The sequence below is a fragment of the Bradyrhizobium sp. HKCCYLRH2015 genome (assembly GCF_051168215.1).
In the GTDB taxonomy this organism is placed as follows: Bacteria; Pseudomonadota; Alphaproteobacteria; order Rhizobiales; family Xanthobacteraceae; genus Bradyrhizobium.
Window position 1 is genome coordinate 57,459 of the sequence record NZ_JBNPUO010000014.1, and the last position, 41,997, is coordinate 99,455.

General features: G+C 64.5%; 35 protein-coding genes and 1 pseudogene (1 of these 36 cut by a window edge). 12 read left to right on the forward strand and 24 right to left on the reverse strand.

Annotated features, from left to right (window positions below):
- The 4 genes in view from ACQR1H_RS31375 to ACQR1H_RS31390 are tightly spaced (at most 10 nt apart) and all read left to right on the forward strand, a layout consistent with a single transcriptional unit that may run on beyond the window.
- A protein-coding gene (locus tag ACQR1H_RS31375; RefSeq protein WP_434885836.1) for an SAVED domain-containing protein crosses the window boundary here: on the forward strand, positions 1–293 show its final stretch. The gene continues 901 nt to the left of window position 1, outside the view; the window shows 293 of its 1,194 coding nt (coding positions 902–1,194); the start codon falls outside the window, past its left edge; it ends in the stop codon at positions 291–293.
- Positions 294–303: 10 nt separating this feature from the next.
- Complete coding sequence (locus ACQR1H_RS31380) at positions 304–1,521, forward strand: nucleotidyltransferase domain-containing protein (RefSeq protein WP_434885837.1); 1,218 nt, start codon at positions 304–306, stop codon at positions 1,519–1,521.
- Complete coding sequence (locus tag ACQR1H_RS31385) at positions 1,514–3,304, forward strand: ThiF family adenylyltransferase (protein ID WP_434908687.1); 1,791 nt, start codon at positions 1,514–1,516, stop codon at positions 3,302–3,304. Before ACQR1H_RS31380 ends, ACQR1H_RS31385 begins: the two co-directional genes overlap by 8 nt.
- Positions 3,301–3,768, forward strand: a complete 468-nt coding sequence (locus ACQR1H_RS31390; protein WP_434885839.1) for a Mov34/MPN/PAD-1 family protein — start codon at positions 3,301–3,303, stop codon at positions 3,766–3,768. Before ACQR1H_RS31385 ends, ACQR1H_RS31390 begins: the two co-directional genes overlap by 4 nt.
- 60 nt (positions 3,769–3,828) lie before the next feature.
- Here the strand turns inward: ACQR1H_RS31390 and ACQR1H_RS31395 are convergent, their stop codons facing one another.
- From ACQR1H_RS31395 to ACQR1H_RS31405, 3 genes are all read right to left on the reverse strand, one after another.
- Positions 3,829–4,734, reverse strand: a complete 906-nt coding sequence (locus tag ACQR1H_RS31395) for a hypothetical protein (RefSeq protein WP_434908688.1) — start codon at positions 4,732–4,734, stop codon at positions 3,829–3,831.
- Between the two features lie 63 nt (positions 4,735–4,797).
- Positions 4,798–5,523 carry a hypothetical protein gene (locus tag ACQR1H_RS31400; protein ID WP_434885841.1) on the reverse strand — a complete coding sequence of 242 codons (726 nt, stop codon included), beginning with the start codon at positions 5,521–5,523 and terminating at the stop codon, positions 4,798–4,800.
- Between the two features lie 47 nt (positions 5,524–5,570).
- Positions 5,571–6,704: a DUF2235 domain-containing protein gene (locus tag ACQR1H_RS31405; RefSeq protein ID WP_434908689.1), complete on the reverse strand. Its 1,134-nt coding sequence runs from the start codon at positions 6,702–6,704 to the stop codon at positions 5,571–5,573.
- A gap of 418 nt (positions 6,705–7,122) precedes the next feature.
- Here ACQR1H_RS31405 and ACQR1H_RS31410 point away from each other — a divergent pair, with 418 nt between their 5' ends.
- The 4 genes from ACQR1H_RS31410 (at position 7,123) to ACQR1H_RS31425 (ending at position 14,206) form a co-directional block, all read left to right on the forward strand.
- On the forward strand, positions 7,123–11,346 hold the full coding sequence (locus tag ACQR1H_RS31410) for a hypothetical protein (protein WP_434908690.1): 4,224 nt from the start codon (positions 7,123–7,125) through the stop codon (positions 11,344–11,346).
- 510 nt (positions 11,347–11,856) lie between these two features.
- Positions 11,857–12,822 carry a hypothetical protein gene (locus ACQR1H_RS31415; RefSeq protein ID WP_434908691.1) on the forward strand — a complete coding sequence of 322 codons (966 nt, stop codon included), beginning with the start codon at positions 11,857–11,859 and terminating at the stop codon, positions 12,820–12,822.
- A gap of 446 nt (positions 12,823–13,268) precedes the next feature.
- Positions 13,269–13,937 carry a DNA-3-methyladenine glycosylase gene (locus ACQR1H_RS31420; protein WP_434885845.1) on the forward strand — a complete coding sequence of 223 codons (669 nt, stop codon included), beginning with the start codon at positions 13,269–13,271 and terminating at the stop codon, positions 13,935–13,937.
- Positions 13,898–14,206: an agmatine deiminase family protein gene (locus tag ACQR1H_RS31425; protein WP_434885846.1), complete on the forward strand. Its 309-nt coding sequence runs from the start codon at positions 13,898–13,900 to the stop codon at positions 14,204–14,206. The genes ACQR1H_RS31420 and ACQR1H_RS31425 overlap by 40 nt, the downstream gene beginning before the upstream one ends.
- Positions 14,207–14,766: 560 nt before the next feature.
- Here the strand turns inward: ACQR1H_RS31425 and ACQR1H_RS31430 are convergent.
- Positions 14,767–16,014: pseudogene (locus ACQR1H_RS31430) on the reverse strand (ComEC/Rec2 family competence protein); the annotation flags it as partial.
- A gap of 142 nt (positions 16,015–16,156) precedes the next feature.
- Here ACQR1H_RS31430 and ACQR1H_RS31435 point away from each other — a divergent pair.
- Positions 16,157–16,369: a hypothetical protein gene (locus ACQR1H_RS31435; RefSeq protein ID WP_315799746.1), complete on the forward strand. Its 213-nt coding sequence runs from the start codon at positions 16,157–16,159 to the stop codon at positions 16,367–16,369.
- A gap of 30 nt (positions 16,370–16,399) precedes the next feature.
- On the opposite strand, the gene ACQR1H_RS31440 is transcribed toward ACQR1H_RS31435, so the two are convergent.
- On the reverse strand, positions 16,400–18,088 hold the full coding sequence (locus tag ACQR1H_RS31440) for a glutamine--tRNA ligase/YqeY domain fusion protein (RefSeq protein ID WP_434840113.1): 1,689 nt from the start codon (positions 18,086–18,088) through the stop codon (positions 16,400–16,402).
- A 136-nt stretch (positions 18,089–18,224) separates the two neighbouring features.
- Between ACQR1H_RS31440 and gltX the strand changes: the two genes are divergently transcribed.
- From gltX to ACQR1H_RS31455, 3 genes are all read left to right on the forward strand, one after another.
- The gene (gene gltX / locus ACQR1H_RS31445; protein WP_434908692.1) at positions 18,225–19,649 is read left to right on the forward strand and encodes a glutamate--tRNA ligase; all 1,425 of its coding nucleotides are present in this window, start codon (positions 18,225–18,227) and stop codon (positions 19,647–19,649) included.
- A 301-nt stretch (positions 19,650–19,950) separates the two neighbouring features.
- Positions 19,951–21,255 carry a citrate synthase gene (gltA, locus tag ACQR1H_RS31450; protein WP_434908693.1) on the forward strand — a complete coding sequence of 435 codons (1,305 nt, stop codon included), beginning with the start codon at positions 19,951–19,953 and terminating at the stop codon, positions 21,253–21,255.
- Between the two features lie 321 nt (positions 21,256–21,576).
- A complete protein-coding gene (locus ACQR1H_RS31455) occupies positions 21,577–22,254 on the forward strand; it encodes a phosphatase PAP2 family protein (protein ID WP_434908694.1) in 678 nt (225 codons plus the stop codon).
- A gap of 226 nt (positions 22,255–22,480) precedes the next feature.
- Here ACQR1H_RS31455 and ACQR1H_RS31460 read toward each other — a convergent pair whose 3' ends face one another.
- The 19 genes from ACQR1H_RS31460 to ACQR1H_RS31550 form a co-directional block, all read right to left on the reverse strand.
- A complete protein-coding gene (locus ACQR1H_RS31460) occupies positions 22,481–22,777 on the reverse strand; it encodes a hypothetical protein (protein WP_434908695.1) in 297 nt (98 codons plus the stop codon).
- Positions 22,778–22,826: 49 nt separating this feature from the next.
- The gene (gene lpxB / locus ACQR1H_RS31465; protein WP_434908696.1) at positions 22,827–23,990 is read right to left on the reverse strand and encodes a lipid-A-disaccharide synthase; all 1,164 of its coding nucleotides are present in this window, start codon (positions 23,988–23,990) and stop codon (positions 22,827–22,829) included.
- 26 nt (positions 23,991–24,016) lie between these two features.
- Positions 24,017–24,871 (reverse strand): LpxI family protein, encoded by an 855-nt coding sequence (locus ACQR1H_RS31470; RefSeq protein ID WP_316181304.1) that lies wholly within the window; start codon positions 24,869–24,871, stop codon positions 24,017–24,019.
- Positions 24,872–24,875: 4 nt separating this feature from the next.
- The gene (gene lpxA, locus ACQR1H_RS31475; protein WP_434882415.1) at positions 24,876–25,685 is read right to left on the reverse strand and encodes an acyl-ACP--UDP-N-acetylglucosamine O-acyltransferase; all 810 of its coding nucleotides are present in this window, start codon (positions 25,683–25,685) and stop codon (positions 24,876–24,878) included.
- Between the two features lie 29 nt (positions 25,686–25,714).
- The gene (gene fabZ / locus ACQR1H_RS31480; protein WP_315799738.1) at positions 25,715–26,173 is read right to left on the reverse strand and encodes a 3-hydroxyacyl-ACP dehydratase FabZ; all 459 of its coding nucleotides are present in this window, start codon (positions 26,171–26,173) and stop codon (positions 25,715–25,717) included.
- The gene (lpxD, locus tag ACQR1H_RS31485; protein WP_434893435.1) at positions 26,173–27,240 is read right to left on the reverse strand and encodes a UDP-3-O-(3-hydroxymyristoyl)glucosamine N-acyltransferase; all 1,068 of its coding nucleotides are present in this window, start codon (positions 27,238–27,240) and stop codon (positions 26,173–26,175) included. Before lpxD ends, fabZ begins: the two co-directional genes overlap by 1 nt.
- Before the next feature lie 135 nt (positions 27,241–27,375).
- Positions 27,376–29,922, reverse strand: coding sequence for an outer membrane protein assembly factor BamA (gene bamA, locus ACQR1H_RS31490; protein WP_316181310.1), 2,547 nt, complete (start codon positions 29,920–29,922; stop codon positions 27,376–27,378).
- 174 nt (positions 29,923–30,096) lie between these two features.
- Positions 30,097–31,248: an RIP metalloprotease RseP gene (gene rseP / locus ACQR1H_RS31495; protein ID WP_434874401.1), complete on the reverse strand. Its 1,152-nt coding sequence runs from the start codon at positions 31,246–31,248 to the stop codon at positions 30,097–30,099.
- Between the two features lie 39 nt (positions 31,249–31,287).
- Positions 31,288–32,511 (reverse strand): 1-deoxy-D-xylulose-5-phosphate reductoisomerase, encoded by a 1,224-nt coding sequence (gene dxr, locus ACQR1H_RS31500; protein ID WP_315799734.1) that lies wholly within the window; start codon positions 32,509–32,511, stop codon positions 31,288–31,290.
- Between the two features lie 41 nt (positions 32,512–32,552).
- On the reverse strand, positions 32,553–33,440 hold the full coding sequence (locus ACQR1H_RS31505; RefSeq protein ID WP_434908697.1) for a phosphatidate cytidylyltransferase: 888 nt from the start codon (positions 33,438–33,440) through the stop codon (positions 32,553–32,555).
- The gene (locus tag ACQR1H_RS31510) at positions 33,437–34,195 is read right to left on the reverse strand and encodes an isoprenyl transferase (RefSeq protein ID WP_315799732.1); all 759 of its coding nucleotides are present in this window, start codon (positions 34,193–34,195) and stop codon (positions 33,437–33,439) included. The genes ACQR1H_RS31505 and ACQR1H_RS31510 overlap by 4 nt, the downstream gene beginning before the upstream one ends.
- Before the next feature lie 12 nt (positions 34,196–34,207).
- Entirely contained in the window at positions 34,208–34,771 is a 564-nt protein-coding gene (frr, locus tag ACQR1H_RS31515) for a ribosome recycling factor (protein ID WP_315799731.1), read from the reverse strand.
- Positions 34,772–34,934: 163 nt separating this feature from the next.
- On the reverse strand, positions 34,935–35,651 hold the full coding sequence (gene pyrH / locus ACQR1H_RS31520) for a UMP kinase (RefSeq protein ID WP_316181314.1): 717 nt from the start codon (positions 35,649–35,651) through the stop codon (positions 34,935–34,937).
- A 74-nt stretch (positions 35,652–35,725) separates the two neighbouring features.
- Positions 35,726–36,649, reverse strand: coding sequence for a translation elongation factor Ts (gene tsf, locus ACQR1H_RS31525; protein WP_434908698.1), 924 nt, complete (start codon positions 36,647–36,649; stop codon positions 35,726–35,728).
- A 128-nt stretch (positions 36,650–36,777) separates the two neighbouring features.
- Positions 36,778–37,767, reverse strand: coding sequence for a 30S ribosomal protein S2 (locus tag ACQR1H_RS31530; RefSeq protein WP_315799728.1), 990 nt, complete (start codon positions 37,765–37,767; stop codon positions 36,778–36,780).
- Between the two features lie 154 nt (positions 37,768–37,921).
- Positions 37,922–38,443, reverse strand: coding sequence for a hypothetical protein (locus tag ACQR1H_RS31535; protein WP_434908699.1), 522 nt, complete (start codon positions 38,441–38,443; stop codon positions 37,922–37,924).
- 90 nt (positions 38,444–38,533) lie between these two features.
- The gene (locus tag ACQR1H_RS31540) at positions 38,534–39,496 is read right to left on the reverse strand and encodes an FHA domain-containing protein (protein ID WP_434908700.1); all 963 of its coding nucleotides are present in this window, start codon (positions 39,494–39,496) and stop codon (positions 38,534–38,536) included.
- Positions 39,493–40,785: a S1C family serine protease gene (locus tag ACQR1H_RS31545; protein ID WP_316181316.1), complete on the reverse strand. Its 1,293-nt coding sequence runs from the start codon at positions 40,783–40,785 to the stop codon at positions 39,493–39,495. The genes ACQR1H_RS31540 and ACQR1H_RS31545 overlap by 4 nt, the downstream gene beginning before the upstream one ends.
- Before the next feature lie 182 nt (positions 40,786–40,967).
- Positions 40,968–41,948 (reverse strand): hypothetical protein, encoded by a 981-nt coding sequence (locus ACQR1H_RS31550; protein WP_434908701.1) that lies wholly within the window; start codon positions 41,946–41,948, stop codon positions 40,968–40,970.
- Positions 41,949–41,997: the final 49 nt, after the last annotated feature.

Here is a 41,997-nt window from a genome sequence, read left to right on the forward strand (position 1 = left end):
GCGCCGCCGCCACCATCTGGTCCATCGCCGCCAGCGGTGCCCACAACGACATCATGCGCCGCCCGACCGACCTGGCGGAATTCGCGAGGCTTTTCCGATCGACATTAGACGAGATCAAGCTTGCGCACGGCGAGAACTGCGTGGTGCGCATCTTTCCCGCCGTACCCGTATCCATCGCCGTCGAGGCGGGCCGCTCCTGGCAGCCGAAGGCCCACCCTACCCTCGAAATCTACGACCAGAACAGGAAACTGGGCGGTTTCATCCTCGCCCATACCCTCGAACACACCGGTTGAGGAGAGGCCCATGAACGTGCACCTGCGTCCGACGATCACCAAAGAAGCCGAGGAGTTTCTCGAAGCGCTGGCCGAAGAGCTCGAGATTCCACCATATCGCTACGAACAGGCCGAGACCAGCTACAAGTCGTTGGGCGAATGGCTCAATCGCGAAGACTCGAGCATCCGGCAATTCGACCCTCAGGTTCACATCCAGGGATCGTTCGGGCTCGGCACCGTGGTCGTGCCGATCACCGATGACGAGCATTATGATATCGATGCCGTCGTCGAATTCCGCAAGCTCACGAAGGGTGAGATCACCCAGAAAGAACTCAAGCGCCGTCTCGGCGTGGAGATGAGGCTGTACGCAATCTATCGGCGCATGAACAAGCCGGTCGTCGAGCATCGCCGATGCTGGAGGCTGGAATACGCCGATGGCGCACAGTTTCACATGGACGTGACACCCGGGCTTCTCAACGGGCTGGAGCAGTTGGTGCTGCTCAAGGCCCGTGGGTTGGACCTGTCGCTCGCTGACAGCGCGATCGCCATCACGGACATCGACCACCCCTTCTATGCGATACTGTCTCCGACATGGCCGCGATCGAACCCGCGGGGATATTTGAAGTGGTTTCATAGCCGCATGGCGGTCATCTTCGAACTGCGCAAGCGGGAGCTGATGCGCAAGAGCTTGCGCGCGGGCACGGAGCCAATTCCGGACTATGAGGTCAGGACACCGCTGCAGTCGGCGATCATGATCCTAAAGCGGCACCGCGACATCATGTTCATCACCCGCTCGGACGAGCGCCCGATCTCGATCATCCTGACCACGCTCGCGGCGCACGCCTACAACGGCGAAGACAAGATATCCGATGCGTTGTTCACGATCCTCACCAACATGGACCGGTTCATCGAACGGTCGCAGGACGGCAGTCTGGTCATCGCTAATCCGAGCGACCCGTCAGAGAATTTCGCCGACAAGTGGAAGAAGCATCCCGAGCGCGCGGCCGCATTCTTCGAGTGGCTCGCGCGGGCTCGCGAGGATTTCTCGCGCGCGGCGGTCCTATCGAACAAGCAGCTGATCGCGGACCATCTGGCGAAGGGCGTGGGCAGCGGAACGGCCGAACGCGTGAAGAAGCGTTCCGTCGCCGGTCTGGCCGCTCCTGCCGTCCTGTCAAAAGGCCTCGTCAGCAACGAGGCACAAGCCAGGAGTTCGGCGGTGCAGCTCAAGGGAGATCGCCGGAGTGCCTAGGGGCGACCACGCGCTCGCAAAGCGGTTCAGATCGGCCATCGGTGCGGTTCAGGCCGGCTGGTGGCACGCTGGGCTACGGCCGCCGAGGCTGAGCGCGGAGCATCTGGCAAGATATCGAAAGCATGATCCCACAGCGGGGTGGCGGTTCGAATACCCTTTCTCCGATCGCATCCGGCGCATCGACGTTATCGTATCCGCCGGCTTTCCATCCGTCCCGGCGCGGATCGCAGTCGTGGATCGCCCGCGCTTCCTGACGTGGCCCCATGTGGAAAAGGACGGTGTCCTCTGCCTGGTGCCCGATCACGCCACGTTTTCAATTGACGATCCCTACGCCGGCGTCTCGGTACTGCTCGATAAGGCGATCAAGCTGATCGAAGGTTTCGTCCGCGGCGAACACGAAGACGATTTCAGATCCGAGTTTCTCACCTATTGGGACCACGCCAAGAAGGGGACCGAGCGGAGCATCCTTTCCTTGGTCAAGCCGGCACCGCCTTCCCGGGCAATCAGAGTATGGGAGGGCCGCAGTCACATCGTCTTGGCTGACGACGACGGCCAGCTGCAACGGTGGCTGAAGAATTTCAACTCCGCCCTCTCCTCGGCAAACATGGTCTCGCGAGGAGGCGTTCTGGTTTGGATGGAAACCCCGCTCCTCCCCTCGCAGTATCCTAAGGCGGCGAAGGACGTTTACGCGCTCGCCGCTGATGCCGGCGTCGCCGATCTCCTGGAAGGAATTTCGCGCGAGGTGTCCCCTCGCCTGTTCGTAGCGCTCGGCGCCGCGACCGAGCACGGGCCGGCAATCGCTACGACAGTCATCAGCCGACCCGCGATCGTTCGCGGCGGGGATCCGCTCGCCAAAGGATTTCGTCCTTCTCGGGTGCCTGAGCACGTCTTCATCTCGCGACTGTTCGGCGGCGAGCCGGCAGGCCGTCTTCCGGTGGAAAGGGTCGATCCCGCCTGGGTACACGGGCGAGCGCAGGATCAGCGCATCGCGACCTTGCGCGGCGCCACCGTGGCGCTGCTGGGCTGCGGCTCCGTAGGTGCGCCGGTCGCCCTCAGTCTCGCGCGAGCGGGCGTGGCAAAGCTTATTCTCGTCGACCAGCAAAGCTTGACGGGAGCCAACGTCGGCCGCCATACCCTGGGCGTCAGATCTATCTCCTATCCAAAGGCGCCCGAGCTCGCGAAGCGGATACGCGCCGACCTTCCCCATGTCGAGGTCGAGCACCACATCGCCAAGGTTCAGGATCTGCTGCTGCGGTCCGACGGGCCTTTGGAGCACGTCGACCTCGTCGTTTCGGCTCTCGGCGACTGGCCGGCGGAGTCGTTGCTCGATGAGTGGCATCAGGCAAATGGCAGGCAATTTCCGATCGTCTACGGCTGGACGGAACCGCACGCGACCGCCGGTCATGCCGTCATCGTGTCCGCGTCCGGAGGCAGCCTTCGTAGTGGATTGAACGAGACCGGCGAGCCCGACGTCGTCGCCACGCACTGGCCGGAAGAAACGCGCCGATACGAACCAGCCTGCGGCGCGGCGTTCGAGCCCTACGGCCCCATCGAGCTCGGCTTTATCACGTCACTCATCGCCCAGGCTGCGCTCGACAGTCTTCTCGGCACCATCGGACCGAGCACGCATCGCATGTGGCTTGCGCGCCGTACCTTCGTCGAAGCCGCGGGCGGCAGCTGGAGCGAAATGCTCCCCGAGATCGCTCCTCATGCGCTGGAAGGAGGCATGATAGTCGAGCGGCCCTGGGGCCTGCGACCGGCCGGGAAAGTCTTGGCGGCGTGATCTCTTTCAATATCGGACACTCCGGGCAATCGCTGCGCTTCGCCGCCACGGTCCTTCAGCATTTCGACACGCACCGCCAATCCCGGTTCTGGCACCGCGAAGCCGGAGGGCTACTGTTCGCTCGCTTCGACCTGCCAATCATCGATGTCTGCGAGGCGACTGGTCCGAGACCGACCGACCGGAGATCCCGCTATTCGTACCGGCCCGACGAACAAGCGGAGAAGACGGAAATCGACGCCGGCTTTTCGCGAGGGCTGCATTTCGTCGGCTGCTGGCACACCCATCCCGAGGAGGTTGCATCGCCGTCGACCGTCGACACGCGCAACATTTCGGACTGCGTTCGACGCTCGCAGCATGCGCTCAACGGCTTCGTCATGGTGATCGTGGGAAGGGCTGCGCTCCCGGACAGCATGTTCGTTTCGATCTGCGATCGGTCGTTGGTCCATCAGCTGACGCGATCGTGAGGCGGAAAGGTCGCACAAAGAATCGTCTGCGATTGTCGCCTCCATTGGCGGCTGCGGACTCTAATTCCTATCCGCCCAACCGATGTCTCGCAGCGTGAAACCCAAGGCATGAAGCGCCAATTCTGCGTCTTCGTCGACCGGGTCGCGAAGCCCCTTCGTATGCACCTCGTTGGTCTTTCCGCGGGCATGCAGCCTCGCGACGACTTGGGCGAGGTTGCTCACCAGGCCTTTTTCGTAAGGTGGCCGGCCGACGATACCCGCGATCCTTCCAAGGTCTTCGCCGAGGACGGAACGGTCATGCCCCTGAGTGACGAGCCAACGCGACAGGCATGCGGTTAACGCGTTTCGACAATGGTCGATCGTTGATACTGGTGTTTCCCTAAAGGCGGAATCGAGTGCGCGCGCGACGGCTTGAGAAATCGCGGGTTCGAACTCTGCGGGAATCGTTGCCATGTCGACCGCAGGAAGGATGCCGAATGCCGAAAGCGACTTGAGTGTAATCATGACGCAGCCGTTGGCGACCACCTCGGTTTGTATGATGCGCCAGGCGGAGGCTGCATCCCTCACTCCCAACGCGAGCTTCAATCCCATGCCCCGGTGCGGCTCCTGAAGCAATGACGCGCACGCCTTATAGCCGTAGAGGGTCTTCGTCGTTCGGCCTTGGGCGCCGACGGACCGCCCGTGGGGATCTTCGTATGGGTCCGGCAGAACCTTGTATTGCGCCGGCTGTGCACCCTCCGGCTGGAAAAGTCGCCCGCGTCGAGTGCGCGTGACGGGATCGAAAGTGTCTTCTCGGAAAATCCACGACATTGGAGAGTGTGCAATTCCGGTCGGCAGGTCGTTCCAATCTTCCTTACGCCTGATTAGCTTCGCTTGCGTGACGGTCGGTCTAGGCACGACCGGTAGAACGGGGGCATCGAAGCCTTCGTAGACCAGGCCGGACTGTTGGTCGATTCCCAGATACATCGCAGTCCCCTCGTCTCGTTTGCCAGTACGGTGGTACGCTCGAGCTCCGAGCAAGTCGGATGTTCAATCGTGGCGCAGGCTGGGGGTCTCGACGAAGAACGGATAGCTGATGTTGTCGATGTCCGGAGCGTCGTCGACCATAGTCACCCTCGTCATTGTCAGTTCGGGACCGACATGTCGCTTGAAGATCGCGGCGGTGAAGCCGAATGCGAATTCCGACAGGTCGTTCGCCACTGGCGCCATCTCGCCGAGCAGCTTGCGGTGAGCCTCGTTGACATCGGGCTCGCCCAACGCCTCCGCCATGCCGTGGACCAACAACACATAGTCGGATACGAAGAAGAACGTGTTGAGCAGCGCTGTGTTGAAGTAGGCGGCCCAATCCGCATCCTCGCTGTCGGTTTCGCGGGCCGCCTTCTCGAAGGCAGCGTCGATGTCGTCGATCGTGGGATGATGGAAGGCGAAGTTGTTGCGGACCGTCGATAGGCCGCTTCCCTTGCCAAACCGCTTCTTCAGCCGGTCCAGCGCCTCGGTCGCCGGTCGGTCAAGCAGCGGCAGGAACTCCCTGCCCAGGGGCCGCTTGAGGAAGCGGTCGTCGACCAGGCGCCACGCTTCCCACATCGCGCCGATCGTCAGCCGCACGAATACCTGCGTCTGTGCGCCTTCGAGCCGCTGCTTAACGGGATCGTCGGTACAGCCGTTGGTCAGAATAATCACCAGCTTCCAGAGCGCGTTGACCTGGTTGGACGCGTGCCCGAGTGCAAGGAACAATGTGCGCTCCTCCTTGGCCATCGAGCGCAGCAGATCCTTGGTGACGCCGAGCCTGAGGATGTCGAGCTTCACTTCACAATGACCTTCGGGTCCGCTGCCATGACCGTGCCGACCAGCTTCGCCGGATCGACATTCTTTTCCTCGGACCATGCGACGAGGTTTGGCGGCCGATAGTTGCTGTCGCTGCGCCAGCGGTCAAACACCGAACCATCGATTGTCTCGTTGATGCGCGCCGTGGTCGCGTCGGTTCCGATCTCGGGCGCGATGCCGACGGACCGGAAGAACCGTTTCGAGAAGATGCGGTAGAGCCCCTCCCCGAATTCACAGTAGGAATCGTTGATCGCCGGGTCTATTGCCGTCACGTCGATTTCGACCTTGTCCCGATAGACAAGACCGAGCGCGCCGGCCTTGTCCATCAGCCAGACCAGCGGTCGCTGGGAAAGCGGATCGCTGGCGTAGCCGCCGCCGACGTTCGCGTGGCAGCCGACGAACCAGCGCTGCTCGACGTGCTCGATCGGACGTTCGGGTGCTCCCTTCTCCCCGGTCTTGACGGTCCGCGTCCAGAACGTCGCGTCGAAGTCCGCGCGGTGCTCGTCGAGCGCCAGCGCATGGAAGGCGTATTCGTTGTCGAGGCGCAGATGCGTGTCGAGGAAGCGGTACTTGTGAACCTTGGCCTCGGCGCTGCTGATAGGGATGCCCATGGACCCGACCGTGTCCCACACGCCGACGAACTTGATCTTGGTCGGCCGTGAATACTTGGTCAGCCACTTCACCTCGAGCGACGCGTCCGCCGGCAGGGGCTTCTCGAGCAGCGACCTGATCGTCGGCGTGTCATATAGACGATACCTCTCATAGAGCTGCTCGATCGACAGCGGCGCGCCGAGCTTTAGGATCCCGCATTTGCTGATCAGCCCAGACAGTGATCGGGCCGTGTACGCCCCACGGCTGAAGCCGAAGATGAAGATTTCGTCGCCTTCTTCGAAGTTCTCGATCAGCCACGTGTAGGCGTGGATGATCTCGTCGTCGATTCCGTACCCGACGACGCCACCGCGGACGACCTCTCCGCGGATCGTGCCGACGCCCTGCGAGTAATAGACGCGCTGGTCGACAGTCTCCGCCGTGAGGCTCTTCAACCGCCAGACGTTCGTGTTGTTGTTGAGGGTGTTGAAGGTGCCATCGAGGTAGATCGCGAGCTTCTTCATTCAAGCCTCTGAAAGATAGGAGAAATCTGGGCAGCCACGGGACAAGCAAGTCGCAGCTGGCCTTCTACATAGGGTTGCAGGTCGCTGGCGCAACATGTACAGGAGAGTTTCCGGGCCGATACTACTGTCGTACGGTCTTGAAAAACTCTGCGAGATCTACTCGATCGAGCTCGACAATCATCATCGGGCTTTATGCGATGCGCTAGCCTCGGCGCACCTGTTGAATCTGATCAATCGGAAGCGAGGCGAGGAAACGAACCTGGATGCGGAGGCTGCCTAACCTGGCACGTCAGGAGTCCTCCATCTCCTGCTACATTTCTGCTACCATTAACCTTTCGGTAGAGACGGCCCGATGGCGGTGAATCAGCTATGGGTCGCTTTCGGTGCTCCGATTCACACACGCCTATAACGGTCGTCCATGTCGCGGCAGCGTAGCGCGGTCCTCATCAAGGTTACGGACGACGCGCTCATAGTCGCGAACGATGGAAAACGCGTATCCCGCCTCGGCGTTCTCGCACTCTGTGCGCTAGACCTCTCGGAAAAGACCGGGAGCGAAGACGAACTGCCCGAGGACTATCCAGACATCCCCGACTCGGAGCTTCTTCGAGCCATCGCGGACCGCTCGATTGCGGTCTATCGTGTGGACGCAAACCGTCTAAAGCGTGACCTCCGGCATGAAAGAGGCGTGGTGGCCGACTACGGCGGCCGCTACCTTTGGGAGCTGCTGCAAAACGCCGACGACGCGCTCGCAGACGATTCCGCCGAGGCCGCTGAACTGATCGGAACGAAAGGTCTGGGATTCATCTCGGTCCTCGAAGTCACGGAACGACCGGAGATCTTCTCGCGGCCTTTTTCCTTCCATTTCAGCAGGTCTGACACGGAAGCGCTTCTCCTATCGCAGCTAGGAAAGAGGATCGCTGGCCCGACCTTCGAGATTCCGCATGCTGCCGTCGAGTCGCCTTTGATCGCGAGTCTCCTGCAGGACGGATACGCGACCGCGATCCGTTTGCCGTTCCGGAACGCGGAGGCAGCGTGCAAGGTGCGGGAGGATGTCGGGCGGCTCGATCATCGATTCCTTCTGTTGCTGCAACATATCACGCGGCTGAGAATCGAGGTGTCCGGCCTGGCCTCGCGCTCGATCGAGGTCGACCGTTCGGTCATGGCAGCGGAGCGGGAACGGATTGCACTTTACGTACGCGTGGCGAACGGGAGACCGCATGTCGGCCGATGGGCCAAATGGTCGCGTCAGTGGCAAAGCGAAGGCGAAGACAAGCGCTTAAGCGTGGCCGTGTGCCTTCCGCTGGACGAAGCTGCAGTTGCCGTCGCGCTGCAGGAGAACGATAAACCTCCGGTGCATATGTTTTTTCCGACCGACGAAACGGTCGGCGCGAGGGCGATCGTGCATGCCTCGCTCGACGTGACCGAAAACAGAAAGCATTTCCGGGAAAGCCAAAGGAATGACCTCGTCTATCCGCGGATGCGCGAGCTCGTCGCGGAGATCGTCGCCGCCATACCGGCGTCGTCGTCGCTTGACGCCTTCGGTTGCGTCGATCCGAAGTCGACGAGCGGGGCCGCGCGGATTCTCGCTTCAACGATCTTGGACGCGGTCAAGGAGACGCCCTTCGTTCCGACCATCGGAGGGGACAAGGTGCGGCCACGCGACGTCGTGGTCTGGAAGGGGGACTTCGGGAAGGTCCTTCGTCAGGAAGCGCCGGGACTCAAGAACTACCGATTCCTCCACCCCTCCGTAATCGGCCGCAATTCCGTTCTTCAGGCGATGCAGGCCAAGGCGATTGGCCCTCATGACTTCTTCGGTGCGATGCGCCACTGCAGAAACGGATCGCCGGCGGAATGCGAGCGCGCGGTCGACGTTTTGCTCCAGGAGGGCGTGCCGATGCTCGACGCGTATCCGTACTACGCCTGGCTCGAGCAGGTGCCGTGCTGGTGGACCGAGGCCGGTCTGGCGCGGTCGATCGCCGGAGGCATCCTACTGTTCTCGCGGCCACGGAGTTGGCCGAAATCCGTGCCCGCCGATGCTCTCTCGACGGAAGCCCATAGTCATCTGGAGACTATCGAAAAGGCGCTCTCCGGCAACGTCTCCGCCAAGCACATGCATTCGGTATGGAGGGAGCACGTCGTCAAGCAGTTCGTCCACGAAGGCGAATACCTCGAAAGGGCATTGCTGCCCGCCATGGAGAAGATGAAGGCCGCGGAGTGGGACAAACATGGATGGGAGATCCTGCGCTGGTACCGCGACTGGTCGGAAAAGCCACGCTTCGAAGTTGTCTCGCCAATGCCCATCGTCCACGACCGCGAATTGGGCGAAGGCGACATCTTCCGAAGGCGGCTTTCGCGCGCGCTCCGGTTACCGACCGACAAGGGATGGCGCGCCGCGGAGCAATGCTACGCCAGCATGGCATGGGGCGCGCCGAGGTCGTTCAGGGCGTTCTTCGAAAAGGTTGGAGATCGGGCGGTGGTACGGCCTCTTCGCAGTTGGCAGGAGCCGCTGCGAACGCGCGCCGATCTGGACACCTGGAAGGGTCTACTGCGGTTCGCGGGTGTGGCCTGGGAGCCCAAGATGGTGACGGCCGGTCTTGGGGACGTAACCCGCGAGTACGCAGATCTGCATCTGGGTGATTTCAACCGAAGCGATTTCGATGTTCGGATCGAATACTTTCCGGAATGCCTCGCGACCGAGAACAGGCTTCTACCGCTGCTCGACGCGGGCCGAACCATGTGGACGACCGCGCAACGGCTTCCGGCGAAGTATCTCGCCTATAACAAACAGAAGCCGCAGACGCTGAAGACGAACTTCGCCCGCCATCAACTCGAATTCACCAAGTGGCTTCCGCACAAAAAATCGCTGCTCTTTCCAGAAGGTACGGTGGCCGGGTCGGACGCCTACCTGGCCGGAAAGGGCATAGAGGGACTGCTTCCCGAGATCGCCCTGCCCGACGTCGAGCTGAGACGGAAGAACGATCTGCTCCGATTCCTAAGGGCGATCGGCATCAAGGAATCCTTGCCCACGGACGGTTTCGCTTGGATTGGATGGATGCAGCGTCTCGCGGACGCATCCGATCAGGCCTCCGCCAACAAGCCCATGCTGTTCGAGGTCGCGAGAACGCTCTATCGCCGGCTATTCGAATCGAAGATCGAAGATCTCTACCCATCGCTCAGACTGCGCTTGCCGTGCTTCGTCGGAGGAGACGACCGGGAGCATTTGGGATTCGTCCGCGCGCAACAGGCGCAATGGCTCGACCAAGCGATCTTCGAGGCGCCCGACATCAGGCGGGCCCTCTTGGCTCACGGCTATCGCATATTCATCCTCTTCATGAACCAGGCAGATAGGGCGGACGAGCGCCTGGGCCTCGGTCGCCTCTCGGAGGCGGTCACGCTTGTGCCGGTTTCGGCCGGCGTCGACGACGAGGGCTCGGCATTCGCCGGCGAACTCTATCGGTCCAGAATACGCGCCCTGCGCGCTGTTGTCCCCGACATGCACAGGTCGCTCCTGAAGGAGGATCTCCGGATCGAAGCGACACCCGGTCTGTCGATCTCGATGCGGTCCGAGGATGGAAACGAGATTGCCACCACGGAAGTGCGGGCCTTCCGGAATCGGCATGGGACGCTAATGATCGTGGGCGACGGCGCTTACCATCGCTCCTTGGGATTGGGTCTTGCTCACTACCTCGTCGGTCAGCCCAGGCATACGGCGATCTTCGAGAACATCCTGTCCGCGGCGAACGAGCAGGAAGTCATCGAGCGGCTTCGGGATCAAGGCGTTCCCGAACAGGAGCTCGAGGCGGTCCATGCTGAGATGTCGAAGGAAGACGCCGCGCACGCGTCCCGATCGAACGATGTGACGGCGGGTGACGAAACTCGCGTCGATCGCGGGACGGATGCCACTTCGCCCTCCTCCGATAAGCCCTCCGTGACGACGTCCCCGAGTTACGTGCGCTCACGTCCCGCCGAGCCCTCACCGACCTTCCCGACGCCGACGGACAACTCCATAGGTCCGCGATCCGGCCCGAGCGGAAGCACAAACGCCACTGCGGGCCGGCAAACCATTCAGGTACAACGCCTCGGCACGCAGACATGGACGTCGCGAGGAGCCGGGATCGGAGATCCTTCGCTGACTTCGCAAGCCGGGAGACATGCCGAAGACTGGCTTCATGCCAGATTGACGGTTGCCTTTCCCGGACGTCCGATCACCAGGAACGAGCTCGACGACGAGAGGCGCGAAAGCGACTTCGTCATCCGCCTCGACCGACGCACCATCCATATTGAGGTAAAACGGCTTGGGACCATGCCGGGATACATCTACTGGTCCGACCTTGAATTCCGGAAGTGCGAAGCGCTCGGAGACGATTACTGCATGGCGGTCCTGCTTCCTTCGCAGGACGAGTACAGCGTCGCCTGGATTTGGCGGCCGATCGACGAACTCGCCGACGCCGAGCGGTTCGTGGACTGGATCTGGAACGAACGGAGAAGCGACCAACTGCCCGACGGCGACTGGCAGCCGACCTCGCCGCCTTCGATGCCCGCGCGCGGTTTCACGTACCGGATCTTTCTGGCGCAGGCCTTTGTCGATTCCCTCCCCAAGGACGCCGCCGACCTAACTCTGCTGAAGAGTCGCTCCGTTTGAAAGCTCAGGACGGCCGTTTCGGGGAGGTTGAGCTTCTGGCAGATCTCTGCCGGCTCGCCTCACCCGTAGTGGGTGGGTGTCTGGATAAAGGCCGCAGCAGTCACGTTGATCCGGCTGCCGGATGATTTTGAGTGGCAAATCACGAACACGGAACGCACGCGCCTGAAGTCATGGTGAGTCTCGAGACGCTGCACGGCGAGCTGCAGCGCTATTCAGTCACTCCTCCGAAGGAGTCGGAATTGTACCAAGTCTGGTAGCGTACGGAGGGGGACTACTTGTTGATCGAGTTGGCGAGGGCGGGGCCTTCAGCAGCCGCTTCATCCGCGGACAACCCCGACGGTGGGTCCCGGTGGGCGACGTCGAGGGCGCGGGCGAATAGCCACCGATGGCTACCTTAACTTGGATTTCAGCTCCGTGTACCATGCTGGGATCCATGGCATCTAGAATGTCGGCACCCGCATGCCGCCTTCGGAAATGCGCCTGAAACCCCCTTCGGCATCCGAGCGCCACTTGGAGATCGAACGCATGACGGCACAGGGACAGTCCGGCGGCAAACTCGTCTGCAGGACATGCCGCGACGAAGACGGCGTCGCGTCGTCCAGGACCGTTCAGCATCGCTGCACCAACGAACGGACGCAGAAGACATTCGACGCGTTCGTCTGCGCGCGCTGCCTGGAGGCTGGACGGGAAACGCGGGTGACCTGCCGAACCTTCGTGCGTGCGGAACAGCCGGATCGGCCGCGACCGACCATGTCGTCGATCGACGGAAACGCAAAGCGAGACGCTCTCCTCCAATTGGCGAGAAAACGCCAGGAGGCGACATTCGAGCGCTACACGAAACGGTATTTCAATCTCGCCGATTTCCACGGCGGCTATTACGAGACCGATCATGTCGTGCCTTGGACGATATCGGCGTGCAACGTCGACGCCGAGCTGATGCTCATCTGCCAGGACTGGGCCTCTTCGGACTTCCTCAACAAGCCCAGAAATCCGGAGCAGAAGAAATCCGGCCACGACGCCACGCTGCCGACGAACATCAACATCAAGGAGATCCTCCGCGAGCATTTCGATCTGTCGTTCGCCGACACCTATGCGACCGACGTGTTTCCATTCATCAAGGAAGGCGCGATGGATGCGAAGATTCCACCCCGCGACCTGGTGAGAAGCGCTTCGGAATATGCGCTGCCTCAGATCGAGATCGTCCGTCCGAAGATGGTGATCTGCCTGGGGTCGGATCCCTTCAATGCGTTGCGATACGCCCTCAACAAGGGGAAACGGATACCCATGGAAAGGGCCTACATGGTCGAGACACCGTTCCACACCGAGTTCGCCGGCATCCCCATCTTCGGCGTCGTGCATGTGGGAGGACAGGCAACAGCATTCGCGGGCGGGAAAGCTGTACTCCGGCCCCGATGGCAGGCACTAGGCGCCTATTTCCGCTCCATCGGGACGCTCCCGGCCCCCGAAGTCGGGTAAGCCCACTGGCCGGGTCCGTAAGAGGTGCGAGATGCCGATCTTCGGCTGCTGACCAGTCCGAGAACGTTCGCCGAGTTGCGGAGGTTTTGCGTGAAGATCTCCTCCCGCGGCTTGCGTCGTCGCTTCTTCTTCCGGGACGTCTTCGGCTTCGCTTCTTCGCCCATCGCGGTCTCCGCCGGCATCCGAGGGCGCGGCGAGGCTAGTTGCTCGTTAGATCAACTTCAGAGGCTACGCACACAAACACAAGATTTCACCTGGGTCTCATGGCGAAAGAGAATCTGAACTCTTTGAGTAATCTCGAAATAGGATCGACGTCCGAAATAGGAAATAATATAACTTATTGATTTATAACATTTATTTGACTTTCCGCCGGGATCTGGTGAGAGTCCGCTCCTAACCTTCGCGGCCGTCGCGAAGGACATCTCTTGCAAAAAAAGGATTTTCAGATGGTTGAATATCTCGGAAAGCAATACATTGATGTCGACCAAGAGTTTCTCGCGCCGCCTGCCCATATCGTCGCCCCGAACCTGATCGGATGCGTGCTTCTGCACGACAACCGAGGGGTCGAGACCGGAATCATGCTGGTCGATGACGAGGGCTACGGGGGTGGCTCCGACCGCGCCTTCCACCTGCATCCCGAGAACCGGTCGCGTCGAAACCGAGGATCCAAGAACCTGACGCCGTTCGCCACCCTCCGCATCCATGGCTATCGCGACATGTGGGCTATCGACATCGTCTGCGGAAAGGAAGGGGAAGAAAGCACGGTTCTGGTCCGGGCCGGAGTGCCGGTCGCGGGAATGGACATCATGGCCGAACGCCGCAGCAAACCCGCTGCCGCCTCGAAAACAATCAAGGAGTGCAAGAAGGGGTACGAGAAGCAGCTGTGCCGCGGACCGTGCAGTCTGGCCGAGGCGCTTGGGATCTATCCTCTTCTCGATGGCGCCTCGCTCCTCAAGCCTCCTTTCCGTCTGCTTCGTCCCGTAGAGCCCGTCGCGAACCTGCTCAATGGACCTCGCGTGGGCGTCACCCAGGACAAGGAGCTTCCGTGGCGCTGGGGCCATCCGGGCTACTCGGGATGGGTCGCAAAGAAGTTTCCGCAGAGGGGGGCGAACTGACCGGCAGGATCCGCATTCCGGCCGATTTCGAGCCGCACACCCGCACGATCATGGCCTGGGCTATCCACAACGAGTGGGGAAGCGATCGTGAGCGGGTCGAGCGCGAGCTCGACACCGTCGTCCGCGCCATCGCAGATTGCGAGCCCGTCCTGCTGCTCACGCCGCCGGAACACTTGCGGTTTTATCGAGTGCCGACAAGCGTCCTCAGAGGAGGCGCAGCCCAGGGAATTGTTTGTTTCGTCGCCCAAAATGGGATATATGAACCCTAGCTGTTCAGGTCTCGCGCCGAGGCCGCTTAAAGCTGCTAATTGGTCTGCGCGCCGCAGATCGCCTGGTCGACGGGACCCCAGCGCGCCGCTTGGGAAGTTCGAACATCCGAAACCCAATCAGACGAGGCCACCATGTGCGGCTTCTGCGACAACTGGCGTGCGCGAATTTCCGATAGACGACGCCGGCTCGAAAGCCTGAAATCGGCGCCCTCCCTGTACCCGATGGGCGCCTCCATTGACGCTGCCGCTGCGGCAGTCGGGGAACTGCGACGGCAAATCGGCGTGTACGAAACATTGCTCGATCGGCCGCCTTGCGGGCCAGCCAGGACGTGAAAAACACGGCCTCCGCCCCTTTGGGCGGTGGCCGTTGCGCCGAGAACCTCCCAAGAACGATGAAACCAAGTCTGGGACTTATTCTGGGACTTTTGGACCGGAAATCTCGGATTGTTCGGGTTTTTGTTCGATTTTCGTGCTCGGCCGAGAAGCCGGGGATGGACTAAAAACCCTTTAGATTCAATTTAGTTACGGGGCAAATTTCGCTCTCAAGCCGAACCCGAGCCCGACATCTGGAAGCTCGGATGCACCAGCGCCTCGGGGGCTGCGATCAGCACGATCATCGCCGCGACCGCGAGCGTGCGGAAAGTGACGGCGCGGCGGTCGACCATGACCGCGATCAGCACCACGGCCGTCATGAAGAACGATCTCTGGGTCGCGACCTCCGCGCCTGAGAGCAACAGATAGAACGCCGCCGCGACCAGCGCCGCGGCCGCCGCCCATTTCTTGATCGGGTGGCTGACGGTAAGGCCGGGGATCAGCGCCAGCAGCGCGCGCACGGCGAAGAACACGACGCCGGCCACGACCGCCATGTGATAGCCTGAGATCGACAGCACATGGCCGAGGCCGGAAATGAACATCGCGTCGTTGACATCGGGCGTGATGGCGTCGCGCCGGCCTGTCAGCAGCGCGGTGGCAATCGCCCGCTCGTCGCCCGACAGCCGGCCGCGGATGCGCGCATCGATCGCATCGCGCAGGCCCTGCATGGCCGCCGCATAGCCCAGGCCGAAGCCGACGGCCTGGGGCGGCGGCGCCGTCGTGATCGCGCCCATCACGAAGCCGGAGGCGCCGATGCCCTGGAAGAACATGTCGCGCGCGAAGTCGTAGGATCCCGGCCGCACCGGGGCCATCGGCGGCAGCAGCCGCGCCTTGAGCTGCACGAAGCTGCCGACCTCGGGCGCCGTGCCCTTGCGCACCGCGAGCCGCACGCGCGCCAGCGTGATCGCGTTGCGCGGGCTCTCCATCGCGGTGACGCGCAGCACGATGCGGTCGCTGCGCTCGCGGATGTCGCGCGCCTCGACGAAGCCGGACAGCGCCACCGAATACAGCGGCCGCGCCAGCACCGGATGCGCCACCCGCGCGGTCTTGATGGTCGCGGCGGCAAAGCCGCACGCCGCCGCCGCGATCATCACGGCCGCCGGAAACAGCCGATGCCGCCGCATCATGATGGCGACGAGGCAGAGCAGCGCCGCCGTGATGGCGGCGATCCAGAGCACAGGCTCGTGATCGGCGGTGAAATACAGCGCGATGCCGGCCCCGAATGCCACCGGCACCCAGGGCAGCAGCCGCCCCGCCCCGGCCTCCTCGGCCGCCCAGATCTTGAGGCGCGCGGCAAACGCCGATGACGCGCCGGGCCGGATCGCGGGCCAGCCGCCGGCCAGCGCGCCCCGCGGCGGCCAGACGTCGGCCATCACGCCCGCGATCCCGCGCCGCCCTCCTGGACGTCCTGCTGGCGGCCTGACCGGCTCCGCCATTGCCAACACCACCCGTGACCCGACCGGGCGGGAAGGCTATCGGAAGCTGCGCGAGGCCGCCTAGCAGAACGGAACGGGAATCCTGGCTTTCTGCACGCGCACTTGGCTTGGAACTTTTCGCGTCGCACGCGCTTATCGGGGTATGGACGCTAAAGGTATTGACGACCCCTTCGCCGATCTCGCGCTCGAGAGGGCGATCCACCTCCGCTGGACTCTCCGGGACATCAAGGCCCACCGGCTCACGCTGTCCCCAGTCGCCGAGGAAGACCTCTCGCTCCTCGCCGAGCGCGGGCTCGTCGAGCTCACCGACGGTGTGCCGACCCTGACGAACGCCGGCCAGGACGCGATCAGCTGAGCTGCAAGCGTCCCGCGGCTTCCGCTCGCCTCAGCCCTTGGCGACCTCCTTCGCAAACGTGTCGCGCAGGCCGATGGTACGATTGAACACGAGCTTGTCGGGCGTCGAGTCCGGATCGCGCACAAAGTAGCCCTGGCGCTCGAACTGCATCGGCGCGTCCGAATTGCTCGCGGCGATCGCCGGCTCGATGCGGGCGTCGGTCAGCACTTCCAACGAGTTGGGATTGAGGTCGGCCGTAAAGTCGGCGGCGTTCGGACTCGGATTGGCGAACAGCTGATTGTAGATGCGGATCTCGGCTTTCAGCGACTGCGCCGCCGGCAGCCAGTGCATCGTCGCCTTGACCTTGCGTCCGTCCGGCGCGTTGCCGCCCTTGGTCGCCGGATCATAGGTACAGCGCAGCTCGACGATCTCGCCGGCATCGTTCTTGATCACGTCGCGGCACTTGATGAAATAGGCGTAGCGCAGCCGCACCTCGTTGCCGGGCGACAGGCGGAAGAACTTCTTGGGCGGGTTCTCCATGAAGTCGTCCTGCTCGATATAGAGCTCGCGGCCGAAGGCGATCTTGCGCGTGCCGGCGGAAGCGTCGTCGGGGTGGTTGATCGCCTCGAGCTCCTCGACCTGGCCTTCCGGGTAGTTCTCGATAACCACCTTCAAGGGCCGCAGCACCGCCATCCGGCGCTGCGCCGTGCGATTGAGCTCCTCGCGAATGCAGAATTCGAGCATGCCGACATCGACGATGCTGTTGGCCTTGGCGATGCCGATGCGCTTGATGAACTCGCGCACCGCCGCCGGCGGCACGCCGCGGCGCTTCAGCCCGGCGATGGTCGGCATGCGCGGATCGTTCCAACCGGAGACGTGGCCGTCCTGCACCAGCCGCGTCAGCACGCGCTTGGACAAGAGGGTGTAGGTCAGATTGAGGCGCGCGAATTCGTACTGGTGCGGATGCGACGGCACCGGCAGCTTGTCCAGGAACCAGTCGTAGAGCGGCCGGTGATCCTCGAATTCCAGCGTGCAGATCGAGTGCGTCACGCCCTCGATCGCATCCGACTGACCGTGGGCGTAATCATAGCTCGGATAGATCTTCCAGGTATCGCCGGTGCGCGGGTGATGGGCGTGCAGGATCCGGTACAGCACGGGATCGCGCAGGTTGATGTTGCCGGCCGCCATGTCGATCTTGGCGCGCAGCACGCGCGCGCCGTTGGGAAATTCGCCGGCCTTCATGCGCCGGAACAGGTCGAGATTCTCCTCGACCGAGCGGTCGCGGAACGGGCTGTTCCTGCCGGGCTCGGTGAGCGTGCCGCGCGACAGCCGGATCTCCTCCTGCGTCTGGTCGTCGACATAAGCGAGCCCGGCCTTGATCAGGCCCTCGGCCCAGTCGTAGAGCCGCTCGAAATAGTCCGAGGCGAAGAACAGGTTGTCGCCCCAGTCATAGCCGAGCCAGCGCACGTCAGCCTGGATGGAATCGATATATTCCTGCTCTTCCTTGGTCGGATTGGTGTCGTCGAAGCGCAGATTGCAGCGGCCGCCGAACTCCTGGGCAATGCCGAAGTTGAGACCGATCGACTTGGCATGGCCGATATGCAGATAGCCGTTCGGCTCCGGGGGGAACCGGGTGACGACCGTCTTGTGCCTGCCGCTGTCGAGATCGGCCTGGACGATGTCGCGGATAAAGTCGCGCCCTGCCTCTGCCGTCGCCGCCGTGTCTGTCGTCGTGGTCATCAAGAATATCCTGCTCCGGAATTTGGCAGCCTATCTGCCAAATCCGCCTCCCCCAAGGAAGGCTTTAGTTATGCGATAGGCCTGCTATACACCCCCCGCCCTTCATAGCCCCTGCCTGGATTTCGTGCTGCCGCCCATGACCTCCCCGATCGTCACACGCTTTGCCCCCTCTCCGACCGGCTTTCTCCACATCGGAGGTGCCCGGACGGCCCTGTTCAACTGGCTGTATGCGCGGGGCCGCGGCGGCAAGATGCTGCTCAGAATCGAGGACACCGACCGCGAGCGCTCGACGACGGCGGCGATCGACGCCATCCTCGACGGGCTGAAATGGCTCGAACTCGGTTGGGACGGCGAGGTCATCTACCAATATAGCCGCGCCGCGCGCCATCGCGAGGTCGCCGAGCAACTGCTCGCCAGCGGCATAGCGTATCGCTGCTATGCCACCGCCGAGGAGCTGACGGCAATGCGCGAGAAGGCGCGCGCGGAAGGGCGCACCCGGCTCTATGACGGGCTGTGGCGCGACCGCGATCCGAAGGAGGCGCCCGAAGGCGTCAAGCCGACGATCCGGCTGCGCGCGCCGCTGACCGGCGAGACCGTGATCGAGGACCAGGTCCAGGGCCGCGTGGTCTGGCAGAACGAGAACCTCGACGACCTCGTGCTGCTGCGAGGCGATGGCAATCCGACCTACATGCTGGCGGTCGTCGTCGACGACCACGACATGGGCGTCACCCACGTCATCCGCGGCGACGACCATCTGATCAACGCCGCGCGCCAGAAGCAGATCTACGACGCGCTCGGCTGGACGGTGCCGTCGATGTCGCACATCCCGCTGATTCACGGGCCCGACGGCTCGAAGCTGTCGAAGCGCCATGGTGCGCTCGGCGTCGACGCCTACCGTGCGATGGGATATCTGCCGTCGGCGCTGCGCAATTACCTGGTGCGGCTCGGCTGGAGCCATGGCGACCAGGAGATCTTCTCCACCGAGGAGATGATTGGGGCGTTCGACCTGCCGGCGATCGGCCGCTCGGCGGCGCGGTTCGACTTCGCCAAGCTCGAAAATCTCAACGGCCACTACATCCGCCACAGCGACGATGCGGCGCTGGTGCGGCAGTTCGAGGACGTGCTGAATTACGTGCCGAACGGCGCGGCTCTCAAGGCCAAGCTCAACGACGCCACGCGCGCGCAGCTCACTTTGGCGATGCCGAGCCTGAAGGAACGCGCCAAGACGCTCTTGGAGCTGATCGACGGCGCCGCCTTCATCTTTGCCGACCGGCCGCTTCCGATCGACGCCAAGGCCGCCGCCCTGCTGACGCCGGACAGCCGCGCCTTGATCGGCCGGCTGCATGACGCGCTGGCCGCTGTCGAGTCCTGGAGCGGACCGGCCACGGAAGCCGCGCTGCGTGCGTTTGCGGAGGCCAACAATCTCAAGCTGGGCGCGGTGGCGCAGCCGCTGCGCGCGGCGCTCACCGGCCGAACCACCTCACCCGGTATTTTCGACGTTCTGGCGATCCTGGGGCGTGATGAATCCTTGGGCCGCCTGGAGGACCAGACCACCTCATAAGGTCTCATGGACCCCCATCTTGCAGCGCACAGGGCAATACGATACGCATTTGCGCGGCACCCACTGGTTTTCCCGGCTCGGACATTCCTCACACGTTGCGGCGGGCTCGTTGAGCGATGTTTGGGCTGAAGGACACTAGTAAGCATAAGATTCCAGTACGGTTTCGGATTTGACCTTCTTAAGCTGTTGGCAGCGACAGTGACGCGAATGTCAAAGCGGCCGCACTAGATAAAGTCCACCCGCCCTGCCATCTCTCACAAAGAACAAGGGCCAAGCCTAACGATCTCATCGGGGACAAACGATGGACGCAAAATCCGCAAGCAAGACCGCGACGCTCACCGTCGGCAACAAGAATTTCGATCTTCCGATCCTGAGCGGCACCGTGGGTCCCGACGTCATCGACATCGGCAAGCTCTACGCCCAGACCGGGATGTTCACCTATGATCCCGGCTTCACCTCGACCGGCAGCTGCCAGTCCAAGATCACCTATATCGACGGCGACGCCGGCGTCCTGGAATACCGCGGCTACCCGATCGAGCAGCTCGCCGAGAAGGGCGACTTCCTCGAGACCTGCTATCTGCTGCTGTACGGGGAGCTCCCCACCAAGGCCCAGAAGCAGGACTTCGACTATCGCGTGACCCACCACACGATGGTGCACGAGCAGATGTCGCGCTTCTTCCACGGCTTCCGCCGTGACGCGCATCCGATGGCGGTCATGGTGGCTTCGGTCGGCGCGCTTGCCGCGTTCTATCACGACTCCACCGACATCAACGATCCGAAGCAGCGCATGATCGCGTCGATGCGGATGATCGCGAAGATCCCGACCCTGGCGGCGATGGCCTACAAATACACCATCGGCCAGCCCTTCGTTTATCCGAAGAACTCGCTCTCCTTCGCCGAGAACTTCCTGCACATGTGCTTCGCCGTGCCGTGCGAGGAGTACAAGCCGAACCCGGTTCTGGCCGACGCGCTCGACAAGATCTTCATCCTGCACGCCGATCACGAGCAGAACGCCTCGACCTCGACGGTCCGCATCGCCGGCTCGTCGGGCGCCAACCCATTCGCCTGCATCGCCGCCGGCATCGCCTGCCTGTGGGGCCCGGCGCATGGCGGCGCCAACGAGGCTGCGCTGAACATGCTGGCCGAGATCGGCACCGTCGACAAGATTCCGGAATTCATCGCCAAGGTGAAGGACAAGAACAGCGACGTGCGCCTGATGGGCTTCGGCCATCGCGTCTACAAGAACTACGATCCGCGCGCCAAGATCATGCAGAAGATGTGTCACGCGGTGCTCAAGGAGACGGGCCACGCCGACGATCAGATGCTCAAGGTCGCGCTGGAGCTGGAGAAGATCGCGCTCAGCGATCAGTACTTCATTGAGCGCAAGCTCTATCCGAACGTCGACTTCTACTCGGGCATCACGCTGAAGGCGATGGGCTTCCCGGTCTCGATGTTCACCGTGCTGTTCGCGGTCGCCCGCACCGTCGGTTGGATCAGCCAGTGGAGCGAGATGATCGAGGATCCGCAGCAGAAGATCGGCCGTCCGCGCCAGCTCTACACCGGCGTGACCACGCGCAACTACGTCGAGATGGACAAGCGCGGCTGATCGCGCCCGCCGCGAGACATCAAATCATCAAAGGCCCGTCCAGCACGCTGGACGGGCCTTTTCGTTACGGTTGGATGCTCTTACGCCGAAGCTTGTGATGCGTCGTAAAGATCGGCAACGCGGCAGTCCCAACCGTCGATCGGCGAACCGGTCAGCAAGACGGGGGGCACGGCGCCACGGCGACATGATCATGTGGGACCGGGCATACGACGACGCCGCGGGCGGCACGGTTAACCAAAACCGCATGTTCTGCTTGCCGCCGATTGACGCAGTCTGCGAGGGATGGCTGTCCCGCGGTTATATTTAGGCTTGGCTGAGGAGATGACCGGCAATTTGGATCAGGACCTGTTGCTTGGAATGAACGCGCTCGCCGGAACGCATGCCGGTCTCTATGAGCTTGCGACCAATTCCCTGTTCAGAGGAATTCCGATATTCGGCTCGCTTGTCGCGCTGTGGTTCGTGGACGATTGTGCAAAGCGCCGGAGTCGTATGCTGGCAGGACTGTTCGGAGTCTGCTTGGCGACGATGCTGTCTGTCTGGCTCCAGTTTCACGTCTTTGTCCACACGCGTCCTCTCCTGGACCCGGCGCTTCATGTGAACTCCGTCGCCGTACCCTGGAGCTGGGACCGCCAGAGTTCGTTTCCCAGCGATACCGCGACGTTGTTCTTCGGCCTCGCGACGGTGGTGTTCATCGAGAACAGATGGGCTGGATCGCTTTGCTTTCTTTGGGCGACCGTCGTCGTTGCGCTATCCAGGGTCGCCTTTGCGTTTCACTATCCAAGTGACGTGATCGGCTCGCTGGTCCTTGGCGTGGCATTCGTCGTGCTTTTCACCAGGCCTTCATATCCGCGCGTCGTCATCGAACGTATGCTCGTTACGCTCGGCAACCGCATGTATCTGGTGCATGCATTCCTTTTCGTCTTTTTGGCCGAAGCCTCAAATTTGTTTCTGAGCTTGGAGCAGCTCGGAAAAGATCTCGTGCGAATGGTGCACTCGTAGAACTCCGAGCCGCTGAACAAAGGCCCGCTGCCGATTGAGCCGCGACGTCCCGTTAAAAGTGTCCAAGGCAACGGACGCGCTCACACGAGCGACCAGCTTTCTTGTGGAGCAGTTGAAGCGAGCGACTCGGCGAGCCGCCGTAGGTGGGCAAAGCGGTCGCCGCAAGGCGGCAGCAGGCCCACCGTCGCGCGGCGCGTTCTGTCGGCGAGTCCGCTGGACGGATAGCCTACCCGTCGGCGGCACGCCAATCGTCGGTCGCCAACCTTGTGGACGTCGGGCTGCGTCGCTCTAATCCCGCGGCGTAACGCGGCATACCTCGCACGGCTGCGTCGAAGGCGACACGGATGTCAGTTTGGCTGAAATTCCGGTCCCATAGCTCTGTCATCAAGGTGCCGATGATCTCGTTCAGCGGCGCCGGCAAATTGTGAGGGTTTCGCGCAGACAATTCCGCGCATCGCAATGCGAACGTATACGCGGCATCGGCGCATTGTCCCTCCCAGGGGAGATCGTCTTGGTCGACCATCGTTCTACACCTCTCGCGGCGCTTGGGCTGTAGTTCGGACTCGACCTGATTAGTTCTCCGCCCGCCCCCCGCGCATGGTCGCCAGCACGATGTCGGCGGCGCGGACGCTCGGCGAAGATGCGCCCGTCGACATGATGCCGTCGAGGCGATTGAACGCCTCAACCTGACGCGCGCGGATCGGGCCGCTGCTCAACAGATCCGCCAGCACGGGCGCGAGATTGTCGGCGGTGCAGGCTTCCTGCAGGAATTCCGGGATGACGTTGTCGCCGATCACGAGATTGGCGAGGATCACGGATTGGACCTTGATGAGCCGTCGCAGGATGAAGGCTTCGACCTCGCCGACCCGGTAGGCCGTGACCATCGGCACGCCGGAGATCGCGAGCTCCAGTGTCACGGTGCCCGACTTCGCAAGCGCTGCGTGGGCGCTACGGAAGGCGGCGCGCCTCTCCGCCTCGGCGGTGACGATCTGCGGCGCGACCTGCCAGTTCGCCACCCCTGCCCTGACCGCGGCTTCGAGATGTGGCGTGGTCGGCACCACGGCCTCGAACGCGATGTCTTGCGCGCGCAACCGGGCCAGCGTCTCACCGAACACGGCGATGTGCCGCGCGACCTCGCTGCGGCGGCTCCCCGGCAGCACGAGAAGGACCGGCGGCTTGGCGTCACGACGCTGCTGCTCGGCCGCATTCGGCCGGAGCGCTGCAAGCTGCTCGATCAAGGGATGGCCGACGTAGGTGCAGGGCGGGCCGCCAAGCCTGCGGAACGCCTCCGGCTCGAACGGCAGCAGCCCCAGCACGTGATCGACATAGCCGCGCATCGCCCTGGCGCGGCCGGGGCGCCACGCCCACACGGTCGGCGCGACGTAGTTCACGATCGGAATCCCGGCATCGCGGGCATGAACCTTCTTCGCCACCCGCTGGGTGAAATCGGGGCTGTCGATGATGACGAGCACGTCGGGCTGAGCTGCAACGATCGCGTCCACCGTGCCGCGGATCAGGCGCAGGATCTTCGGCAGCTGCTTCAGCACCGCCGCGAAGCCGACGATCGAGAGCTCCTCGATCGGAAACAGCGAGGCGAGCCCCTCGCGTGTCATGCCGCGGCCGCCGACGCCGGAGAATTCGACGCCGTCGCCGAGCCGCTGGCGCAGCACCTTCATCAGGCTGGCGCCGAGGCGATCACCGGACTCTTCGGTCGCGACCAGGCAGATCCTGCGCATCGCCGGGCCTGCCGGAGGCCGGAACGTCACGCCGTGACACCCGTGATGAACACGCCTGCCCGGTCGGCGGCAGCCACCGTCTCCTGGGGATCGGCGAGCAGGGTATAGGCGGCAGCCACGGCGACTCCGGCGAGACCCGCGGCTGAAAGCCCCTCGACGGTGCGCGGCCCGATGGTCGGCAGGTCGTAGCGGAGATCCTGGCCGGCCTTGGGCGCCTTCACCAGCACGCCGCGCCCGGCGGCAGCACGAATGCGGCGATCGGCACGCAGCCGCGCCACGCGGGCCAGCAGCCCGTCGGTGCCCTCGATATCCTCGAGCGCAACGACGTGGCCGTCGATCACGACCACCGCCTGCCCGACATCGAACGGCGCCATGGCGCGGAGCACGGACATTCCTTTGGCGATGTCTCCGGTCACCAGATCGGTGGGCCCGCTCCGGGTCAGCCGCCCTTCGGGCACGAGCAGATTGGGGGCGACGTCCTTGACGCCGATCATGTGAAAGCCGTGGCGCTCGAAGATGCGGCCGACGCCGGACAGCAGATGATCGTCACCGCCGCGAAAGGCCGACCAGATGTAGGGCAGCTCGCGCAGCGTGCCCCAGTCGAAGCGGATCTCCGACACGGCCGGACGAACGAGATTGCCGATGAACATGAGATCGCGGACGCCCTCGGCCTTCAGCAGCTTCAGGGCATTGCCGAGCTGCCCGAGGCCGATCCAGTGATGCCGGAAGCGCGCCAGCGGCTTTGGATCGCAGATGCCCTTCAGGGCGAACAGCACCGGCGTCTGGCCGCGCGCGACGATGGCGTCGGCGACCGCGAAAGGCAGCACCCCGCCCGCGGCGATCATGCCGATCGGCGGAGAGGTGTCGGCGGCGGGCGCCATGGCGCTACGGCTCGATGGCCGGCCTGCCGATCTCGGGCAGGCACAAGGCGCGATGTCGGCCGCCATCGATGAAGGCGAGGATCTCGGCGATGGCGGGATCCTCGCCGGCCATTGGCCGCACGGCCGCCAGCCGCTCGGCGAACACGCCGGGGCCGTGGAACAGTTTCTGATAGAACGCCCGCACCGTGGCGAGGCGCTCACGGGTGAACTTGCGGCGCTTCATGCCAATGACGTTGAGACCTTCGAGCGCGGCATACTGGCCGTTGGCGAGGCCATACGGAATGATATCGCCGCGTACGCCGCAGACGCCGCCGACCATCACGCCGTGGCCGATGCGGGTGAACTGATGCACCGCGGACAGGCCGCCGATGTAGACGGAATCGCCGACCTCGACATGGCCGCCAAGTGTGGCCGAGGTTGCGAAGATGACGTTGTCGCCGACCACGCAATCGTGGGCGACATGGGCGTTGTTCATGAAGAAGCCGGCATTGCCGACCTTGGTGAGACCGCCGCCCTTGGTGGTGCCGATGTTCATCGTCACGCCTTCGCGGAAGGTGCAGCCGGAGCCGATCTCGAGCCGATGCGGCTCGCCGCGATAGCTGAGATCCTGCGGCGCGCCGCCGAGCACGACGAAGGGCGAGATCACGTTGTCATCGCCGAGCGTGGTGTGGCCCATGATCTGGACGTGGCTGATCAGCTTGCAGTTGGCCCCGATCACGACGTTGGGGCCGACGATGCAGTAAGGACCGATCACGGTCCCCTCACCGATGACGGCGCCATCCTCGACGCGTGCGGTGGGATCAATCTTGCTCATTTCGACGCAATCAACTTTCTACCAGTCCGTCAGTCGGTCAGCATCGCGCCGACATCGGCCTCGGCGACGACGACGCCGTCGACCTTGGCATCGCCGTGGAACCACCACATCGTCTTGCGCCGGCCAATCGAGCGCATGTGGTACTCGATGGTCTGGCCGGGCAGCACGGGCTTCCGGAACTTGCACTTGTCGATGGTGAGGAAATACACCGCGCGCGGCTTTTCCGTGCCCTCGACCGACTTGATGCCGATCACGCCCGCCGTCTGCGCCATGCCCTCGATCATCAGCACGCCCGGATAGACCGGCCGCTCCGGGAAATGACCCTGGAAGCACGGCTCGTTGAACGAGACGTTCTTGACGCCGATGCCGCTGTAGTCGGCCCGGATGTTCTTCACGCGGTCGATCAGGAGAAACGGGTTACGGTGCGGCAGCGTCTTCAGAATCTCGTTGATGTCGATGTCCGCAAACCTGATGGGTGACTCGTCCATCACTCCCGCCCCTCGTCCCTGTTCGCCGCCGTCTGATCGCGCACCAGCCGTTCCACGGCGACGATCTCGCGGAACCACTGCTTGGTCGGCTTGGCGAAGAAGCCGCCCCACCGGCCGTTCGGCGGAATGTCGTCCTTGACGCCGCTCATCGCGGTCACTTGGGCACCATCGCCGATCGTCAGGTGATTGTTGATACCGACTTTCGCTCCAAGCGCGACGTTGTCGCCGATCGTGAGGCTGCCTGCCAGCCCGATCTGGGCCGCCAGCAGGCAATGCCGCCCGATTGTGACATTGTGGCCAATCTGCACCTGGTTGTCGATCTTGGTGCCCTCGCCGATGACCGTGTCGCGCAGGCTGCCACGATCGATCGTCGTACCGGCGCCGACCTCGACGTGGTTCTGGATCAGCACCCGCCCGGTCTGCGGCACCTTGGTGTGCCCATCCGCGCCGAAGAAGATGAAGCCGTAGCCGTCCTGGCCGATGCTGCAGCCGGGATGGATCAGGACGTCATTGCCGATCAGCGCGCACTGAATAACGGTGCGGGCGCCGACATTGCAGTCGCGACCGATCTTGACGTGGGGGCCGATCACCGCACCCGCACCAACGATCGTCCCCGAGCCGATCTCGACATGGGCGCCGATCACCGCCAGCGGCTCGACGATGACGCCGTCCTCCAGCCGCGCGGTGGGATCGATGATGGCTTGGGGCGAGAGTCCGTCGTCGCCGAACCAGGGCTGCGGCCGCAGTGCGTCGGCATGGAACTCACGCGCAAGCTGCACGAAGGCGCGGAACGGCTGATTGGCGCGGACCACCGCGACATGGGACGGCACGCGCGCCTCGAATCGGGGACTGACTAGGCAGGCGCCCGCCTTGGTCCCGGCGAGCTGGTCGGCGTATTTGAGGTTGTCGAAGAACGCCAGATGCATCGGGCCGGCCTCGTCGAGCGACGCCAGTCCCTTGATCACCTGCTCGCCGCGGGACGGGTCGACCAGGGTCGCCTTGGCGGCGGCTGCGATCGCCGCCAGCGTCGTGGGCGGCGGCGATTGGAAGAAGGTCGGCTGGGCCATTCCGTCGTACTCTCGAGACAAGTCGTACTCTCAGGACAAAAAGTCAGAGCCCGGCTCCGGTGTCCCGGAACCGAGCTCCCATCTCTTACACCGGCGGGGTTGGTCGATGCCAACCCGGATTCGATCGGCCCAGGCTCAGAACGACGTACCGCCGCCGAACCGGAATTCCTGCGTCCGGTCGAACTGACCCTTGGTGAGCGGGATCGCGTAGTCGAAGCGCAGCGGACCGAACGGCGATGCCCACACCAGACCCACACCGACCGACGTCCGGACCGTATTCTGGTCGCTGAACTGCAGGCCCAGGCAGGTGCCGGCGTTGTTCGGATTGCGCGACGGCGGGGTGCAAGGGGCTCGATTGACTTCGTTTGTCAAATCCCAACCCGTCGGACCCTGATAACCCGACAGACCGCCTGCATCAGCGTAGATCGCGCCCTTCAGACCCGTCTCCTTAGGCAGGAACCAGAACGGCATCTGCAATTCGAGCGAAGCGCCCCAGTACTTGGTGCCGCCCAGCGCGTCCTGCGTGCCGAAGGGATTGATGTCACGCGGACCAATGCCGTTCGGGGCGAAACCACGAACCAGGTTCGGACCCATCTGGAAGTGATCGAGCATGCGCAACTGCGTGTTGCCGATCTTGTTCAGGATGCCGCCCTGGAGGTGGACGATGCTGACGATGTCCGACACCAGCGGGGTGAAGTACTTCGCATCGAAGGCGGTCTTCAGGTACGACACGTCGCCGCCAACACCCGCGAAGTCCTGCTTGAAGTCGACCAAGAGGCCGTCGGTCGGGTTCTTGGTGTTGTCGAGCGTGTTGTAGTTCAGCGTATAGCCGAGCGCCGAGGTCAGCGTCGCGCCCTTCGCCAGCTCCTGGCGGACCGGCAGCGAGGCCTCGCCATCAGAGAAGCACCCGAGGCCACCGGTCGCCGCGCCGATCGCCGCAGCCTGCGCGTTGCCGGGATTGGCGTTGATGAACGCCGGTGTCGGATTGAAGGGCAGCGGGCTGCCGCCACCGCCGTTGTTACAGTTCGAGAGCGTCGCCGGCAGCGAGATCTCCTGGCGGTAGATCGAGTAGCGCAGCTGCAGCGACAGGTCCTCGCGCAGCTGGAAGCCGAGGCGCGGGCTGAAGCCGAGCGTCTTGGTGCCGTAGGAGATGAAGTTGTTGGCGAGCTGCTGGCGCTGATACAGGTCGAGGCCCAGCGCAACCCGGTAGTCGAGCAGATAGGGCTCGACAAAGGACAGCGAGTAGCCGCGGGCGAACTGGCCGTAGGTCACCGACGCCTTGGCGAACAGGCCGCGGCCCAGGAAGTTGCGCTCGGAGATCGAGACCTCGGCCAGCGCGCCGTCCGTGGTCGAGTAGCCGCCGGAGATCGAGAAGTCGCCCGTAGATTTCTCTTCCAGGTTGACGTTCAGGACCACCCGGTCGCTCGACGAGCCCGGCTCGGTGACGATCTTCACGTCCTTGAAGAAGTCGAGGTTCTTCAGGCGGCGCTCGGCACGGTCCACCAGGGCGCGGTTGTAGGCGTCGCCCTCGGAGATGTCGAACTCGCGGCGAATGACGTAGTCGCGGGTGCGGGTGTTGCCGCGAATGTTGATGCGCTCGATATAGGTGCGCGGGCCCTCGTCGATGGCGAACACGACCGACACGGTGTGGGCCTCGAAGTTGCGATCACCGCGCGGGCGGACCACCGCGAACGCGTAGCCGCGCCGCGAGGCCTCGATCTGCATCTCCTCGACCGATTTCTCGATGTTCTCGACATTATAGAGCGAGCCGACGCTGACGCGCGAATAGCCGCGCAGCGTGTTGCCGTCGAGCGTCGCGATCGACGACTGGAAGTCGACCGAACCGACCCGGTACTGCTGGCCTTCCTCGATCTTGAAGGTCACGAGGAAGCCCTTGCGCTCCGGATCGTACTCGCTGAGCGCGGCCACGACCTGCACGTCGGCATAGCCGTTCTTCAGGTAGAAGCGGCGAATCAGGTCGCGGTCGGCCTCGACACGGTCCGGATCGTAGACGTCGCCCGAGCCCAGGAAGCTCAGGAGGTTGGTCTCGCGGGTCTTGATGACGTCCTTGAGGCGATAGGACGAGAAGGCGTTGTTGCCGACGAACTCGATCGACTTCACGCCGGTCTTGGCGCCTTCCTCGATCGTGAAGATCAGGTCGACGCGGTTGTTCGGCTGCTCGATCATCTCCGGCGTAACGCGCACGTCGTAACGGCCCGAACGGCGGTAGATCTCCGCAATGCGCTGGGCGTCGGACTGCACCATCGGGCGCGAGAGCGTGCCGCGCGGCTTCGACTGCACTTCCGCCTGGAGCTGCTCGTCCTTGACCTTCTTGTTGCCTTCGAAGGCGACGCGGCCGATCACCGGATTCTCGACGACGGTCACGATCAGCCGCCCACCCTGGCGGTTGATCTTCACGTCCGAGAACAGGCCGGTCTCGATCAGCGCCTTGAGGCCGTCATCGACCCGGCCGGCGTCGAGCGTCCCGCCGGGGCCCGGCTTGAAGTACGAGCGGATGGTCTCCAGCTCGACGCGGCGGTTGCCGACCACTTCGATCGAGTTGACCGTCTGAGCCGCAGCTGGCGACGAAAGAACCACGCTCGCCAGCGGCAAAGCCACCGGTCCGGCGAACATGATAAAGGCGGCCGCCAAGCCCCCCCGCACCCGCAATCCGAACTTCATGCGCTACGCGCCCTTATATTCCGTTGCCGGTTCCGTACCCCTACGAACCCGACAGATTCCCATTTGTCGTTCGCTTGTAGCCAATTTGGACCTGACGGCAAACGCCGGATCTCTCTGAATTTTCAAATTCGTTTCAAAACGTTGCCTAACGGCCACGTCGTAAAAAAGCCGCGCTCAGGACCCGGCGAGGTGAAGGATATCGTTATAGGTTGCAAAGACCATGAGCATGAGGACCAGCCCGAGGCCGATTCGGAACCCCATCTCCTGCGCCCGCTCCGACAGCGGCCGGCCGCGGACGGCCTCGACCCCGTAGAACAACAGGTGTCCGCCATCGAGCAGCGGAACCGGGAACAGGTTCAGCAGGCCGATCGAGACCGACAGCGTCGCGCACAGTTGCACAACGAACTGGAAGCCGAGGCTGGCCGCCTGTCCCGAGAGTTGAGCGATTCGGATCGGACCGCCGACGTCGCCGGCACTCCCGGCGCCCGCGAACAGCGAGGCGATGAACTTGAAGGTCGTGGAGATGATGAACCAGACCTGCTCGAAGCCGATCTTGATCGATTCGAGGAACCCGACCGGGATCGAGCGCGATTCGTCCGGCTTGGCGTTGTACTGGATGCCGAGCACGCCGATCCGGTGGCTGTTGCCGAACAGGTCCTTGACCTCCTTGAGCGCCGGCGTCGCCTTGAGGGTGAGTTCCGTGCCGTCCCGCTTGACCAGGAAGGACAATTCCGTGCCGGCGCTGACCGAGACGACGCGCTGCATGTCGGCGAAGGTCTCGATCGACCGGCCGTCGATGGCGGCAATGACGTCACCGTCCTTGAAGCCGGCGGCGGCCGCGACGCTGTCCGGCTGCACCGCATCGACCCGCGGGGTCGTGTTCGGCTTGCCGAAATACAGCGCCATGCCGGCGAAGATGATGACCGCCAGGATGAAGTTGGCGATCGGGCCGGCCGCGACGATCGCGGCGCGCTGGCCGACGGTCTTGTGGTGGAAGCTGTCGGCGCGCTCCTCGGCCGTCATCTTCGCAAGCGCCTCGGCCGACGGCGTCGAGGCCTCGGATTCGTCGCCGAAGAACTTCACGTAGCCGCCGAGCGGGATCGCCGAGATCTTCCAGCGGGTGTTGTGTCGGTCGTTGAAACCGATCAGTTCTGGGCCAAATCCGAGCGAAAACGTCAACACCTTCACGCCGGCCCAGCGCGCGATCAGGAAATGGCCGAGCTCGTGGAAAAACACCACGATCGTCAGCACGAACAGGAACGGGACGATGTAGCCGAGAAGGCCGTGGCTCAAGGTATTGAAGATATGGTGGAAAAAATCGGACATCGATGACCTTCCCGACGGGCCAGCGGCCCATCCAACCCGTTAAGATGCTTTTGCGGCGATTTGAGGCAAGAGGCCGGCGGCCCTTTTTCGCGCATCATGGTCAATGGCGATGGCGTCGTCCGCGGACGTCAGAGGTGCCAAATTACCTGAACGCGTCCAGCTCTCGAGGGTCGCCTCGACCAGGCGGGCGATCGCACCAAAGCGGATGTGGCCGCCGATGAAGGCCGCGACGGCGACCTCGTTGGCGGCATTGAACACCGTCGTCGCGCCGCGCCCGGTGCGCAGCGAATCATAGGCCAGCCGCAGACCGGGGAACCGCTCGAAGTCCGGGGCCTCGAAGGTCAGCGTGCCGATCTTGGCGAGATCGAGTCGGGCCGACGGACCCTTGATGCGCTCCGGCCAACCGAGGCAATGGGCGATCGGAATCCGCATGTCGGGCGCGCCGAGCTGCGCCACCACCGAACGGTCCGAGAACTCGACCATGCCGTGGACGATGGACTGCGGGTGCACCAGGACATCGATCTCGTCGGGCGACAACGCGAACAGGTAGGACGCCTCGATCACCTCGAGGCCCTTGTTCATCATCGAGGCCGAATCGATCGTGATCTTCTGGCCCATGCTCCAGTTCGGATGCTTCAGCGCCTGGGCCAACGTCGCCTGCTCGATATCGGCCGGCGCCCAGGTGCGGAACGGGCCGCCGGAGGCGGTGATGATCACCCGCACCAGCTCCTCGCGATTGCCCGAGGACAGCGCCTGGAACAGCGCGTTGTGCTCCGAATCGGCCGGCAGGATGCAAGCGCCGGCCCGGGCGGCCCGCTCCATGAAGAAATCGCCGGCACAGACCAGGCATTCCTTGTTGGCGAGCGCCACGGTCGCGCCGCGGTCCACTGCGGCGAGCGCCGGCTTGAGGCCAGCGGCGCCGGAGACGGCGGCCATGACCCAGTCGGCGGGACGGGCTGCCGCCTCGATGATGGCGCTCTCCCCTGCCCCGCATTCGATCCCGGTGCCGGCCAGCGCATCGCGCAGCTCGTCGAGGCCGGCCGGATCGGCCACCGCCACGAAGCGCGGGTTGAACTCTCGGGCCAGCTTCACCAGGCCCTGGACGTTGCTGTTGCCGGTCAGCGCCTCGACGCGGTAGCGCTCCGGCGCGCCGCGCACGAGGTCCATGGTCGAATCGCCGATCGAGCCGGTGGCGCCGAGCACGGTGACGCTGCGCATCTCCGCGACACCGGCCTTGTTGTTCCGCAATGGCACTGCGCTCATGTTCTCACCAAACATTATCGACCGGTCGGCTGCGCCGACGGTCACCAAACCAGAAGACCGCGGCCGACCCCATCGAGGCCGCCGCGCAGCAAACCGAGCAATGCGGCGACGACGATGGCCGCGACATAGCCGTCCAGGCGATCCAACAGGCCGCCATGGCCGGGAATGATGTGACTGGAGTCCTTGACCCCGAAGTGCCGCTTCACCGCAGATTCGGCGAGGTCGCCGAGCTGCGAGACCACCGACAGCGTCGCGGCCAGCATGAGCGTCGTCACCAGTCCGCCGGCGCCGGCCATCGACCAGGCGGCCGCGGCGACGAGGCTGGCGGCGAAGCCGCCGACTGCGCCGGCCCAGGTCTTGTTCGGGCTGATCCGCGGCGCGAGCTTCGGCCCGCCGATGCTGCGGCCGGCAACATAGCCGCCGATATCGCTGGCCCAGACGACGAGAAACACCAGCACCAGCGCGTGCCATCCCTCGGCGGCATCGAAGCGCACCAGCACCGAGCCGAGCTCGGCCGCCGACGCATAGGCGAAGCCGGCGGCCACCCAGGTGCGACGTCCCGCAGCAAGCGCCGTAGCGGCGACCAGGCCGAGCCCGAGCACGACGACGGCGAAGTCGAGCAGGCCATAGGCGCAGCAGACGCCGGCAATGCCGATGGCCAGGGCTCCGGCCGTGCCGACGCTGGCGGTGCGGATCTCGCCCACCACCATCAGCCATTCGAGATACAGGCCGACCGCGACCACCGTGACCAGAGCGGTCCAGAACACGCCGCCGGCATAGGCGGCGCCGAGCGCCAGCGGCACCAGCACCAGCGCTGCCGCCACCCGCATCACTAGATTGCTGGCCGCAGCCTTTGTGGGTTGCGCACCCTCGTTGCGCTGCGCGGCGTTGGCGGCGTCTCCCACGGCTGCGGTATCCGGTTTGGTCACGAGGCGGTTTTCGCCGCGAGGCCGCCGAAGCGGCGTTCACGCCGGCCGAACTCGGCGATCGCACCCTCAAGCGCCGCCTTATCGAAGTCGGGCCAATGGATCGGCACGAACACCAGCTCGCTATAGGCCGCCTGCCACATCAGGAAGTTCGACAGCCGCTGCTCGCCGCTGGTGCGGATGATGAGATCGGGATCGGGAATGTCGGGCGCATCGAGATGGGCGCCGATGGCATCGGCATCGATCGACGCCGGATCGCGCCGACCCTCGGCGACCTCGCGCGCCAGCCGCTGCGCCGCGCGCGCGATCTCCTGGCGCGAGCCGTAGTTGAAGGCAACCACCAGCGTCAGCTTGGTGTTGCCCCGGGTGAGATCCTCGGCTTCGCTGAGAAGCGCGCAGATGTCGGGCTCGAGCCCGTCGCGCTCGCCGATCACCCTGACACGCACGCCGTCGCGATGCAGGGTCGCGAGATCGTTGCGGATGAAGCGGCGCAACAGGCCGAACAGGTCGCCGATCTCGCTGGCCGGACGCGACCAGTTCTCGGACGAGAACGAGAAGATGGTGAGATAGCGGATGCCGAGCTCATGCGAGGCGCGCACCACGCGGCGCAAGGCCTCGACGCCGCGGCGATGCCCTTCCGCGCGCGGCAGCCCGCGGGCCGCAGCCCAGCGGCCATTGCCATCCATGATGATGGCAACATGGGCCGGTGCGTCGGACCGGTCCGGCGCCTCCGTCACCGGGGCCGCGGCTTTCGACATCAAGCGCATCCTTCAGACGGTGAGGATTTCCTTTTCCTTCGCCGCCAGCAACTGGTCGATCTCGGAGATCACGCTGTCGGTCGCCTTCTGCACGTCGCCGGCGAAGCGCTCCTGGTCGTCCTCGGACATCTCGTGATTCTTCTCGAGCTTCTTCAGCGTATCGAGACCGTCGCGGCGCACGTGACGCACGGCGACACGGGCAGCTTCCGCATATTTGTGCGCGACCTTGACCAGCTCCTTTCGCCGCTCCTGGTTGAGCTCGGGAATGCGCAGCCGGATCACCTGGCCTTCGGTCGCGGGCGACAGGCCGAGGTTGGAATCGACGATCGCCTTCTCGACGGCCTTGACCATGGAGCGGTCCCAGACCTGCACCGAGAGCAGCCGCGGCTCGGGCACGGAGACGGTCGCGAGCTGGTTGAGCGGCATGTGCGAGCCGTAGGCCTCGACCTGGACCGGCTCCACCATCGATGCCGAGGCGCGGCCGGTGCGCAGGCCGCCGAGCTCGTGCTTCAGCGCCTGGGTCGCGCCCTGCATGCGGCGCTTCAGTTCGTTGAGGTCGAAATTGCCCGTGCTCATCACGCTTTCCTTTCTGCAATCCGGGGGGCCTGCGGCCGGCTCTGCCGGGCCTCGAAAGGCCTGCGGTCGGACTTGGGCGACTCCCGGACGAATTCCTGTCTCGCTTACGCTTCTACCGCAGGCTCGAAGCCGGTCCAACACCGGCCGCCAGCGGCGCCGCGGCTCACCCCGCGACGATGGTACCGCGCCCTTCGCCCCGCAACATCGCGCCGATCGAGCCCGGTTCGGCAATGGAGAACACAATGATAGGCAGCGATGTTTCCCGGGCAAGGGCGAATGCGGTCGCGTCCATGACCTTGTAGCCGCCTTCGATGGCCTGCGAATGCGTCAGCCGGTCGAAGCGCTTGGCGGCCGGATCCTTCTTGGGATCGGCGCTGTAGACGCCGTCGACGTTCGTAGCCTTCAGCACGGCCTGGGCGCCGATCTCGGCGGCCCGCAAGACCGCCGTGGTGTCAGTCGTGAAATAGGGATTGCCGGTGCCGCCCCCGAGCACGACGATACGTCCCTCGGCCAGCGACTTGTGCGCCGCAGCGCGCGTGAACAGCTCGCACACTTCCGGCATGACGAACGCCGAGAGCGCCTGCGCCGGGGTGCCCTTGCGCTGGATGGCGGCTTCCAGCGCAAGGCAGTTCATGACGGTGGCGAGCATGCCCATGGTGTCGCCGGTCGGACGCGACACGCCCTGCGACGAGACCTCGACGCCGCGCACCATGTTGCCGCCGCCGACCACGACGGCGATCTCGATGCCGAGCTTCTGCGCTGCGATGAGGTCGTCGGCGATCCGATCGACGGTCGGCTGGTCGATACCGAAGGAATGAGGGCCCGCGAGATACTCGCCGGACAGCTTGACCACGACGCGACGATAGACCGGCTCAGCCATGTGCCAATGCTCTCCTATCCCGCGCGTTGATATCCGGCGCGAACGCCGCGCCGGATCGTGACTGTGCCCAGTCGTTACTTCTTGCCGCTCGCAGCGGCGACTTCGGCCGCGAAGTCGGTCTCTTCCTTCTCGATGCCCTCACCGAGGGCATAGCGGACGAAACCGGCGACCTTGATCGGACCGCCGACCTTGCCTTCGGCTTCCTTCAGCGCCTGCGCGACCGACTTGCCGCTGTCGTGGATGAAGGCCTGCTCGAGCAGGGTGACTTCCTTGTAGTAGGTCTTCAGGCCGGACTCGACGATCTTCTCGATCACGTTCTCCGGCTTGCCCTGCTGACGATATTTGTCGGCGAGCACGTCCTTCTCGCGCTTGACGAGCTCGGGATCGAGACCCGCCGCATCGATCGCCTGCGGGTTGGCCGCGGCGACATGCATCGCGAGCTGACGGCCGAGCACGGCGAGCTCGTCGGTCTTGCCGGGCGACTCCAGCGCGACGATGACGCCGAGCTTGCCGGCGCCTTCGATGACGGCGCCATGGACGTAGCTCGACACGACGCCTTCGCTCACTCCGAGCGAGGCCGCGCGGCGCAGCGTCTGGTTCTCACCGATGGTTGCGATCGAATCGGCAATCGCGGCCTCGACCGTGATGCTGCCGACCTTGGCGGCCTTGATCTTCTCCACGTCGGCGCCGACGTCGAGCGCGACCTGGGCGATCATCTTGACCAGGCCCTGGAAGTGCTCGTTGCGCGCGACGAAGTCGGTCTCGGAGTTGACCTCCACGACCACGCCCTTCTTGCCCGAGGTCAGCGCGCCGATCAGGCCTTCAGCCGCAACGCGGCCGGCCTTCTTGGCGGCCTTCGACAGGCCCTTCTTGCGCAGCCAATCCTGCGCGGCCTGCATGTCGCCGCCGTTCTCGGTGAGCGCGGCCTTGCAGTCCATCATGCCCGCGCCGGTCGACTCGCGCAGGTCCTTCACCATCGCTGCGGTGATATTCGCCATTGTTGAACGTCCTTTTGCCTGTCCAAAGCGCGACGCAGCGGATGGCTCGCCGCCGCCCGCTGCCAGGAAAACCTATCTCAGTCGCGATGGCCGGCGTGCGACGCCGGCCAGAATGGTGTTGTGTCGTCTTACGCGTCGGCGAGCGACTTGGCCTGCGCGACCCAGGCATCGGCCCGGCTCGGAAGACCGACCTCTTCGCCGATCTGGTGCGCGGTGTCGTGGTTGAGCTCGGCGAGCTGCCAGTAGTGGAAGATGCCGAGGTCGTTGAGCTTCTTCTCGATCGCACCGGACACGCCGGTGAGCTTCTTGAGGTCGTCGGCCGTGCCGCGCGGACCAGGCAACCCCTGGAACGTCGAAGCGGACGCAGCCGGAAGATCCTCCTCGAGCGGAGCCGCCGAGGCGCCGACATCGATCCCGAGCTCGCCCTGCGCGCGCGAGATGCCGTCAATGGCGGCGCGCGCGATCAGGTCGCAGTACAGCGAAATGGCGCGGCCGGCGTCGTCATTGCCGGGCACGACATAGGTGATGCCCTTCGGGTCGCAATTGGTGTCGACGATCGCGGCCACCGGGATCTTGAGGCGCTGGGCCTCCTGGATCGCGATGTCTTCCTTGTTGGTGTCGATCACGAAGATCATGTCGGGCAGACCGCCCATGTCCTTGATGCCGCCGAGCGAGCGGTCGAGCTTGTCGCGCTCGCGCTGCAGGGTTAGGCGCTCCTTCTTGGTGTAGGAGTTGGCTTCGCCCGAGGACAGCACCTCGTCGAGATGGCGCAGGCGCTTGATCGAGGCCGAGATCGTCTTCCAGTTGGTCAGCGTGCCGCCGAGCCAGCGCGAATTGACGAAGTACTGGGCGCAGCGCTTGGCTGCGTCGGCCACGTTGTCCTGTGCCTGACGCTTGGTGCCGACGAACAGGATGCGGCCGCCCTTGGCGACGGTGTCGCTGACGGCCTGCAGCGCCGTGTGCAGCATCGGCACGGTCTGGGCGAGGTCGATGATGTGGATGTTGTTGCGGGCTCCGAAAATGAAATCGGCCATTTTCGGATTCCAGCGGTGAGACTGGTGACCAAAGTGAACGCCAGCTTCGAGCAGCTGGCGCATCGTGAATTCAGGCAGCGCCATTGGATATTCTCCGGTTGATTCCTCCGGAAACGCGTGAGCAAAAACAGGCCATCAAGGCCCGGCTTGCCACCGGACGCCCTCTAGGAGAGCCAAGTTTCCGTGTGAGATGGCGCGCTATATAGCCGGATTTTGGCGCAACGCAAGGAAAATGGGCTCATTCCGCCTGCAGAAGCTCGGCCATCGCCGTCCGGGCCTGGCCCTCCTGGAGCGGAACGAAGTCGACCGGGCCCTTGTTGTCGGCGCCGGACGAGGCCGCGGCCATCACGCCCATGCCGAGCAGACCGAACGCCATGCCGCCGCCCTGCATCGCCCTGGACCGGTCGCTGGGCCTGATCGAGAAGAAATAGGTCCGCCCCGGTTCGGTATTGAAATCGAGCACCGAGTCGCCCGGGAACAGGGTCTGGGTGGCGACGAGGTGGTGTGGACCGGCCGGCCGGTCGATGTAGACATAGGTCCCGGGGATCAGGCGGCTCAGCGCGACGCCGTCGACCTTGGCGTCGCACGTGGTCCTGTCCAGCCAGGCATCCTTCAAGCTCACGATGATGATGCGGGACTGCCCGGGACGCGGCGCCCCGATCTTCTGTGACACCACGGCGTATTCGGTGCCTTCCTTGCCTGTCAGGCATCCTGATACCAGAAATGCCGCTCCCAGTCCCAGCAGCGCTCGCCTGTTCATCGCCCCCTCCCCGTAGAAACCCGGGCTTCAAGGCTATGACGGGAACCAGGGAACTTTCAATCTCGGGGAGCAAAGACAATGGAACTGTGATCAGCGCTCCACACCGGCCGGCGCCAGCGCGGCGCGGTCCGCATCGAGCTTCGCCCTCAGCCGCGCGGCGTCTTCGAAGAAGGTCTGCTCGTCCTGCACCGGAACCAGGCGCAGGGACGGCGGCATCAGCACGTGGCTCACATTGGGACGGCCGGAATTCGCCAGCGCCTCCGACCGCTGCACGGTCTGGATCGCGATCGCGACCACCAGCAGAAGGCCGACCACCACGCCCTTGGCGAGCATATGGCTGCGTCCGACCTCACGCAGATGCAGCAAGCAGGTCGCGGCGAGAACGATCCACGAGACGAGGTAGCCGTAGGTGAAGACAGCGGTCCAGGTCAGGGCGAACGAGGCAATCTGGGCGAACTCGCTGTAGACCCAGAACGCGATCAGACCCGCCTGCGCGATCAGGAGGTGGCGCAGAAAATGCGAGCGGCCGGAAAACAACCGCGCCAGCAGCGCCCAGACGCCAACCCATGCGACGACCACCCCGATCATCGTGACGGTCGGCACGAGATAATCGGACAGATGCGCCTCGGAGGTCTGCGCAAACCAGGTCATCACCGCGTTGATTGCGAGCAGGACGACGCCGAGGGCGATCGCGGCGATGATCGGCAGCGCCCCGCGTTCGGAGCCCGCGAGCCGCTCCGGCTCGACGGCATGGCCGGCGTCGCGGATCCGAAGCAGCGTCTGGCCGATCCGGATCGGCTTGGTGCTGTCGAGAACGAGCTGCGGCTTCCGGCTCTTGCCGCGATCGAGAAAGAGGCCGTTGGCGCTGCCGAGATCCTCGGCGACCAGGCGCCCCTCGCCGTCGCGGAAAATTCGCACATGGCGCGCGGCGACATAGGGATCGTCGAGAATGACGTGATTGTCGTAGCCGCGGCCGATGCTGATCTCGGCGGCATCGACACGGAAGCGGCCGGCGACGTCGCGATGCTTGGAGAGGATCTCGATCCAGATCATCGTGCGACCTGCAGGCGTTCGAGGAAGCTCTTGCCGAGGCGCAAGGCGTCGTCATAAGCGATCGCCTGCAGGTTCAGCCGCGACACCAGCGCCTCGTCGGCATGGTCCTGGGTCACCGCGACCAGAACGATGTCATAGAGGCCGTCGAACTCGCGATAGCCCTGCGCGCACCACAGCACGCGCAGCGGCGGATGAGCGGCCGCCGGCGTCACGCCGACGAAATCGGCATGGCAATGCTGCGGCGTGTACCATTTGCGGAATGAGCCGCCCTGGGTGAGCCGCGGCTGCGCGAGCTGCGTCAGCACGGTCGCGAACTGGAATTGATTGAGGTCGATCGATTTCGCGTAGGAGTGGCTGACCTCGACCACGCCGGTGTTGAGGTCGGAGGCGACATAGACGCTGGCCTCGGCCTTGCAACTGGTCGAATTGATGCTGGCGCGCGGCTTCGGCGACGCGCTGGCATTGGTGCTCGCCCAGCATTCGAACCACCCCGCGCGCGTCTCCGGCGCCTGATAGGACCCGAACACGCGGTCGCGGAAGCCCTCCTCGCCCAGCGACTTGTAGAGCGCTCCCCGCCAGCTCGTAAGCTGCGCGATCACGTCCTTGCGCAGATCGGCCGCCGCCGGCCTGGCATCCTGGCCGCGCGCCAGGAGCGCGGCCGCGAAGCGTGCGGGCACCAGGAAGCTGATGAGCTGGCCGCCGCGGCGCGTCGCGACGTTGATGCCCACCACCTGGCCCTGCGCATTGACCGCCGGGCCGCCGCTCATGCCGGGATTGAGCGCGCCGGTGAAATGGATGTGATCGTTGTAGCTGTGCTCGACGAGGCCGTTATAGGTGCCCTCGATGATGGTGAAGCCGAGGTCGAGCGGGTTGCCGAGCGAATACAACCGCTCGCCTTTCGGCAGGCTGCCGTCGAGCGCGGCCTTGTCGAACGAGAAGAACGGCGCGTTCTGCTTGTCGACGCGAACGAGCGCGAGATCGTTGGGCAGGTCGACGGCAAGCAACGTGACGCCGCCCTGCGTGCCATCCGCTCCGGTATATTCGAGCCGGTACGTCTTCGGCTCGAGCGCTGCATCCGAGACGACGTGATAGTTCGTGACCGCGAGCCCGTCGGCCGAGACCAGAAAGCCGGATCCTGTAGAGGTCTGGCGGCCGGCATCGGCCACGAGCGTGCGGATCTGGAGCAGGCGCGGCGGCGCCGAGGCATAGACGGCTTCGGCGCCCGGCAGCCCCTGCGCATCGCTTGGCGAAGGCAGGCCGGCGATACCGACGCTGCAAAGGGCGGCCATGATTGAGCTTCGCCAAGACAGCGTGCGCAAGGTCCCGACAAACGCTGATTTCACTGAAGCCCCCGCAACACGTCGTCGGCCGTCGACGTCTTGCGCCCACGATCGATCAGTCCGGCGGTCCGCCCATATCGAAAACAGGCCGATGTTGCAACCGCGCCGGCGTCAGGCCAACGCGCGGCGGCTCAGCAATGCGGAACGTTCGGCGGACATCTCTTGCCCGGCGGCGGCGGGGCCGCCGGACGTGGCGGCGGCGCCGCGGGCCGTGCCATCGGCGGCGGTGGCGGCGCCGGCCGGGCCACGGCGGCCATCGGCGGCGGATTGGGACGCGCCATCTGCGGCGGAGGCGCAGGGCGCGCCATCGGTGGCGGAGCGGACGGACGCATGACTTGCGGCGGCGGTGGCGCCGGCCGAGGTGGCGGAGCCGCCCGAACCATCGGTGCAACCGGCGGTCGTGGCGGCGCCGGCGGCGGACTCAGACGCGCCGTCGCCGGTGGTGGCGGCGGGCGGCGCTGGATCTGCGGTGGCGTCGCCTGCTGAATGCGCGGGCTCACCTCAGGCCCGCGCGGAGCGGCTGACGGCATGACCGGACGGGACGGCATCGCCGATGGCCTTGCCGGCTGCGGCATGACGGCGCCCGGCGGCGTGCGGTTCGCGCGCAGATCCTGGCGCGCGGGCGGTGGCAGCGCGCCAGAGGGCGATGCCGGTGCCGGCTGGCGCAGACCAGGAGTCTGAACCGATGGTGGCACCGGCGGACCACCGCGACCGGGCACCGGCAGCGGATTGACGTTGGCATGCCCCTGCCCTGGTCCTGTCATGGCGGGCGAGGGTCCACCCGGCGGAGCGTTGGCCTGAATGGCCGGTGCCGCACCGGGCCGGAGTGCGGGATTGGCGAGCGGTCCTCCCGGCGGCGGGACCTTGCCCTGCTGGATCAGCGTGGCGCGCTGCACGACAGCCGGCGGCAGGGCCGGTGCCACCGCCACGGCCGGCGTCGGCACCGCCGCGGGGCCTGCAGTGATCGGTCCGGCCGGCGGCGCCGGACGATTGATCACGGTGTTGATGACGGTCGTGTTGTGGATGTTCTGGTAGATGATGTTGTTCGGCGGCGGCGCAACGAAGGCCGGCGGCCGGACATAGACCACGGCTGTCCGGTTCAGCTTCCGCATATTGCGAGGCTCAACTGTTGTGGGTTTTTGGCAAGTTGGGGTGGCCCCG

Bases quoted from the DNA above. Each gene is read 5' to 3' on its own strand.
- ACQR1H_RS31380 (WP_434885837.1), top strand. From the start codon at position 304: ATGAACGTGCACCTGCGTCCGACGATCACCAAAGAAGCCGAGGAGTTT.
- ACQR1H_RS31395 (WP_434908688.1), bottom strand. From the start codon at position 4,734: ATGTATCTGGGAATCGACCAACAGTCCGGCCTGGTCTACGAAGGCTTC.
- ACQR1H_RS31400 (WP_434885841.1), bottom strand. From the start codon at position 5,523: ATGGCCAAGGAGGAGCGCACATTGTTCCTTGCACTCGGGCACGCGTCC.
- ACQR1H_RS31405 (WP_434908689.1), bottom strand. From the start codon at position 6,704: ATGAAGAAGCTCGCGATCTACCTCGATGGCACCTTCAACACCCTCAAC.
- ACQR1H_RS31410 (WP_434908690.1), top strand. From the start codon at position 7,123: ATGTCGCGGCAGCGTAGCGCGGTCCTCATCAAGGTTACGGACGACGCG.
- ACQR1H_RS31420 (WP_434885845.1), top strand. From the start codon at position 13,269: ATGGTTGAATATCTCGGAAAGCAATACATTGATGTCGACCAAGAGTTT.
- ACQR1H_RS31425 (WP_434885846.1), top strand. From the start codon at position 13,898: ATGGGTCGCAAAGAAGTTTCCGCAGAGGGGGGCGAACTGACCGGCAGG.
- ACQR1H_RS31435 (WP_315799746.1), top strand. From the start codon at position 16,157: ATGGACGCTAAAGGTATTGACGACCCCTTCGCCGATCTCGCGCTCGAG.
- ACQR1H_RS31440 (WP_434840113.1), bottom strand. From the start codon at position 18,088: ATGACCACGACGACAGACACGGCGGCGACGGCAGAGGCAGGGCGCGAC.
- gltX (WP_434908692.1), top strand. From the start codon at position 18,225: ATGACCTCCCCGATCGTCACACGCTTTGCCCCCTCTCCGACCGGCTTT.
- gltA (WP_434908693.1), top strand. From the start codon at position 19,951: ATGGACGCAAAATCCGCAAGCAAGACCGCGACGCTCACCGTCGGCAAC.
- ACQR1H_RS31455 (WP_434908694.1), top strand. From the start codon at position 21,577: ATGACCGGCAATTTGGATCAGGACCTGTTGCTTGGAATGAACGCGCTC.
- ACQR1H_RS31460 (WP_434908695.1), bottom strand. From the start codon at position 22,777: ATGGTCGACCAAGACGATCTCCCCTGGGAGGGACAATGCGCCGATGCC.
- lpxB (WP_434908696.1), bottom strand. From the start codon at position 23,990: ATGCGCAGGATCTGCCTGGTCGCGACCGAAGAGTCCGGTGATCGCCTC.
- ACQR1H_RS31470 (WP_316181304.1), bottom strand. From the start codon at position 24,871: ATGGCGCCCGCCGCCGACACCTCTCCGCCGATCGGCATGATCGCCGCG.
- lpxA (WP_434882415.1), bottom strand. From the start codon at position 25,685: ATGAGCAAGATTGATCCCACCGCACGCGTCGAGGATGGCGCCGTCATC.
- fabZ (WP_315799738.1), bottom strand. From the start codon at position 26,173: ATGGACGAGTCACCCATCAGGTTTGCGGACATCGACATCAACGAGATT.
- lpxD (WP_434893435.1), bottom strand. From the start codon at position 27,240: ATGGCCCAGCCGACCTTCTTCCAATCGCCGCCGCCCACGACGCTGGCG.
- bamA (WP_316181310.1), bottom strand. From the start codon at position 29,922: ATGAAGTTCGGATTGCGGGTGCGGGGGGGCTTGGCGGCCGCCTTTATC.
- rseP (WP_434874401.1), bottom strand. From the start codon at position 31,248: ATGTCCGATTTTTTCCACCATATCTTCAATACCTTGAGCCACGGCCTT.
- dxr (WP_315799734.1), bottom strand. From the start codon at position 32,511: ATGAGCGCAGTGCCATTGCGGAACAACAAGGCCGGTGTCGCGGAGATG.
- ACQR1H_RS31510 (WP_315799732.1), bottom strand. From the start codon at position 34,195: ATGTCGAAAGCCGCGGCCCCGGTGACGGAGGCGCCGGACCGGTCCGAC.
- frr (WP_315799731.1), bottom strand. From the start codon at position 34,771: ATGAGCACGGGCAATTTCGACCTCAACGAACTGAAGCGCCGCATGCAG.
- pyrH (WP_316181314.1), bottom strand. From the start codon at position 35,651: ATGGCTGAGCCGGTCTATCGTCGCGTCGTGGTCAAGCTGTCCGGCGAG.
- tsf (WP_434908698.1), bottom strand. From the start codon at position 36,649: ATGGCGAATATCACCGCAGCGATGGTGAAGGACCTGCGCGAGTCGACC.
- ACQR1H_RS31530 (WP_315799728.1), bottom strand. From the start codon at position 37,767: ATGGCGCTGCCTGAATTCACGATGCGCCAGCTGCTCGAAGCTGGCGTT.
- ACQR1H_RS31535 (WP_434908699.1), bottom strand. From the start codon at position 38,443: ATGAACAGGCGAGCGCTGCTGGGACTGGGAGCGGCATTTCTGGTATCA.
- ACQR1H_RS31540 (WP_434908700.1), bottom strand. From the start codon at position 39,496: ATGATCTGGATCGAGATCCTCTCCAAGCATCGCGACGTCGCCGGCCGC.
- ACQR1H_RS31545 (WP_316181316.1), bottom strand. From the start codon at position 40,785: ATGGCCGCCCTTTGCAGCGTCGGTATCGCCGGCCTGCCTTCGCCAAGC.
- ACQR1H_RS31550 (WP_434908701.1), bottom strand. From the start codon at position 41,948: ATGCGGAAGCTGAACCGGACAGCCGTGGTCTATGTCCGGCCGCCGGCC.